Annotated in this window: 53 protein-coding genes and 3 pseudogenes (1 of these 56 running past the window's edge); 24 read left to right on the forward strand and 32 right to left on the reverse strand. The window is 70.5% G+C overall.

The annotated features are described in order from the left end of the window. The first annotated feature begins 685 nt into the window (after positions 1–685). The 4 genes from ABD901_RS00005 to ABD901_RS00020 all read left to right on the forward strand — a co-directional run bounded on the left by ABD901_RS00005 (position 686) and on the right by ABD901_RS00020 (position 7022). Complete coding sequence (locus ABD901_RS00005; RefSeq protein WP_345119780.1) at positions 686–1990, forward strand: type I glutamate--ammonia ligase; 1305 nt, start codon at positions 686–688, stop codon at positions 1988–1990. Further along, the gene (locus ABD901_RS00010; protein ID WP_345119783.1) at positions 1991–3049 is read left to right on the forward strand and encodes an amidohydrolase family protein; all 1059 of its coding nucleotides are present in this window, start codon (positions 1991–1993) and stop codon (positions 3047–3049) included. 13 nt (positions 3050–3062) lie between these two features. After that, on the forward strand, positions 3063–4670 hold the full coding sequence (locus tag ABD901_RS00015) for a DUF885 domain-containing protein (RefSeq protein ID WP_345119785.1): 1608 nt from the start codon (positions 3063–3065) through the stop codon (positions 4668–4670). 333 nt (positions 4671–5003) lie between these two features. Further along, on the forward strand, positions 5004–7022 hold the full coding sequence (locus ABD901_RS00020; RefSeq protein WP_345119788.1) for a glycoside hydrolase family 6 protein: 2019 nt from the start codon (positions 5004–5006) through the stop codon (positions 7020–7022). A gap of 100 nt (positions 7023–7122) precedes the next feature. Here ABD901_RS00020 and ABD901_RS00025 read toward each other — a convergent pair whose 3' ends face one another. From ABD901_RS00025 to ABD901_RS00035, 3 genes are all read right to left on the reverse strand, one after another. Next, complete coding sequence (locus ABD901_RS00025) at positions 7123–7980, reverse strand: hypothetical protein (RefSeq protein WP_345119790.1); 858 nt, start codon at positions 7978–7980, stop codon at positions 7123–7125. Between the two features lie 91 nt (positions 7981–8071). Further along, positions 8072–8839, reverse strand: coding sequence for a DUF5995 family protein (locus ABD901_RS00030; RefSeq protein ID WP_345119792.1), 768 nt, complete (start codon positions 8837–8839; stop codon positions 8072–8074). Between the two features lie 139 nt (positions 8840–8978). Next, a complete protein-coding gene (locus tag ABD901_RS00035) occupies positions 8979–11867 on the reverse strand; it encodes a helix-turn-helix transcriptional regulator (RefSeq protein ID WP_345119794.1) in 2889 nt (962 codons plus the stop codon). Between the two features lie 231 nt (positions 11868–12098). On the opposite strand from ABD901_RS00035, the gene ABD901_RS00040 reads away from it, so the two are divergent. After that, positions 12099–13067, forward strand: a complete 969-nt coding sequence (locus ABD901_RS00040) for a LysR family transcriptional regulator (RefSeq protein WP_345119796.1) — start codon at positions 12099–12101, stop codon at positions 13065–13067. On the opposite strand, the gene ABD901_RS00045 is transcribed toward ABD901_RS00040, so the two are convergent. Beyond that, positions 13054–14421, reverse strand: a complete 1368-nt coding sequence (locus ABD901_RS00045) for a hypothetical protein (protein WP_345119798.1) — start codon at positions 14419–14421, stop codon at positions 13054–13056. The genes ABD901_RS00040 and ABD901_RS00045 overlap by 14 nt on opposite strands. Continuing rightward, positions 14418–14930 (reverse strand): SigE family RNA polymerase sigma factor, encoded by a 513-nt coding sequence (locus tag ABD901_RS00050; protein WP_345119800.1) that lies wholly within the window; start codon positions 14928–14930, stop codon positions 14418–14420. The genes ABD901_RS00045 and ABD901_RS00050 overlap by 4 nt, the downstream gene beginning before the upstream one ends. A gap of 111 nt (positions 14931–15041) precedes the next feature. On the opposite strand from ABD901_RS00050, the gene ABD901_RS00055 reads away from it, so the two are divergent. Beyond that, a complete protein-coding gene (locus tag ABD901_RS00055; RefSeq protein ID WP_345119802.1) occupies positions 15042–15437 on the forward strand; it encodes a GntR family transcriptional regulator in 396 nt (131 codons plus the stop codon). A 4-nt stretch (positions 15438–15441) separates the two neighbouring features. Here the strand turns inward: ABD901_RS00055 and ABD901_RS00060 are convergent, their stop codons facing one another. After that, the gene (locus ABD901_RS00060) at positions 15442–16386 is read right to left on the reverse strand and encodes an isocitrate lyase/PEP mutase family protein (protein WP_345119804.1); all 945 of its coding nucleotides are present in this window, start codon (positions 16384–16386) and stop codon (positions 15442–15444) included. An 82-nt stretch (positions 16387–16468) separates the two neighbouring features. On the opposite strand from ABD901_RS00060, the gene ABD901_RS00065 reads away from it, so the two are divergent. Further along, the gene (locus ABD901_RS00065; RefSeq protein WP_345119806.1) at positions 16469–16870 is read left to right on the forward strand and encodes a winged helix-turn-helix domain-containing protein; all 402 of its coding nucleotides are present in this window, start codon (positions 16469–16471) and stop codon (positions 16868–16870) included. Here ABD901_RS00065 and ABD901_RS00070 read toward each other — a convergent pair. Then, a complete protein-coding gene (locus ABD901_RS00070; RefSeq protein WP_345119808.1) occupies positions 16867–17289 on the reverse strand; it encodes a hypothetical protein in 423 nt (140 codons plus the stop codon). The genes ABD901_RS00065 and ABD901_RS00070 overlap by 4 nt on opposite strands. Positions 17290–17429: 140 nt before the next feature. Further along, the gene (locus ABD901_RS00075; protein ID WP_345119810.1) at positions 17430–17687 is read right to left on the reverse strand and encodes a PspC domain-containing protein; all 258 of its coding nucleotides are present in this window, start codon (positions 17685–17687) and stop codon (positions 17430–17432) included. 471 nt (positions 17688–18158) lie between these two features. Here ABD901_RS00075 and ABD901_RS00080 point away from each other — a divergent pair, with 471 nt between their 5' ends. The 3 genes from ABD901_RS00080 (at position 18159) to ABD901_RS00090 (ending at position 19756) form a co-directional block, all read left to right on the forward strand. Continuing rightward, entirely contained in the window at positions 18159–18815 is a 657-nt protein-coding gene (locus tag ABD901_RS00080) for an RNA polymerase sigma factor (RefSeq protein WP_345119812.1), read from the forward strand. After that, a complete protein-coding gene (locus ABD901_RS00085) occupies positions 18812–19534 on the forward strand; it encodes a hypothetical protein (RefSeq protein WP_345119814.1) in 723 nt (240 codons plus the stop codon). The genes ABD901_RS00080 and ABD901_RS00085 overlap by 4 nt, the downstream gene beginning before the upstream one ends. A gap of 66 nt (positions 19535–19600) precedes the next feature. Next, entirely contained in the window at positions 19601–19756 is a 156-nt protein-coding gene (locus ABD901_RS00090; protein ID WP_345119816.1) for a hypothetical protein, read from the forward strand. Positions 19757–19847: 91 nt separating this feature from the next. Here ABD901_RS00090 and ABD901_RS00095 read toward each other — a convergent pair whose 3' ends face one another. After that, on the reverse strand, positions 19848–20372 hold the full coding sequence (locus ABD901_RS00095) for a DUF6221 family protein (protein ID WP_345119818.1): 525 nt from the start codon (positions 20370–20372) through the stop codon (positions 19848–19850). Positions 20373–20467: 95 nt separating this feature from the next. Here ABD901_RS00095 and ABD901_RS00100 point away from each other — a divergent pair, with 95 nt between their 5' ends. Then, positions 20468–21901 (forward strand): FAD-binding oxidoreductase, encoded by a 1434-nt coding sequence (locus tag ABD901_RS00100; protein ID WP_345119820.1) that lies wholly within the window; start codon positions 20468–20470, stop codon positions 21899–21901. A 55-nt stretch (positions 21902–21956) separates the two neighbouring features. Here ABD901_RS00100 and ABD901_RS00105 read toward each other — a convergent pair. The 5 genes and pseudogenes from ABD901_RS00105 to ABD901_RS00125 form a co-directional block, all read right to left on the reverse strand. Beyond that, positions 21957–22239, reverse strand: a pseudogene (locus tag ABD901_RS00105) (nucleotidyl transferase AbiEii/AbiGii toxin family protein); the annotation flags it as partial. Positions 22240–22242: 3 nt separating this feature from the next. Next, positions 22243–22830: a hypothetical protein gene (locus ABD901_RS00110; protein WP_345119822.1), complete on the reverse strand. Its 588-nt coding sequence runs from the start codon at positions 22828–22830 to the stop codon at positions 22243–22245. Positions 22831–22933: 103 nt separating this feature from the next. Continuing rightward, positions 22934–24184 (reverse strand): hypothetical protein, encoded by a 1251-nt coding sequence (locus tag ABD901_RS00115; protein ID WP_345119824.1) that lies wholly within the window; start codon positions 24182–24184, stop codon positions 22934–22936. Between the two features lie 48 nt (positions 24185–24232). Beyond that, positions 24233–25798 carry an IS1096 element passenger TnpR family protein gene (locus ABD901_RS00120; protein WP_345119826.1) on the reverse strand — a complete coding sequence of 522 codons (1566 nt, stop codon included), beginning with the start codon at positions 25796–25798 and terminating at the stop codon, positions 24233–24235. Positions 25799–25819: 21 nt separating this feature from the next. Further along, a complete protein-coding gene (locus ABD901_RS00125; RefSeq protein ID WP_345119828.1) occupies positions 25820–26218 on the reverse strand; it encodes a helix-turn-helix domain-containing protein in 399 nt (132 codons plus the stop codon). A gap of 57 nt (positions 26219–26275) precedes the next feature. Between ABD901_RS00125 and ABD901_RS00130 the strand changes: the two genes are divergently transcribed. Continuing rightward, the gene (locus ABD901_RS00130; RefSeq protein ID WP_345119830.1) at positions 26276–28966 is read left to right on the forward strand and encodes an Hsp70 family protein; all 2691 of its coding nucleotides are present in this window, start codon (positions 26276–26278) and stop codon (positions 28964–28966) included. 6 nt (positions 28967–28972) lie between these two features. Here the strand turns inward: ABD901_RS00130 and ABD901_RS00135 are convergent, their stop codons facing one another. Then, entirely contained in the window at positions 28973–29917 is a 945-nt protein-coding gene (locus ABD901_RS00135; protein WP_345119832.1) for a ricin-type beta-trefoil lectin domain protein, read from the reverse strand. A 255-nt stretch (positions 29918–30172) separates the two neighbouring features. Here ABD901_RS00135 and glnA point away from each other — a divergent pair, with 255 nt between their 5' ends. Then, complete coding sequence (glnA, locus tag ABD901_RS00140; protein ID WP_345119834.1) at positions 30173–31600, forward strand: type I glutamate--ammonia ligase; 1428 nt, start codon at positions 30173–30175, stop codon at positions 31598–31600. Between the two features lie 120 nt (positions 31601–31720). Beyond that, positions 31721–32720 (forward strand): annotated as a pseudogene (locus ABD901_RS00145) (IS481 family transposase). Here ABD901_RS00145 and ABD901_RS00150 read toward each other — a convergent pair. The 4 genes from ABD901_RS00150 to ABD901_RS00165 form a co-directional block, all read right to left on the reverse strand. Beyond that, positions 32717–33397 (reverse strand): DUF899 family protein, encoded by a 681-nt coding sequence (locus ABD901_RS00150; protein ID WP_345121063.1) that lies wholly within the window; start codon positions 33395–33397, stop codon positions 32717–32719. The pseudogene ABD901_RS00145 and the gene ABD901_RS00150 overlap by 4 nt on opposite strands. Positions 33398–33421: 24 nt before the next feature. Then, positions 33422–34744 carry a cellulase family glycosylhydrolase gene (locus ABD901_RS00155; protein ID WP_345119836.1) on the reverse strand — a complete coding sequence of 441 codons (1323 nt, stop codon included), beginning with the start codon at positions 34742–34744 and terminating at the stop codon, positions 33422–33424. Between the two features lie 63 nt (positions 34745–34807). Continuing rightward, complete coding sequence (locus ABD901_RS00160; protein WP_345119838.1) at positions 34808–35635, reverse strand: SAM-dependent methyltransferase; 828 nt, start codon at positions 35633–35635, stop codon at positions 34808–34810. A gap of 16 nt (positions 35636–35651) precedes the next feature. After that, positions 35652–36116: a hypothetical protein gene (locus ABD901_RS00165; protein ID WP_345119840.1), complete on the reverse strand. Its 465-nt coding sequence runs from the start codon at positions 36114–36116 to the stop codon at positions 35652–35654. Between the two features lie 189 nt (positions 36117–36305). Here ABD901_RS00165 and ABD901_RS00170 point away from each other — a divergent pair, with 189 nt between their 5' ends. Further along, on the forward strand, positions 36306–37781 hold the full coding sequence (locus ABD901_RS00170; RefSeq protein ID WP_345119842.1) for a protein kinase domain-containing protein: 1476 nt from the start codon (positions 36306–36308) through the stop codon (positions 37779–37781). Between the two features lie 89 nt (positions 37782–37870). On the opposite strand, the gene ABD901_RS00175 is transcribed toward ABD901_RS00170, so the two are convergent. From ABD901_RS00175 to ABD901_RS00190, 4 genes are all read right to left on the reverse strand, one after another. Next, a complete protein-coding gene (locus ABD901_RS00175; RefSeq protein WP_345119844.1) occupies positions 37871–38320 on the reverse strand; it encodes a YbhB/YbcL family Raf kinase inhibitor-like protein in 450 nt (149 codons plus the stop codon). Positions 38321–38331: 11 nt separating this feature from the next. Then, entirely contained in the window at positions 38332–38967 is a 636-nt protein-coding gene (locus ABD901_RS00180) for a CBS domain-containing protein (RefSeq protein WP_345119846.1), read from the reverse strand. Positions 38968–39091: 124 nt separating this feature from the next. Further along, on the reverse strand, positions 39092–40612 hold the full coding sequence (locus ABD901_RS00185) for an Hsp70 family protein (protein ID WP_345119848.1): 1521 nt from the start codon (positions 40610–40612) through the stop codon (positions 39092–39094). Then, on the reverse strand, positions 40596–40751 hold the full coding sequence (locus ABD901_RS00190; RefSeq protein ID WP_345119850.1) for a hypothetical protein: 156 nt from the start codon (positions 40749–40751) through the stop codon (positions 40596–40598). Before ABD901_RS00190 ends, ABD901_RS00185 begins: the two co-directional genes overlap by 17 nt. Before the next feature lie 167 nt (positions 40752–40918). Here ABD901_RS00190 and ABD901_RS00195 point away from each other — a divergent pair, with 167 nt between their 5' ends. Further along, positions 40919–41935 carry a hypothetical protein gene (locus ABD901_RS00195; protein ID WP_345119852.1) on the forward strand — a complete coding sequence of 339 codons (1017 nt, stop codon included), beginning with the start codon at positions 40919–40921 and terminating at the stop codon, positions 41933–41935. Between the two features lie 44 nt (positions 41936–41979). Here ABD901_RS00195 and ABD901_RS00200 read toward each other — a convergent pair whose 3' ends face one another. Both ABD901_RS00200 and ABD901_RS00205 read right to left on the reverse strand, forming a co-directional pair. Next, positions 41980–43260, reverse strand: a complete 1281-nt coding sequence (locus ABD901_RS00200; protein ID WP_345119854.1) for a sensor histidine kinase — start codon at positions 43258–43260, stop codon at positions 41980–41982. Then, the gene (locus tag ABD901_RS00205) at positions 43257–43958 is read right to left on the reverse strand and encodes a response regulator transcription factor (RefSeq protein ID WP_345119856.1); all 702 of its coding nucleotides are present in this window, start codon (positions 43956–43958) and stop codon (positions 43257–43259) included. Before ABD901_RS00205 ends, ABD901_RS00200 begins: the two co-directional genes overlap by 4 nt. 107 nt (positions 43959–44065) lie before the next feature. Here ABD901_RS00205 and ABD901_RS00210 point away from each other — a divergent pair, with 107 nt between their 5' ends. From ABD901_RS00210 to ABD901_RS00230, 5 genes and pseudogenes are all read left to right on the forward strand, one after another. Next, the gene (locus tag ABD901_RS00210; protein WP_345119858.1) at positions 44066–44215 is read left to right on the forward strand and encodes a DUF2231 domain-containing protein; all 150 of its coding nucleotides are present in this window, start codon (positions 44066–44068) and stop codon (positions 44213–44215) included. A gap of 12 nt (positions 44216–44227) precedes the next feature. Further along, positions 44228–45622: a ferredoxin reductase family protein gene (locus ABD901_RS00215; RefSeq protein ID WP_345119860.1), complete on the forward strand. Its 1395-nt coding sequence runs from the start codon at positions 44228–44230 to the stop codon at positions 45620–45622. 30 nt (positions 45623–45652) lie between these two features. Next, a complete protein-coding gene (locus ABD901_RS00220) occupies positions 45653–46162 on the forward strand; it encodes an FMN-binding protein (RefSeq protein WP_345119862.1) in 510 nt (169 codons plus the stop codon). A gap of 154 nt (positions 46163–46316) precedes the next feature. Then, positions 46317–46493: pseudogene (locus ABD901_RS58930) on the forward strand (GH12 family glycosyl hydrolase domain-containing protein); the annotation flags it as partial. Between the two features lie 21 nt (positions 46494–46514). Further along, a complete protein-coding gene (locus ABD901_RS00230) occupies positions 46515–46658 on the forward strand; it encodes a LysM peptidoglycan-binding domain-containing protein (protein ID WP_345119864.1) in 144 nt (47 codons plus the stop codon). A 138-nt stretch (positions 46659–46796) separates the two neighbouring features. Here ABD901_RS00230 and ABD901_RS00235 read toward each other — a convergent pair whose 3' ends face one another. Continuing rightward, positions 46797–48677 carry an adenylyl cyclase gene (locus ABD901_RS00235; protein ID WP_345119866.1) on the reverse strand — a complete coding sequence of 627 codons (1881 nt, stop codon included), beginning with the start codon at positions 48675–48677 and terminating at the stop codon, positions 46797–46799. A 535-nt stretch (positions 48678–49212) separates the two neighbouring features. Between ABD901_RS00235 and ABD901_RS00240 the strand changes: the two genes are divergently transcribed. Beyond that, on the forward strand, positions 49213–51270 hold the full coding sequence (locus tag ABD901_RS00240; RefSeq protein ID WP_345119868.1) for an NPCBM/NEW2 domain-containing protein: 2058 nt from the start codon (positions 49213–49215) through the stop codon (positions 51268–51270). A 59-nt stretch (positions 51271–51329) separates the two neighbouring features. On the opposite strand, the gene ABD901_RS00245 is transcribed toward ABD901_RS00240, so the two are convergent. The 3 genes from ABD901_RS00245 to ABD901_RS00255 form a co-directional block, all read right to left on the reverse strand. Continuing rightward, a complete protein-coding gene (locus ABD901_RS00245) occupies positions 51330–52475 on the reverse strand; it encodes an alanine--tRNA ligase-related protein (protein ID WP_345119870.1) in 1146 nt (381 codons plus the stop codon). Further along, positions 52394–53233: an alpha/beta fold hydrolase gene (locus tag ABD901_RS00250; RefSeq protein ID WP_345119872.1), complete on the reverse strand. Its 840-nt coding sequence runs from the start codon at positions 53231–53233 to the stop codon at positions 52394–52396. Before ABD901_RS00250 ends, ABD901_RS00245 begins: the two co-directional genes overlap by 82 nt. Positions 53234–53337: 104 nt before the next feature. Continuing rightward, entirely contained in the window at positions 53338–53667 is a 330-nt protein-coding gene (locus ABD901_RS00255; RefSeq protein WP_345119874.1) for a helix-turn-helix domain-containing protein, read from the reverse strand. A 292-nt stretch (positions 53668–53959) separates the two neighbouring features. On the opposite strand from ABD901_RS00255, the gene ABD901_RS00260 reads away from it, so the two are divergent. Further along, positions 53960–54766, forward strand: coding sequence for a maleylpyruvate isomerase mycothiol-dependent enzyme family protein (locus ABD901_RS00260; RefSeq protein WP_345119876.1), 807 nt, complete (start codon positions 53960–53962; stop codon positions 54764–54766). Positions 54767–54772: 6 nt separating this feature from the next. On the opposite strand, the gene ABD901_RS00265 is transcribed toward ABD901_RS00260, so the two are convergent. Further along, entirely contained in the window at positions 54773–54991 is a 219-nt protein-coding gene (locus tag ABD901_RS00265; RefSeq protein WP_345119878.1) for a hypothetical protein, read from the reverse strand. Between the two features lie 89 nt (positions 54992–55080). Between ABD901_RS00265 and ABD901_RS00270 the strand changes: the two genes are divergently transcribed. After that, positions 55081–55305, forward strand: a complete 225-nt coding sequence (locus ABD901_RS00270) for a hypothetical protein (RefSeq protein ID WP_345119880.1) — start codon at positions 55081–55083, stop codon at positions 55303–55305. A 66-nt stretch (positions 55306–55371) separates the two neighbouring features. Here the strand turns inward: ABD901_RS00270 and ABD901_RS00275 are convergent, their stop codons facing one another. Next, the gene (locus ABD901_RS00275; protein ID WP_345119882.1) at positions 55372–56568 is read right to left on the reverse strand and encodes a 4-hydroxybenzoate 3-monooxygenase; all 1197 of its coding nucleotides are present in this window, start codon (positions 56566–56568) and stop codon (positions 55372–55374) included. Positions 56569–56640: 72 nt separating this feature from the next. Continuing rightward, a protein-coding gene (locus ABD901_RS00280; RefSeq protein WP_345121066.1) for a class I SAM-dependent methyltransferase crosses the window boundary here: on the reverse strand, positions 56641–56864 show its final stretch. 460 nt of this gene lie beyond the right edge of the window; 224 of the gene's 684 nt are visible here — the last part of the coding sequence; its start codon lies off the right edge, out of view — the gene reads right to left on this strand; it ends in the stop codon at positions 56641–56643.

Genomic DNA, 56864 nt, shown 5'->3' on the forward strand with positions numbered 1-56864 from the left:
GCCAGGATCAAACTCTCCAACAAAACCTAATTGGTGAGCAAATCACCCGGCAACAAACATGTTGTCACCAAAGGAATCCCAGACACGCAACCCCACAAACGGGGCCCGTGCCACGGGGTAATAATCAATTGGCACTGGCTTAACAAGCACCCTGTTGAGTTCTCAAACAACCAACGCACACCGCATCCTTGCCTCTGTTGTGAGGCCCGAATTCCGGGGCGGTACCGCTAATCTATCCGATCGGCTCCGCAATTCCAAATCCGAAGATCGGCTTGCATCGCTCGAATCTGCCCAACCGCAACCACCCACCGAATCGGTGAGCTTCGAGATTGGAGTGGCCTTGCAGGCCGGCCGACTGTCGCTTCGCGACTCGCCCGTATCCCTGCTGGCCGGGTAACTCTACTTGGTCGCTGCTTCCGTGTCAACCGGCTTTCGCCGCTCTCCCCGAAGCACCCACCGCCTTGCGCCACGGAACGTTACAGGAGCCCGGCCCCTCAACCAAATCAGCCTCCAGCACGTGACCGCGACCACAGTGGAGCATCCACAGTGGAGTGTCGGCGCCACCACTCAGCGTGGCGAACGCCTATTGCTTCACCCGAGAGACCGCCCGCTGACCGAGGTCGTCACCCAGCTCGTAGTGGCCGAGGGCGCGCGCCGATCCAGCATCCAGGGGACACTGGTAGGCATGCTGGACGAGCGCGTCCGCGGTGTCGCCCTGACCTTCGTCGACAATGCCGGGATCACCCGCGTCAAGACCGTGCCCGTCGCGAAGCTCGCCGACGCGGCGCAGTGGGGCGTCGGCATGTCGCCCGTGTTCGACGTGTTCGGCGTCGACGACTCGATCACCACCAGCCGGCACATCGGCGGCCCCGTCGGCGACCTGCGACTGCGCCCCGACCTGGACCGGCTCACGGCGCTCGCCGCGCAGCCGGGCTGGGCGTGGGCGCCGGTGGACCGGTGGACGCAGGAGGGCGAGCCGTATGTGGCCTGCCAGCGGCGCTTCGCCCGGGCGATGACCGAGCGCGCGGCCGCCGCCGGCCTGAGTCTTCGCATGGCGTTCGAGATCGAGTGGTACGTCGGGCAGCCCGGCGAGCCCCCGAGCCCCGCGTGCACCGGTCCCGCCTACGGCATGACCCGCATCGTCGAGCTGTCCGCCTACCTCGACGACCTGCTCGCGACCCTGGCGGCGCAGGGTGTCGCGGTCGAGCAACTGCACCCGGAGTACGCCGTGGGCCAGCTCGAACTGTCGATCGCGCCGGGCGACCCGGTCGCGGCGGCCGACGACAACGTCCTTGTCCGCCAGACCATCCGCGCGGTCTCGGCGCGGCACGGCCTGCAGGTCTCGTTCGCGCCGGTCGTCGTCGCCGGCCAGGTCGGCAACGGCGCGCACCTGCACTTCTCGGCCCGCGACGCGAACGGCGCCCTGTTCGCGGGCGGCACCGGGCCGCATGGCCTGACCGACCGCGGCGAGTCCGTCCTCGCCGGCGCGTTGGAGCGGCTGCCGGCGCTCTGCGCGATCGGCTCGCCCGGCGTCGCCAGCTATCTCCGGCTGGTACCGCAGCGATGGGCCGGCGCGTTCCAGTGCTGGGGCCGCGAGAACCGCGAGGCCGGCCTGCGTTTCGTAACAGGTGTTACGGGCACGGAGGACCGGTCCGCCAACGCCGAGATCAAGTGCATCGACGGCGCGGCAAACCCGTACCTGGTGGTCGGCGCCGTCGCCGCGCTCGTCGTCGACGCCCTCGACGCGGGCAACAGGCTGCCCGCCGAGGTCGGCGTCGACCCCGCCTCGCTGCCCGACGCCGAGCAACCGCCGCGGCTGCCGGAGTCGCTGCCGGAGGCCGTCGCGCGCCTCGAGGCCGACGAGGGACTGCGCCGCGCGATGGGCGACCCGCTGTTCGAGGCGTTCCTGGCGGTGCGCCGGGCCGAGGTCGAGCTGTTCGCCGGCCGGTCGTCGGACGACATCGCCGCCGCCACCCGCTGGCGGTACTGAGTGCTGCTGCTCGACGCCCACTGCCACGCGATCACCACCGAGGAGCTGGACGCCGACGCGTTCGGCCTGTGGTCCACGGAGGCGTCGGTCCCGCCGCCGCCCGGAGTGTCCTACCTGGACGGACCGGCGGGCCTGGCGATCCGCCGGTGGTGCGCGCCGGTGCTCGACCTGCCGGCACACGCGCCCGCCGAGGAGTACCTGGCCCGCCGCGCCGAGCTCGGCGCCGTCGAGGCGAGCCGCCGGCTGCTGCGCGCGGCCGGGCTCGCCGAGCTGCTGGTGGACACGGGCCTGCCCGGCGGACTGACGGGCCCGGCGTTGGCCGAGGCGGCCGTCGCCCGATACGCCGAGGTGGTGCGCCTGGAGACCGTCGCCGAGCGGGTCGCCGCGGCCGGAGTCTCCGCCGGGAACTTCGCGCCGGCATTCGACGCCGCCCTCGCCGAGGCCACGGGCGAGGCCGCGGCGGTGAAGTCGATCCTGGCGTACCGGTGCGGCCTCGACATCGATCCCCGGCGCCCATCACGCCGCGAGGTGACCGAAGCCGCCGGCCAGTGGCTGGGCGCGAACGCGAAACGGCTCGCCGATGCGGTACTGCTGCGGCATCTGCTGTGGTCCGCCGTCGACCTCGGCCTGCCGATCCAGCTGCACACCGGCTTCGGCGACCGCGACCTGTCGCTGCCGAGGTCCGACCCGTCGCTGCTGCAGCCGTGGCTCGCCGCGGTCGAGCCGTCGGGCGTGCCGATCGTGCTGCTGCACTGCTACCCGTACCACCGCCAGGCGGGCTGGCTCGCCCACGTGTACCCCAACGTCTACCTCGACGTCGGCCTGACGCTCACCCACACCGGCCCGCGCGCCGCGGCGGTCCTGGCGGAGTACTTCGAGCTGGCCCCCTTCGGCAAGATCCTGTACTCGTCCGACGCCTACGGCCTGGCCGAGCTCTACCTGGTCGGCGCCGAGCAGTTCCGCTGGTCGCTGTCTGCGCTGCTGCAGGACTGGCCGGACGCCGAGCGCGTCGCGCGCGCGGTCGGGGCCGACAACGCCCGCCGCGTCTACCGCCGGTGATACCTTCCTGCCGATGAAGACGCTGGCCCAGCTGGGCGAGGAGTACTTCCGCGCGCACTGCGCCGCCGATCCGTTCGGGGCCGGGGTGTTCGGGGTTCCGGGCTACGAGGCGGAGGTGCCCGACCCGAGCCGGGCGGCGGCCGAGCGCCACCGCGCCGAGCTCGCGCGCCTGGCCGAGGAGCTGCGGGCGGCCGACCCCGCCGAGGATCCGATCAGCCACGCGATGCTGCGGCGGCTGCTCGATGACGGGCAGCGCGTGCTCGCCGACGGCATGGTCGAGGTCGGCGTCACCGCCGGCGGGACCGGGCCGCTCGCGCAGGTCGTGTCGACGTTTCCGGCGAGCACCGGGACCGACGAGGAATACCTCGCGCGGCTCGAGAAACTGCCCGGATACTTCGACGCCTACGTCGAGCGATATCTCCGGGCGGCGCGCGACGGGCGATTCCAGACCGAGATCGGCGTGCGCCAGGCAATCATACAGGCCGATGCATATCTGTCCGGGCCGATCGAGCGGGACCCGCTGCTGCGGCGCATTTCCACGGATGTCGTGGCTTCCGCGGTACGACCGGCGATCGTGCGTTTTCGAAATGCGCTCGAGGAGCATTTGCTGCCCGTCGCGCGCCCCGACGAAAAGGCCGGGCTGTGCTTTGTGCCGGGCGGGGCGGAGGGCTATCTCGGCCTTGTGCGCGCGTGCACCACGACCGAGCTCGGGCCCGAGGAGATCCACCGGACCGGCTTGGAGCTGGTGGCCCGGCTGCGCGAGGAGTTCGCCGAGCGTGGCGGGCGCGCGCTGGGCACGACGGACGTCGACGAGGTCCTCGTCCGGCTTCGAGAAGATCAAAATCTCCGCTTCGGTACCGCGGGAGAGATCGTCGACGCCGTGACGCGCGCGCTGCGCGAGGCCGAGGCGGCGCTGCCGGACTGGTTCGCGACGTACGACATCGCGCCGTGCGAGGTGCGCGAGATGGACCCGGCCGAGGCGGAGCACTCGGTGCTGGGCTACTACATGCCCCCGACGGCGGACGGCGCCCGGCCCGGCGCGCACGTCGTGAACACGTTCCGGCCGCGGTCGCGGGCGCGCTTCGAGTACGAGGCGCTCGCGTTCCACGAGAGCGTGCCCGGCCACCACCTGCAGATCGCCCTCGCGCAGTCGCGGGCGGACCTGCCCGAGTTCCGCCGTTTCGCGTACCTCGACGCGCACGGCGAGGGCTGGGGGCTCTACAGCGAACGGCTCGCCGACGAGATGGGCCTCTACACGAGCGAGCTCAGCCGGCTGGGCATGGTCTCGTTCGACGCGTGGCGGGCGTGCCGGCTGGTCGTCGACACCGGACTGCACCATTTCGGCTGGTCGCGGTCGCGCGCGATCGACTACATGCGGGCCAACACCGCGCTGTCGGAGACGAACATCGTCAACGAGGTCGATCGGTACATCGCGGTGCCGGGCCAGGCTCTGGCGTACATGATCGGGCGTTTGCACATCGACCGGCTGCGCGAGCGCTCCCGCGCGGCGCTCGGCGGCGGCTTCGACATCCGCGCGTTCCACCACACGGTGCTCGCGCACGGCCCGCTGCCGCTCGACGTGCTCGAGGACCTGATCTTGTCCCGGGACTTCACCGCGTAAGTTTCACGGGCGCCGAAAGGGATTTCGGTTGCCTGGCATCGATGGATCGCACTGATTGCCCGCACACCGCCCGGCATCGTTTCCGGGCGGTGTGGGTCATGGCACCATGCGCTGGCGTGGAGTCCTCACTGCGGGAGACGGGCGTTCTGGCGAAGCTGATCTTCCGAGGACTCCACGCCCTTTCATTTTAGGTTTGCAGCGTAAGTTTCAGGTCTCCCACCAGGCGCTTACGAGCTAAACGGCTTACCCGAGGCCGGCCGCCTTGACGTGTCCCGGGACGGTACGGACCGTAGCTGACACCTCGATTCCGAACCGTCAATGTGAGGAGACTCGATGAGGCGCAAGATCGCCCTCATATCGGCCGCCGCGCTCGTGGCGACCGGGGGCGCTGTCGTCGTCGCCACCCAGGCTTTCGCAGCGTCCGGATGCACCGCCAAGTACACGATCGTCGGGCAGTGGCCGGGCGGCTTCCAGGCCCAGGTCGACGTCACCAACCTCGGTGACCCGATCACCAGCTGGAACGTCGGCTGGGACTTCGGCAACTCGTCGCAGACGATCACCCAGATCTGGAACGCGAACAAGACCCAGTCGGGCGTGCACGTCAACGCCACGAACATGCCGTACAACGGGAGCGTCGCCACCAACGGACTGGCCTCGTTCGGGTTCACCGGCAACTGGAGCGGCAGCAACCCGGCCGGCACCAACTTCACGCTGAACGGCACCGCCTGCACCGGCGGCACCACGACCGGCGGCCCGTCGTCGCCGTCGAACTCGCCGTCCAACCCGAACAACCCCGGCACCCCGACGGTGGCCATCACCAGCCCGACGAACGGCTCGACGTTCACCGCACCCGCCACGGTGAGCCTGGCCGCGAACGCGAGCGTCACCAACAGCACGATCAGCAAGGTCGAGTTCTACAACGGCTCGGCGCTGCTGGGCACCGACACCAGCTCGCCGTACACGTTCAGCTGGGCCAACGTCGCGGCCGGCAGCTACTCGCTGACCGCGAAGGCGTACAGCGCCGCCAACGCGACCGCCACCAGCTCCGCCGTGGCGATCACCGTCACGACCGGCGGCAACGGCGGCACCCACGTCGACAACCCCTACGTGGGCGCGAAGTGGTACGTGAACCCGGACTGGTCGGCCAAGGCCGCCGCCGAGTCGGGCGGCAGCCGCATCTCCAACCAGCCGACCGGCGTGTGGCTCGACTCGATCGCCGCCATCACCGCGCCGTCCGGCTCGGGCTACACCACGAGCCTGGCCAAGCACCTGGACAACGCCCTCGCCCAGGGCGCCACGCTGGCCCAGTTCGTGATCTACGACCTGCCCGGCCGTGACTGCGCGGCCCTGGCCTCCAACGGCGAGCTCGGCCCGACGGAGATCGACCGGTACAAGACGGAGTACATCGACCAGATCGCCGCGGTCGAGGCCAACTCCAAGTACTCGGGCATCCGCATCGTCAACATCGTCGAGATCGACTCGCTGCCGAACCTCGTCACCAACGCGGACGGCCAGGCCGGCGCCACCTCCGCCTGCGCGACGATGAAGGCGAACGGCAACTACGTCACGGGCATCCAGTACGCCCTGGGCAAGCTGCACGCCTCCGGCACCAACATCTACAACTACATCGACGCCGCGCACCACGGCTGGATCGGCTGGGACAGCAACTTCACCCCGTCCGCGCAGCTGTTCGCGAGCACCGCGAAGGGCGCCGTCGGCGGCGTCGCCACGGTCGACGGCTTCATCACCAACACGGCGAACTACTCGGCCCTGTCCGAGCCGTGGGTCCAGCCCACGACTACGGTCAACGGCCAGTCGGTCCGCCAGTCGAAGTGGGTGGACTGGAACCAGTACACCGATGAGCTCACGTTCGCCCAGGCCTTCCGCACTGCGCTCGTCGGCCAGGGCTTCAACTCCAACATCGGCATGCTGATCGACACCAGCCGCAACGGCTGGGGCGGCTCGGCCCGCCCGACCGCGGCGTCCACGTCGACCGACGTGAACACCTACGTCGACCAGTCCCGCATCGACCGGCGCATCCACGCCGGCAACTGGTGCAACCAGAGCGGCGCCGGCATCGGCGAGCGCCCGCGCGCCACGCCCGCCGCGGGCATCGACGCCTACGTCTGGATCAAGCCCCCGGGCGAGTCGGACGGTTCGAGCTCCCTGATCCCGACCGGCCCGAACAACCCTGGCGGCAAGGGCTTCGACCGCATGTGCGACCCGACCTACACCGGCAACGGCCGCAACGGCAACAGCCTGAGCGGCGCCCTGCCCAACGCCCCGGTCTCCGGCGCGTGGTTCTCGGCGCAGTTCCAGCAGCTGATGCAGAACGCCTACCCGGCCCTCTAACCAGCACCGCTCACTGAGGGGTCCCCGGCGCCGCCGGGGGCCCCTCTTCGCTTGTGTCGCCACTTGGTTCATCTGGACTTGTCACCAGATGGCCGTATGGCTAATTTGCCGTTGAGGCCGCTCGCGTTCGTGACCGGTGCCGGCCGATCCGGCCGGTCGGCGGGTCCGGCGCCTTCGGCGGAGGCCAAGACGCGATGAGTACCGTGCCGATTCCGGTCAGCAGCAGCCAGGCGAGCTCGAGGAAGGTCGCGAGGCCGGCCGAGGGGAAGAGGAAGTTGGGCGAGCGGCTGGCGAGGAACCCGGCGCACACGGCCGACGCGATGCAGACGACGAGGACCAGGAACGGCGCCGCGTCCGGCCGGCGCGGGGTCCAGTCGCGGAAGCGCGGCCAGCGGCTGCGGGCCACGAGCATCGCGCCGAGCACGGCGATGGTGAGCGCGGTGAGGATCAATCCGAAGGTGTACATCGACGTGGACGGGCACCCGCCGGCCAGCTGGGCGCGGGCGGACTCCATGTCCGGGACGGCGTTGACGAGGTACAACATGGTCAGCGCCGGCAGCACGAGCACCGTGATGACGTGCACGGCCCGCACCAGCGCCCGGCCCGCGCCGCCGCTGTCGAGCAGGAACGTCAGGCCGTGCAGCAGCATGATGAACGCCAGGCCGAACGGCAGCCCGTCCACCAGTTCCTCGGTGGCGGTGCGCGCTCTCGCGCCGACCACGTCCTCGCCCGCGAGCAGCGAGTACGTCAGCGTCGAGAGCAGCAGCGCGACGAACGCGGCGAACAGCGCGACCGGTAACTGGTCCTCGGGCCTTCGCCGCCTGGACCGGGTCGGTTTCAGCAGCATGACGAGCGCGGTGAAGGCGAAGCCGGACAGCAGCCCGGCCATCTGGGCGTACGCAGCGGACGTCGCGGCGATGTTGAAGGTCGGGGGTACGCAGGACAGCGCGAGTTGCATGGGGATGCTCCAACGAGAGGGGGGTTCACGCCGGAGAACGGCGCCGGCGCGCGGGCTCCGGTCCGGCGTCACCCGGGGCCCGCGCGAGCGGCTACTGCAACAGGCTGCAGAACGGGGAGAGCAGCACCCGGCCGATGACGGCGGCGTCGCGGTCCATGGCCGACCGGCCCGCCTCGAACAGGATCGGGTTGGTGCGCACGTGCCAGAGCCACTGGGCGCGCGACCAGGCGTGGTCGCGGGTCAGCTGCACCAGCAGGTTCTCGTACCAGTCGTCGAAGTTGCCGTTGATCTGGTCGATGCGGCGCTGCCAGGCGGTGAGGAACCCGCGGCGCAGGCCGGGGATGGCCTCCTTGAAGACCTGGTTGATGAGCAGGTAGTCATGGTGCTGCGGGCTGCCGAAGTTGGCGTGGCCGACCCGCTCCCACGTCGCCACGAGGGCGAACGCGAGGTCGTAGTTGATGTGGGCGTTGACGCCCGCGACCGCGCACGGCAGCGAGCGCAGCCGCTGGTCGTTGTACCGCTCGAACAGCACGACCCAGGACGCGGGCGCGACCAGCCCGGCCGAGCCCCAGCGGTGCAATGCGTCGAGGTACCGCTTGCCGAACTCGACGTCGAGAACGTTGAGGAACTGCGGATCCCTGAAGGCACCGTCGTCGTGCCGCTCGAGGATGCGCCGGGTGATGTCGGTGTAGAGCACGTTGAAGTCGGAGACCGGGTTCTCCCGGTAGAGGTCGGGCAGGCGGTCCAGCACGCCCTGGACCGCTTCGAGCTGAGCGACGACGTCCGCGATGGTCTCCGGTGCGTGTGAGGTGGCGGCGATCATTTCCGCCTGGGCGGATCCCCACGACGTTGTGGTCACGATTCCTCCGGTGTTGGCCGCGTGCCCGGGATGTCTCGGTACGCCACCCCACGATCGCAACGGGACGGCCCCCGGAGATCGGTGAGTTCACGTACCTCGTTCGCACGGACCTACCCATGCTCGGAACGTAACCTTGCCATTACTCGGCCGCCCGACGCCCCCGGGCGTGCTGCTGGTAGAGCAGGCCCAACTGGTACTTGCCCCGGACCCCGAGCTTCGCGCTCGCCGACGCACCGTGCTTCTCCGCGGTCCGCGGGCTGATGAACAGCAGCTCTCCGATCTCCCGGTAGGTCCGCCCGTCGGCCAGCAGTTCGAGCACCTGCAGTTCCCGGGGGGTCAGGTCGTCGAGCGGACCGCCGGCCGCTTTGGGAGGTTGCTGTTGCGACGGCTCGAGCGACACGCGGGCCGACCGTGCCAGCTTCTCGGCCTCCTGGGCGAGGGGGACGGCGCCGAGGCGAGCGGTGATGGCGTGCGCCTCCCGCAGCGCGGCCGTCGCGGCCGTGCGGTCCGTCCCACCGGCGAACCAGGCGTCGGCCAGCCGCAGCAGGGCGTAGGCCAGCGGGTACAGGTGCCGGCGATCCCGCCAGATGTCGGCCGCCGCCCGCCAGGTCTCGGGATCGGGCGTGCGCCTGATCCGCGACATCTCGCCGTTGCAGAGCGCGAGGTACCCGTCGATGCCCAGGCGGACCGGGACGGCCGAGGCGTTGCGGTCCAGGCGGAGGTACCCGGCGACGACCTCCAGCGCGGCGACCTCGTCCCGGTCCGCGGTGCCCGCCTCCGCCTCGGCCCGCAGGCCGTGCCAGAGGATGACCACGAACACCATCACGTCGTCGGTCCGCACGTCGAACGACTCGCGGCCGCGCCGGATCGCCCGGCGGGCGTCGTCGTAGCGGCCCTCCCAGATCGCCAGCCCGGCATGCAGGGTCGCGAGGGTCAGCTCGTGGTTGGCGTTGCCGCCGGCGGTCAGCGTCTCCACGGCGGTGAGGTCCCGGGCCGCGCCGGCGAGGTCGCCGCGGCCGAGCGCGAGCCGGCACCGGGCCAGCAGCAGGTCGACCGCCGCCGTCCCGGCCGGGCGCAGCCGCTCGGCCTCGTCCACGACCTTTCCGGCCTCGGCCCAGTCGCCGAGGCGGAAGAGCCCGTTGGCGGCGGCGGCGAGCAGCCGGGTGCCGAACGCGCGGCCGACGCCCGACCGCTCGGCCAGCGCGGCGCCCTGCCTGGCCGCCTCGACGCCGGCCTCCAGCTCGTTGAGCGGGCCGGTCAGCAGCTCGGCCAGGCGCAGGTAGGCGCGGGCGACATCGGCCGGGTCGCCGTCACGGCGGGCGATCTCGAGCGCCCGCTCGACGGTGGCCCGCCCGGCGACCGGGTCGTCGAGGTACGCCTGGCTGAACCCGAGCGCCACGCCGGCCAGGACCTTCGAGGACACGGCATCGGGCAGGCCGCCGGCGAGCTCCAGCGCCTCGGTGGCCCGGACGCGGGCCATGCCGTACTGCCCCAGCTGCACCAGCAGGTCGGCCAGCCGGGCCATCGCGTCGGCTCGCTCGGCCGGGCCGCAGTCCGCCGCCGACAGTGCCAGCTCGTACTCGTCCCGCGCCTGCGCCGCCCGGCCGCTGCTGGTCAGGCTGCGGGCCCGGCTGATGTACCACCACACCGGCCGCCCGGGCTCCGGCGCGAGCTTGTCGAGCATCGCCAGCGCCTGCTCGGGGTCGCCGCTGCGGTGCGCGGCGCGGGCGGCGGCGCGCACCACGGCGGGTCGCTCGGCCCGGGGCAGGTCGGCGTCGGGCGCCTCGTCGAGCACGCGCAGCGCGAGCGCCCAGCTGACGCCGGCCTCGGCGTAGCGGTGCTCGGCTTCGGCCCGCTCCCCCGCCGCCACCGCACAGCGCCAGGCCGGCTCCGGCTGGCCCGCCTCCCACCAGTGCTCGGCCAGCGCGGCGAGCTTCGCATCGGCCGAGGCCGACGCCTGAATCGCCTCGGCGTAGCGGCGGTGGAACCGGCGCCGCTCGCCGGGCAGCAGCCGCGGCTCCGCAACCTCCTTGAACAGCTCGACCTGGAAGCGGTAGCCGTCGCCGTCGGCGCACAGGACGCGCTGGCGAACCGTGGCGTCGACGGCCTTTTCGAGGCGGTCGTCGCCGATGTCGAGCACCGTGGCGAGCAGCTGGTGCGAGACCGGGCCGGCCGCCGCCGAGAGGGCCTTGACCACGTGGACGGCGTCCCGCGGCAACGCCTCGATCTGCTCGGCGACGATCTCCCGGATCGACGGCGGGACGTCGTCGAGGCCGTCGCGCAGCCCGCGCGCGAGCGCCTCGACCAGGAAGGGGTTTCCTCCGCTGCGATACCACAGCCGATCCGACTCCTCGGCCGACAGCGCCCGACCCGTGATCGCGTCCGCCAGGTCCGCGGTCTCCGAACGCGCCAGCGGCGGCAGGTCGAGCACCTTGACCGACGGCTGGCGACGCAGCTCGGCGATCGTCCGGGCGACCCGGTGCTGTTGCGGCAGGCCGTCCAGCCGCAGCGCGGCCAGCAGCATGAGGGGCTGGCCGCCGAGGCCGGCGTGCAGGTGCAGCAGCAGCCCGCCGGTCGTCGCGTCGACCCACTGCAGATTGTCGATCACCAGGGCCAGCGGCCGCCCGGCGGCCACGCGGCACAATCCGGTCGACACCCCGTCGAGCACCGCACCGATGCGGTCACCGCGGCCGTCGAGCTCGCCGATGTATCGCAGCAGTTCCCGCGCGGCGCGGTCATCGCGGCGGGCCAGGGCGTTTCGCACCGGGTACAGCAGCGCGTTGCCGAGGTTGGGGCCGACGCACACGCCTTCGAGGACGACCGCGCCGGCGGCGCGCATCCGCTCCGCCGCCTCGGCGAGCAGCCGGGTCTTGCCCACCCCGACGTCGCCGGTGACGAACACCGCGGAGGTCTCACCGCGCAGCAATCCTCGCAGGGACGCGTCGATCGCGCCCAGCTCCTCCGCACGCCCGACGAACCGTGACGCACCGTATCGGCTCGGTCCGTCCCCGGGATCTTCGGAGTCCATGTGAACGCCAATCCCCTTTGCCATCCGACCAGGGCGCCCAGGGCCACCCGTGGAACCACCAGAACTCATGCTGACCGACGGACACAATTACCGATCGCTACATGAAGTTGCCTCATGGAAGGGATAGTTCCGCATCTGTGGCTATTGGTAGATCTTCAAATAACGCAATGTATAGGCCCCGATCGAGCGACCACCTTCCGTGCTCGATCGACTACCTATAGCCTCAGGCGCATGCCAGCTACGGCGGACGACGTGGCGCCGAATGAATGGGAATGCAAGGTCTTCATCGCCGTCGCGGACCACGGCAGCTACCTGGCCGCCGCCGAGCACCTGTCCCGCCAGATCGGCCGGTCCTACACCAGACGGGCCGTCAACCAGGTCATCAAGAAGATCGAGGCGTGGCTGAAAACGCCGCCGTTCGAGGGAACGCACAGCCAGAAGAAGCTCACCCCCCGCGGCGAGGAGTTCCGCCAGGCCGCGCTGAACATCCTGGCGGGCTACCAGCGCATGCGCAACGAGGGCCCGGCGCCCGCGCTGCCGACCCTCGCGTGTCTTCCCCATCACGTATACCTAATGACGGCCATGGAACCGCCAAAGATCATTATTCGGTACCTGGAATCGCGCCACGGCGCACCGAGAGAATTCCGCGACCACGCCGTGCACCTGCTGCACACCGACGTGTACCAGCTGATCGTCGGCCCGCCCATCGCCGACGACCGCGCCCTGGTGTCCAAGGAGCTCTACACCGCCCGGCTCCTGGCGATGGTTCCGCGATCCTTCCGTAGCGAGTCGGTGCGGCTGGCCGACCTACTGGCCGACTACGAACTGCTCCTGCCCCGCCAGCTGCTGGAGGCGAAGATCGACGAGTGGGCCCTGGAGGACGCGTACAAGCACGCCACGATCACCGAGGACGAGGCGGCGACGGCCATCCTCCGCATGCGCAACGAACCGGCCACCGCCAACCGCGTCGTGGTCGCCCCGTCGGACGTGGCCCTCGCCTACACGACGGGCCACGACTTCGCCGGCGAGGGCGCCGACCGCTTCCGCTGGGTGCCCATCACCCACCAGCGGCGCTATCTGGAGTACCCGGTCGCGGTGACCACGAGAAAGACGGAGGCGGCGAAGCTGTTCCCCGTCATCGCCGCCCTCCGCGACGCGGTCGCGCAGGTCCCGGGGTACACCCGCCTCACCAGCCCTTGACCTCCGGTTCGAACGAGTCGCCCGCCGGCGTGTAGGGCTCGAGGTCGGCGAACGCCCGCTCGGCGACGACGCCGTTCTTGTCGTCGTACACCCGCACCGTGACCTTGAGCGGCCCCGGCAGCTCCAGCCGCCCGACCCCGTTGGTCAACGCCCCGCCGGCGACCACCGCGTCACCGTTGCGGATCTCGTACCGCACCGCCGCCGGCGGCGCCACGATCTGCAGCGTGGCGGGCTCCTCCTTGGTGAAGTGCGGCATCCGCATGACGATGAGCAGCTTCGCCGGATCGCCGGCCACCCCGCCACCGGTCGGGTGGTTACGCGCGTTCGGCTGCGCGCTCGCGTCCGTCGCGAGCGTGTTGTAGGGCCCGCCGCCGTCCGCGGTCACCGCCATCACCGTCGCGATCTGCCCCTTCCCCGACCCGGTACCGTTCGGGTCGTCGACCACGAAGTCGTCGCTCCACAGCACGACGTAGTGCACGTCCGGCCCGGTCAGCCCGAACTGGTACGCGACCGCGCTCGCCGCCACCTGTGCGGCCCGCGGCGCGGGTTTGCCGCGCCCGAACAGCGGCGTCGGGTCGATCGCGCCCGGCGGGTTGCCGCCGGACGAGGCGACCGGCCCCTCGAAGAACACCTTGTCGCCCTTGCTCATCCGCACCCGCAGCCGGGGCGGCAGCGTGGTCGCGTCGCGCAGCAGATAGTCGCCCGGCGCCGGCTCCCACGTGCGCTTGACGGTGCCGTCGAGCAGGTATCGCGGCGACGACGAGATCGAGAGTTCGTACCTTTCCGGCCCGAACACCAGCGCGTACCCCTGCCCGCCCTGCCGCATGACCGGCTCTTCGACGTCGGTCCAGCCGGTCAGCTCGAGCTTGCCGGCCGCAGCGCCGGCGGCGCCGTCCAACGTGATCGCCCGCGGCGCGCCCGTGGCCCCCGCGGCGATCACCAGCCGCCGGTTCCCCGGCACGTCCCCGGCGAACAGCACCCGCAGCCGCGCACGGTCCCCGGGCAGCCCGTACCGCTCCGGGTCGTCGGCGATCCGGTCGACCACCGCTTTGACGTAGTTGATGTCGCCGGCCAGGGACCCGCGGGTGGGCGAGTCGAGCAGGGCCCGGACCACGGCCGGCGGCTCCCCGTCCAGCCGCCCCGGCCCGCCTTCCGGCCGCCCCATGCCCCCACCGCGGAGGATGAACGGCAGCGCGTTCGCCGCCACGCAGACCAGGACGACGAGGCCGACCGCGGATTTCGTGAAGGTGCGCAGTCGCCGCCGGTTGTTGGACTTCCGGACGGCCACGTTGGTGACGTCGTAGACCTTCGCTCCGTCGGCGATCTGATCCAGCAGATCTCCCAGCCCGCTCACGATCCGACCTCCACAAATCGTTCGGCGAGCTCGGGCGCGAGCTTGCGCAGCCGCCCCAGCGCGTGGCTGGTCTGACTCTTGACCGTGCCCACGGAGGTCCCCATGACCTGGGCGGTGTCCGCTTCGGACAGATCCTCGAAGTACCGCAGCACGATGACGGCGCGCTGCCTGGGCGTGAGCTTGGCGAGCGCCTCCTGGAGCACGACCCGCAGGACGGTCTGACTTACTTCGTCAGATTGCTGCGCCCGCTCCGGCACGCGGTCGGTCGAGTGCTCCAGCCATCGCCGCCGCCGCCAGGTCCGCACGTGCTCGTGGTACAGAATCTTGCGAACGTAGGCCTCGGGGTCCTGGGCCTTCGATATCCGCCCCCACGAGAGCGCGGCCTTGATCAGCGCCCCCTGCAACAGGTCCTCGGCCTGGGCATGCCCGCCGGCGAGCAGGTACGCGGCCCGCGACAGGCGGGGCAGGCGCACCCGCACGAACTCGCGAAACCCGTCTTCGTCAACCACCCGACTCCTCCCCGACGCCGTCACACGAGTACATGCCACAACGGCCCGCCGGGGTTGGAACTCGTTACGTATGGCCTTTACACCAAATGGCCGTATGGCTATAGTCGCGACATGCCGGTTGGGTTCCGTGACATCGTTGGGAAGCTGCGCCAGCAGATTCAGGACGGTCGCTACCCGCCCGGCGCCTGCCTGCCGAGCGAAGCCGAGATGGTCAAGGACTTCGGCTGCGGCCGTGACACCATCCGCGACGCGATGGCCGTCCTGAGCAACGAGGGCTACATCCTCAGGCGCCGCGGCCACCTGACCATCGTCCGCACGAGACCGGCGCCGACCGTGCTCGAGCTCCCGCCCGATGCGCAGATCACCGCCCGCCCGATAACCCTGACGGAGTCCGACGCCATCGGCTGCGGCCCGGGCATCGCCATGCTCGAGGTGACGACACCCGAAGCCGGCACCATCACGTACCGCGGCGACGAGTACGTCCTCATCACCCCACCGGCCCGGTAGGCCGTCAGTCCACGCCTTGGTAGCGCTTTTCGAGCTCGGCGTGTTCGTCCAGACCGATCAGCCTGTTGAAATCGTCGAAGAGCACCATGCCATGGAGGGCCTCGCGGGTGTCGCCCTTGGCGGCCAGAACGTCGAGATAGTCCTTCATGCCTTTCGCGGCGGCGAACCCGGTTCCGAGCGAGAAGATCGCGAGCGCGTAGCCCATCTCCTCAAGCTTCCGGACGCCCGGCAGCGGCGTACGACCACCTTCTATCTGGTTGCTCAGCACGGGGACGATGCCACGGAACGCTGCACAGATGCGCCGCATCTCGTCCTCGGTCTCGGGCGACTCGATGAACAGCATGTCGGCGCCGGCCTCGTGGTACGCGGCGCCACGGTCGATCGCCTCAGCCAGGCCCTTGGTCGTCCGGGCGTCGGTGCGGGCGATGATCGTAAAGTCGGGATCCTGTCGCGCATCGACCGCCGCCTTGATCTTCTGTGCCATCTCGCCGGCCGGAATGACGTTGCGGCCGAGCATGTGCCCGCACCGTTTCGGGAAGGTCTGGTCCTCGATGTGCATGGCCGCGGCGCCGGCCTTCTCGTATGCCTGGACCGCACGGCGGACGTTGAGTGGATTGCCGTACCCGGTGTCGGCATCCGCGATCACCGGCAGGTCGACCACGTCGCAGATCGTCGCGACCCGCGTCACCATTTGCGTCATCGTCAAGTAGCCGACGTCGGGCAGCCCCAGCATGCTGGCGGAGGTTTCGAATCCGCTGACGTACACCGCCCGGAAGTCGAGCGCCTCGATCAGCCGTGCGCCGGTCCCGTCGTAGGCTCCGGGCGCCACCAGGATCTCCGGAGCACTGAGCAACTGCCGCAAACGCGACGTCCGCCTGGTCATGGTCGAGCCCCCCGATGCCGTCGGATGCCGACGCCCGGTACCCATCGCGATGGCCGTGCGCGTCACTCAGCGGGATGGTTCGCGTCGACAGGACGGACATGGCACATCTGGCCTTTACACCAGATGGCCGTATGGCTATCGTTCCGTCATGCCGGTCAAGTACCGTGAGGTCGCCGAGAAGCTGCGCGAGCGGATCCACGAGGGCCTGTACCCGCCCGGCGCCCGCCTGCCGAGCGAAGCCGGGATGGCCAAGGACTTCGGCTGCAGCGTCGACACCATTCGGGACGCCATATCCGTCCTGAGCCGCGAGGGTTACGTCTCCAGACACCGCGGCCAGCTGGCGAAGGTCCGCGCGGAAGTGATCCCGACCGCGATCGAGCTCCCGCTGGACGCACGAGTCACCGCCCGCCCGATGACGCTGGAGGAGTACGACGCCATCGGCTGCGGCCCCGGCATCGCCATGTTCGAGGTCACGACACCCGAAACCGGCACCGTCACCTACCGCGCCGACGAGTACGTCCTCATCTCCCCACCCGCGCCGTGGTGCTAGGCGCCCTTCTCGAGAATGCGGATCCTCATCGTCCGCTCCTCGCGCCCCTGCTTGGCCACCACTACGATGTCTCCCGCTCGCAGCATGGTGATCACGAAGTAGCGGTAGCCGCCGATCGCCCGGCCGCATCGCCGGTGGTCCGGATAGGTGACCTCCCGCATTGAGACCAGCGATGCATCCCCCATCAGCCTGGGCGACCACGTACCCCATGGATCTTCGTTCCCGCCGACTGCGCGGGCGTCCCCTACCCGCAGCGTCGAGTCGTCGGCAAGCCCCTGCACCGGCCGCGGCTCGTGGGCGTACGCAATACGTTCCTCGTCACAGACCACCGACGCGGCCGGTCCTCGCCCGTCGAGCCCCAGCACCAGGGCGGCCAGCAGCATCGCGCAGGACACGGAGGCAGCGACCCAGACAAACACTCTCGATTTCTTGTCCCCCATACACCTACGACGATGCCTCAGCCGTCCCGGTTCCCGGCACGAGTCCCTCTGCCCCCTGAAATGACCCGGCCCGCCACCGGGCAGCTCGCGCTGCCGGGGCGGGCTCGAATCAACGTCGGTCAGACGGCGGGCGTCGCCGCGGCCGGCGGCGTGACGGGGCTCGTCGACTGCTCGGCGGGCATCAGGATCCACAGGATCGGGTAGATGAGGATCTGCGAGCCGGGGATGGCGAGCAGGATCAGCACGAACAGCAGCCGCGCCGGCCACGGGTCGATGCCGAACCGCCGGCCGAGACCCGCGACGACACCCCCGAGAAGACGACCATTCGTCGGACGGACCAGGCCGTGCTGGCGCATCGAGCCGTAGACGGTTTCCACTTTCACTCCTTGTTCGAGGTACCACATCTGATGCATTCATCGTGGCCTCGCGAGCGCCCCAGACGCATCGGGGACGGACCCCGGCCCGCCCCTGGCCGCCAAACCCTGATCCGGGTTCGGGGTCGCCCGGCGGTCGCCGGCAACGCGCGGCGGGGCTTTGCCGCCATCTTCACGCACGGGCGGGCGTTCTGCGCCGTGTCGGCACGCCCTGAGGGGATCTCGTATCGGGGCGGAAGTCGGTCCGCGTTGCCGGATCGGTCATCAGCGCCTGGTCCTCGAGCGGTTCATCAGTACCGGTCCCGTTCGGACGCCGGTGGCCGCGATGCGCGAGCGTCGAGCCAACCGCCGGTCCGCCGTCAGGTGTAACGCTGGCGACGGGCGCCGCGCCGTATCCACCGGACGTTGGAACCGATCCGTCCGAATGGGGTGCTTGTGGCGTTGTTGTCATTTGGGGCAGGACGGTCCTTCGGCGTGAAACGGTCCGGGCGCACCGACGTCCGGACCGGGCTCGGCCGCGCGGAGGGCGCGCCGGAGGAACTGCGCCCGTGGGTGCTTGCGGCGCAGCAGGGTGACGAGGCGGCGTTCGCGGCGCTCTACGTGGCGGTACAGCCGGGCCTGCTGCGCTATCTGCGGGCGCTGGTCGGCGATGACGCCGAGGACGTCGCCTCGGAGGCGTGGCTGCACATCGCTCGCGACCTGCCGAAGCTACGGGACACCGCCGGATTCCGCGGCTGGGCGGCGGCGATCGCGCGGCACCGCGCCCTGGATCACCTGCGCCACCACCGGTCCCGGCCGGCCGTGTCCACCGCGATCGAGGAGCTGGTGGAGCTGTCCGCCACCCAGCCCGACGCCGGCGAGCAGGCGGTCGAGGCGATCTCGACCGACCGGGCGGTGGCGCCGATCGCCGCGCTGCCGCGCGATCAGGCCGAGGCGGTACTGCTGCGGGTTGTCATGGGCCTCGACGCCAAGAGCGCGGCCCACGTGCTGGGCAAGCGGCCCGGTGCGGTCCGTGTCGCCGCGCACCGTGGCCTGCGCCGGCTCGCCGCGTGGCTCGAGGAACACCCGCATGACTCCGTCCGGCCGGGTGTAACACCCGACTCCGCCCCCGCGCCGAAACAGGTGAGATGAGCATCCGTCGAACCCTCCGCCTCACCACTGGCACCGCCGAGCGCCTTCTCGCCGGTGCCAATGGCGACCCTGTCGACGACCAGTACCACCTGCTGGCCGCCGTGCTCGCCGCGTCAGCCGGGCCAGCCCGCCCGGCCGAGCTCGCCGGGCTGGACCAGGCCGTGGATGGGTTCAGGACCGCTCAGCTACGTCCTGTCCCACATCCACGGAGACAATCAGTGGTCAAGACCGCACTGCTCAAGCTGCTCACCGTCAAAGCCGCCGCCATCGCCACGATCGTCGTCGGCGGCGGGGTGGCCCTGGCTGCCACCACCGGCGCGTTGCCGAACCCGCTGAACAACCACGCCAACCCGGCCGCGTCGGCCGGCCTTTCCCGCGCGTCGGCGGACCCTTCGGCGTCGCACCACGGCGCCTCCAGCGCCGACCCGTCGCCGTCGCTGGTCGGGCTCTGCCACGCCTACACCGCCGGCGCAGGCGCCGAGCACGGCAAGGCCCTGGAGAACCCGGCCTTCGGCGCCCTGATCACCGCCGCCGGCGGTAAGGACAAGGTCGACGGGTACTGCACCCACGTCCTCGCCTCCCCGAGCGCCACCGCCCGGCCGGGCAACCAGCCCAGCGAGCACCCGACCGAGGCGAACACCGACCACCCGACCGGCGCGCCGACCGGCACGCCCAGTCACCACCCCACCGGCCGGCCCAGCACGCAGCCGAGCCACTAGCGCGTCCGTTCGTCCTGGGGCGGGCCGGCCCAGGCCCGCCCCAGCGCTGTCTCAAGGACCGGACGGGTGATCCTCGCGGCGCCCGGGTATGAAGCACGTATGCGTATCGGCAACGTGGAGGTCCGGCCACTCGGTGGCGCACTGGGCTGTCTGCTGATGGTCCTGGCCTCGCTGCTGCTCTCCGTCATCTGCACCATGGCGGTCAATCTTCTGCTGCGCTGAACTACGCCCCGGCCGGCATGACGGCTCCGTGGACTCCGCGGGGCGTCGTCGCAGCGCAGAGGTCGTCGCGCCCGGCTGGCCCTTCCCCGGGCTATACGGCCCATTCGGGGAAGTCGGGGTGGTCGGACCAGACCGATGCGTCGTTGCGGAGCTCCCGGCACGGAGCGGGCTCGGCGCAGGTGCGGCACCAGTTCGGCTTGCGCGGCTCGTCGTCCTGCACCAGTACCTCGATCGTCTTGCCGTCGTCGCGCCGGTAGATCTCGTGGTGCTGGCCGTACTCGACCTGACCGCTGGCATAGCCCGGCTTGTGCCGCTCGAGCCGCTGCCGCTTGGCCGCCACCTCGCGCAGCACCCGGGCGGGATCGTGACTGGCGATGTGGATGTGCTGGTTGCGACCGCCCGGCACGACCGCGACCAGCTCACCGCCATCGTTGTACGCCGGTGCGGGGTCCGTGACGTAGGCGCGGTTGAACGCTCGGATCTCGCGCCAGCCGCCCGGCTGGTCCGGTTTGACGTGCCACACCTGCACCGTGTAGCCGCCCCCCGAGATGTCGCTGGCCAGCGACTCGTCCTCGGCGAGCCGCGCCTCGATGAACTCGACCAGGTCGTTGCTCATACCGTCGATTCTCCCCAGACGGCGCCGTCCGCGATGGCGGATCGGTCACCCAGGCCCGGTCGTTTAAGGCCTGGATTGCGGGTGATGGTGCAGCGATGACGGTGCGGCTCCGCAGGCTCAACGGTGGCGAAACGGCCGTCACCGACGAGCGGCTCGATGCACTTCGCGCGGCCTTCCAGGGTCCGCTCATCACACCGGGTGATCCCGGGTATGACGAGAGTCGCGTCGTGCACAACGGCATGTTCGACCGGCACCCCGGGCTCATCGCCCGGTGCTCGGGAGCGGCGGACGTGATCGACGCGGTGAATCTCGCGCGCGAACGCGATCTGCTGGTCGCCGTGCGAGGCGGTGGCCACGGGATCGCGGGGCACAGCGCCTGCGACGAGGCCATGATGATCGACCTTTCGGCGATGCGGGGTGTCTGGGTGAACCCCGCCGAGCGGCTCGTTCGCGTCCAGGGCGGGGCGACCTGGGGAGACGTCGACCGGGAGACCCAGGTGTTCGGCCTGGCCGTTCCGGGCGGCGTCGTGTCGACGACGGGTGTCGCCGGCCTGACGCTGGGCGGCGGGCTCGGGTGGCTGCACCGCAAGTACGGCCTCACCTGCGACAACCTCGCCGCCGCCGAGATCGTCACGGCCGACGGTGCGCTCCTTCGCACCAGCGCGACCGAGCACGAGGAGCTCTTCTGGGCCCTTCGCGGCGGCGGTGGCAACTTCGGCGTCGTCACCGCCTTCGAGTTCCATGCCCATCCGGTCGGACCGACCGTCATGTACGGGCTGGCGATGTACGCCGCGGCCGATGCGGAGGAGATCCTGCCGGCCTGGCGGACCTGGACGACCGGCCTGCCGGACGAGGTCACCGGCCGGGCCATGTTCTGGTCGATGCCGGCCTCGCCGCTGCTGCCGCCGGAGGTGCACAACCGGGACGTGTTCATCACCGCGGCCGTGTATGCGGGTCCGCCCGACGAAGCCACGGAGATCCTCAGGCCGATCGGCCAGTTCGGTACGCCGCTCGCCGATCTCACCGGCCCCATGCCGTTCCGGGACGTACAGCGGCTCCTGGACTGGATGTTCCCGAAGGGTCAGCTGCTCAGCTACTGGAAGTCGGTGGGCGTCCGCGAGCTCGGCGACGACGTGCTCGAGGTGGTGCTGCGCCGAGGACTCGAGCGGCCCCATCCCCAGACCATGGTCCACGTGCCGCAGATGGGCGGTGCCGTGCAGCGGCCGGGAATCCACGACACCGCCTTCGGCGACCGCAGCGCGGCGTACATCGTGAGCATCGACGGCAACTGGACCGACGCCGCCGACACCGAGGCCGACGTGCAGTGGGTGCGGGACGCGTTCAACGAGGTGAACGGCCTGCCTTCGGCGAGCGGCACCTACCTCAACTTCAGCGGCGACCCGGACCTGGACAGCGCGAGCAGACGCGCGGCCTTCGGCGAGAATCTCGACCGCCTGGCCCGGGTCAAGCGGGACTTCGACCCCGGCAACCGTTTCCGGCTCAACAACAACATCCGGCCGACCGGCTGACAAGGCGATGTGGAGGTTCGCGTCAGGACTGACTGATGCCGGTCAGGTTGTTACGCAACTCGGTGAACCGAGCGCGCAAACCGTCCAGCGCTCGGCCGGTCACTCCGTGCTGAGGCTCGACCGCCGCGTCCAGGCCGTCGTCGCCATAGGCATTCACCACTGCGTTGACGGCAATATCGAACTCGTCGGCCGATTCCATGCCGTGAACAGATCGACGTCCTCGCGGAGCCGGTCGAGAAGGCCAGCCGCCTGGACGGCATAGCCGCCCGCCAGGCGAAACCGTACCGATCAGCGGCCGCGAGTCCAATGCGAGCGAGCCGTTCATGGAAGGGATGCACAGGCTATCGCTGCCCGGCGTCGGGGTGACCAAGCTGAGGAAACCGGGCCTCCCAGAGCCGACGGACCTTCGGCGGCAGGTACATACCGGTCCATTCAGCCGCAAGCCTCTCGCCGTTCAGCCACATGGCGAGGTCATCGACGCTCTGCGCCTCTTGCAGGACGACCTTGTACATGGTGACCAGCCGCTCAGGGTCATCGAGGTCGTAGACCGGGTGGCCGGACCAGTCGAGATGACTCGGGAGCGTGACCGTGCCCCGCACCGGCCCCCTCAGCTGGGAGAGACTGTCCGCGACGACGACCGGCTTCCGTTCACCGTAAGGCGTGTAGTCGGCGGGCGGCGCGAGCGCCGGTGCGGCCTTGCCCCTGCCTCGCGCGCCGCGCTTCCACCGCCGGTGCGGCGGCAGCACCTTCTGGGCGATGGATTCGCGAGTAAGGCCGCTATGGCGGGCGAGTTCGGCCTGGGACACATGCTGGGCGGCCTGGACGATCTCTGCGTCGAGTTCGTCGTTCACGCGCTGCAGCTCGGCACGAAGTTCAGCGCGCCGCTGGCCGAGCGAGTCAACACGACTGAGGTCGTATCCGGACGTCACGATCCAACAATAGGCCAACCGCTAGGCCTAGTGCTAGGCGCCCCGCCTCAACGGCACCCTGGGTCTGGGCCTACCCAGCCATCGGCCGGCCCAAAGCTTTTTGTCAGCGTGGGAAATCACCCGATGGGTCACGGAGGCGGTTGGCGAGGCGTTCGGCGTTGAGCTGGCCGATCACCCCGTCGACGGCGTCCTTGTCCCGGGGGTCGATGCCGCGGGCCTGCAGCTCGGCGGCGATCTGCTGCGCAGGCCCCCATGACGTCTCGTCGTCGACCGCGTGCTCGAACTGAGGCAGCCACTCGTCGACCATGGCGATCACCGGCGTGATCCACTCGTCGGCGACGCCACGGCGCTCGAGCGCGAATCGCAACCAGCTGCGGAGGGCGTCGGGCAGGGCGATCCGCTCGTCCGCGTCGAGGAACGCCTTCCTCGGCAGCCAGTCGGCGAGGAACATCGCGACCGCGTCGGGGTCCCAGCCGAACGGGCGATTGTTGAGGTACCCGTCGCCGTAGTCGAGAAAGAGGTCCGCGAGGCTCCGGTGGGCCTCGGAGTCCGTCGTCAACTCGACGAATGCCTCGACGAGTGCAGCCCGCTCCTCGTCGGCGAGGGGCTCGAACTCCGGCCATTCAGGGAGGTACGCACGGGATCGCGCCCACGCGAGCGCCCGCAGGTCGACGAAGTCCTCGTCGTCGTGGCGCGGCCAGACCATGTCGCTGTACCGCAGCGAGTCGGCCAGGTCGGCCAATGCGTCGGTGACTGGTACCTCCTCGATCGGCATCGGCACGTCGCCGGGGCCCCGCACCCCGTCCCACGCCTCGGCTGCGCCGGCCTGCAGCAGCGACAACTTCTCCACGAGCGTCCCGCCGGTGGCGAGGATCTCCGCGAACAATGTGTGCGTGCCGTACTCGATGAACAGGACCCGTTCGCTGTCGTACACGTCGACGGCGCGCAAGGCCCGCACCGGGGCGAATGCCGCGTCGAGCCACGGTGGCGCCGGCTGAGACTGCCGCAGTATGTCGATCGTCTCGTCGAGCAGCGTGTGTTCACTCGGCGGGGCGACCCTGCGCAGCGCCGCCACGGCGGCCAGCCCGTGCGCCGACGGGCGGGTGCTGCAACGGCCGACGACCTCCAGGCAGAGGGCCCGCTCGGGCTCCCTGTCGTCGAGCGGGGCGGCCAGCCAGGCCTGGCCGAGCCAGCCGGAGGCCCATTGTTCGACGTCGAGCGGATCGGTGTACGTGAGCAGATCGTGGGCGGCCCGGACGAGACGGTCGGAGGGCCGCAGCGACCGGACGGGCTCCTGACGGCGGGTCTTCGCCTTGCCCCGGCCGGCCGGGCGCCCGCGACTCTTCGGACTCACCCCGACAGCCTACGACCGGCGGAGGCGACATTGCCCTGCGAGGAGCGGCTATAACCCGTCGAACAATGCCGTGAGCCTGTGGTTGATCGCATCGACGTCGAACGGTCTGGTGTTCGGGCCGTCCTCCGGGTTCCAGTCCTCGACCGGCGCGTCACCGCGCCCGCCGACACACACGATGACGACATCGACGGCCGGGTCGTCAAGCTCGTCGACGCGTTCGACGGTGATCCGATGCTCCCACCAGTCGCCCATGTCGTAGACGTACGTCATGGTGCCCCCGTTGGGCAGGACCTTCGCCAGCCGCGCGCCGGACTCGTCGTCGCATTCGTCGAACTTGAAGTCCACGTCGGCGTAGCGCTGCCGACCGGCCTCGAAGAGGTGCAGGTGATCGTCGTGCCAGCCGAAAGCCGCCTGGATGACGTAGTGCAGCGCGTCGAGTGGGAGGGCCGCCGGCACGCGCAGCCGCCGCCACACCGGTGGTCGGACGTTCGAGAGCACGACCTTCAGCTGGTACACCCGGCACGGCGGACGCCCGGCGGTGTTCAAGGCCTCGAGCAGCGCGGCGGCGTCCGGGTGCGTACTGGCGTCGACGACCCGCGGCCCACCGAAGTCGTCGACGAGATGCCAGGCCTCCTCGAGATCCTCGACGGCGAGCGCGTACTCGACCGCCAGCCAGCACTGGTCCGCCTCGCTGGCCGCACGACCGGGTGCGTCCCACGACGCCAGCGCCGCCCGCGCGTGCGGAGCCAGCATCGGCCGCTTCAGCGCCGAGCGCCACAGCGGCCGCATCGCAGCGCCCAGCCCGCCGACCAGATCGATCCCGGCGACGCGGGCGGCGGGCCGGGCCTGCTCGGCGGCGGACAGCACCTCGGCCACGGCCTGCTGGACGTCACGGCCGGCGAGCCACTGCCGGACCACGTCCCACGCCTCGCGCTCGGCCAGCCCCACCAGCCGGTTCAGGAGATCTGCAGCCGCAAGATCCGCCGGTACCGGCTGAGGCGCGGCCGCAGCGAATCGCTCGTCGGCCCACCGACCCAGCGCCGTCAACCGCTGTTCGTCGTCGACGGCGCCGAACTCGCCCAGCAGCTCCGCGGCCGCATCGACCGGCATCACGCCCCGCCGGAACGCCTGATAGGCCGCGCCGATGAGCCAGCCGCCCGCCGCGTTGTGCAGCCGCTCGTTGACGAGATCCTCGATGTCGTCGAGGGGCGGTTCGCCGGCCAGCACCGCCAGTAGCATCCGGCACAGCGCGGACGCGCCCTCTGCCTGGCGGTCGTGGGACTCCGCCCGCAGCACCGCCGCCAGCGCGGTCCACCAGGGCTCCAAACCATTCGCCGGTGTACCACCCGTGGCCTTCACCCGGCCCAGGCCGACCTCGACAAGCCCGACCGCCTGAGCCGCCACCCACGGCCGATGCAGCGCCTCGACGTCGGCGGCGGTGCGGACGCGGGCCGGCGCCGCAAGGCCCATCGCCGCCATGGCACCCGGGATGTCCACCGGCTTGAGCACGCCCGTCGCGGTCACCGGGCGCCCGTCCCCGACCCAAGCGGCCAGCGCCACGGCGCGGCGCATCATCGGGCAACCATTGGCGGCTTCAACCAACTCAGCGGTCACCGCGAGAGCATAGAAGTCGCGTCAGTGTGCGTGTAGCAGACCGAGACGGTGGGCGTGGGTGGCCGCCTCGGTGCGGGTGGAGACGTTGAGTTTGGCCAGGATGTTGGACACGTGGACGCTGGCGGTCTTCGGGCTGATGTACAACGCCGTGGCGATCTGGCCGTTGGAGCGGCCTTCGGCGACCAGGGCGAGGACTTCGCGCTCGCGGTCGGTCAGCCGGAACCGCAGGTCCGGCTGGGGCGCCGGCGCGTCGGCCGGCCCGGAGGTGGCCGGTCCGACCCGCAGCTGGGCGCGCCGGGCCAGTGCCCGGGTGTCGTCGGCCGTGACGGTGGTCAGTTCGTCGGCGAGACGAAGGCACTGCGCCGCCGCCGAACGGGCCGAGCAGCACCATCGGCAGAACCAGCGGCGCTTCAGGCGCAACCTGACCAGCGCACGACGGGCCGGTCCGGAAGCACCCGGCCGCGTACGATCCTCCGCGTGACAGCACCGGTGGCGGGCACGGGCTATGCGGTCGGCATCGACCTCGGTACCTCGAACACGGTCGCGATCCTGCGCTGGCCGGACGGGCGCACGCGGCCCCTGCTGGTGGACGGCCGCCCGGTGCTGCCGTCGGCGGTCTACGTCGACGGCGAGGGAAACATCCATGCGGGCCGTGACGCCGAGCGGATGGCGCAGGTCGACCCGGGCGGGTACGAGCCCAACCCGAAGCGGCGCATCGACGACGGTGCGGTCCTGCTCGCGGGCCGCGAGCTGGCCGTCGCCGACCTGCTCGCCGCCGTCCTGCGCGCCGTCGCGCGGGCGGCCGCCGAGGCGGTCGGGTTCCTGCCGGCCGCGGTCCTGACGTACCCGGCGTCCTGGGGCAGCCTCCGCCGGCAGACCCTGCAGGATGCGGCCGCGCGAACGGGCTGGCCGCAGGTCCGGCTGCTGCCCGAACCGGTCGCGGCGGCGCGGTACTTCACCGACGTGATGCGCCGGCCCGTCCCGCCCGGCGCGACGATCGCGGTGTTCGACTTCGGCGGGGGCACGCTCGATGTGGCGCTGGTGCGCCGGGAGGGTCCGGATTTCGCCGTCGTCGGCTGGGGCGGTGCCGAGGACCTGGGCGGCCTGGACATCGACGCCGCGCTGGTCGGCCACCTTGGGCGGCAGCTGGAGCTGAGCGCGCCCGAGGCATGGCGGCAGATCTCGGCGCCGGCCAACGAACTGGACCGGCGGCACCGGCGCCAGTTCTGGGACGAGGCGCGCGCGGCCAAGGAGATGCTCTCCCGGGCGACGGTCGCGACCGTCGCGGTGCCAGGCGTCAGCGGCTCGCTGCACGTGACACGGGACGAGCTCGAGGAACTGGCCCGGCCGCTCATCCGGCGCGGCGTCGCCGAGATGGCCGCCACCGTCGGGCGCAGTCGGCTGAGCACGGCCGACCTGTCGGTGGTGTTCCTGGTCGGTGGGGCGAGCCGCATCCCGCTGGTGGCCCAGACGCTGCACACCGAGCTGGGTATCGCGCCGACCGTGCTGGAGCAGCCGGAGCTGCCGGTCGCCGAGGGGGCGCTCGCCGACCTGATGGCCACGATCGCGCGGACCACCCGGCCGGCGCCGGCCGGGCCGGTCGGGCCGCCGTCGCAGCGCATGCCCGCCGTGCCGCTGCAGGCGCGGCACATGCCGGCCGTGCAGCCGGCGATGATCGATCCACGCATCGGCACCCCGGTCACGGGCCTGCCGGTGTCGGGGATGCCGCTGCCCAGCCTGCCCGTGTCCGCCACACCGGCCGCGTCGATGCCGGTCTCGGCCATCCCGACGTCCCCGATGACCAGGTCGATGACCGCGTACCCGCCGCCGCCTGCCGGGCGCAAGCGCCGCCGCCGGGCCTGGCCGGTGGTACTGACGGTGCTCCTGCTGGTCGCCGGGTGCGCCGGCGGGGGGCTGTACTACGTCTACTCGCTGGTCAAGCCGCGCAGCACGTTCCAGGACCTGGCGCAGGCGGGAACGATCCCGGTGGACGGCATGCAGCCGGACGCCTACGCCGACGCGTTCCTGACCGCCAAGAAGGCCCACGCGGTCACCCAGGTCGGCCGCGAGGTCGACGTGGCGACGCTGGACCTGGCCACCAAGACCCTGAAGCGGCAGAAGGCCGGCAGCGCCGCGAAGTGGAGCCGTGCCTACGTGCTCGGCGACTTCGTGGTCGTGCTCGCCGAACCGGAGAACGGCAAACGGCAGCTCGTCGGCGTCAACAACGTCGACGGCACGAAATGGGCCACCACCGTCGGCGCGGACGGGATCCTGGCGCCCACCGGCAGCACCTACCCCGACAACGCCCCGGCCGTCCTGTGGCTCGACCGGCAGAGCAACACGATGACGTACCTCAGCTCGGCCACCGGCAAGCCCGGCGGGTCCGGGTCCCCGCTGCCGGCGGGCTGGCAACTGTTCGAGCCGGCCGGCGTCGTCTCGCAGCCGGTGCTGGTGACGGCCGGCGGCGCGGTCTGGCAGGTCGGTGCGGACCAGCCCAAGAAGATCGCGACCGGCGTCGCCGACGGGGCGCCGGTGAGCCGGATGCACCTGAACGACGTCGCTTTCGCGTCGCCGCAGGAGGAGTACCCGGTCAGCTACGTCGAGGGGGGCTACGGCTCCGGCGGATCGAGCGCGACCCCGAAGACGCTGTTCCGCGGGCCGGCGAACCGCAAGCCGCTCTGGATCGGCGGGTGCCGGCAGAGCAGCTCGGTCTGCGTGATCGACCAGATCGGCACCGACCCGTCGACCCGGGAGTTCGCGCAGTACAACACGCTGCGCGGCACACAGGAATTCCGGACGCCGGTGCCCGACGCCGACCCCACCCAGCCGCCCCAGTTCCTCGGCCAGTACGGCGAGCTGTACCTGATCGTGACGACCCGCAAGGAAAAGGAACAGTCGCGCGGCTCCGTCGTACTTTCCCGGACCGGTGCGGTGGTCGGCTCGTACCAGGGCTCGGTGCTGGCCGTCGACGAAAACCGCGCGCTACTGGTGTCAGCGGACCCGGTCGCGGGTGCGGTCTCTGCGACGATCAGCGGGCTCGATCTCGATACCAAGCTCGAGAAGAAGCTGGGCACGGCGACCATCCGCCCGGACGGTTGCTCGTGGAGCACCACGACCCTGTTCTGCCCCGCCACGAACGACTACCAACTGTGGCAGTTCGCGAAGTGAGCGCCGCTACGGCAACGTCCACCGCTGCGCGTCGGACTGGTTACATGCCACGGCGTGCTGCGGGGTTCCACGGCCCGCGCCGCCCGCCGGACTGCCCAGGCACAGCCCCGACGCGGGATTGACCAGGGATCCTGCGGTGCCGAGCCGCCACTGCTGGCCGGCATCACCGTTACAGTCGCGTAGCCGGACCAGGCCCGGCGTCGCCTGCATGCATCTGCCCTGAACCCGTATGGTCCCGTCGCCGGCGACGGTCCACAGTTGACCCTCGGTGCCGTCGCACTCCCGCAGCCGGAGCCTGTCGTCGTTGTTGTTGTTGCCGGCGCCATCGAGACACAGCCCGGCGGCACTGGTGATCCTGCCGGTTCGGCTCACCGCGACGGGAGGTGCCGTGGAAGGTGCCGTGGAAGGTGCCGTGGAAGGTGCCGTCGGGGTGGGCGAGACCGGGAAAATGACCGGAGCACCTGGCTCGGGGTCGTCCGATCCCGGTTCCGGCGACCGGTACTGGCTGGTGGACGGAGTGTAGGAAGGGGTCGTCGACGTTGCGGGCGCCACGGGCGAACTCGGGCCGGCCGAAGGACTCGGCGGACGAGCCGTCTCGAGCCGGCCGGCGCCCCACGCCCCGCCCGTCGTGGTGTCCGAACCACGCCCTCCCGACCGGCCGCCGACGCTGACGGCCAGTACGACGGCGGCCAGCGCGAAGGCCAGCGCGCCGCAGCCCGCGGTGAGGAGCACCCGTCGCCGGCCGCGGTCAACCGTCACGGCGGGCGGCACGGTGTCCACGATGGCCTCGGCCTCAGGGAGCGAAGGCGGCGCCGGGTCGCTCTGCGCAGGCGGAGCGGTCGGTTGCGGTGGACCATCGGGGATCGCTTCGGGCGAGTTCCGGGCGCGCGTTTGCTCGTATCGACGGATGTACGGACGGACAAGACTCTGTTGGTCGTCGTCATCGGGCATTGGCTGCTCCCCCGCGCTGTCGCGTCGCGCAACCTTAGCGTTGTGTATTCGTCGATGCACCCCCAGTCACTCTATCGAAGACGGGTGTCGTCCCGCCCTCCACCGGTCAGGCAACGTCCTACACCACGCCCACCGACACAAGGCTCTTGGCCTGCGGCCTTCGTCGGATATCCAGCCACTTGTACTGTTGAGGTGAAGGGACTGTCCGGACCGCCGCGACCAGTTCGGCCGCGTGCGCTGACACCGGGAGGGCCCATGTTCACCGATTCCGAGGAAATGCTGCGGTACATCGGCGCCGAGGGCATCCAGCTCGTCGACATACGCTTCTGCGACCTGCTGGGCGCAATGCAGCACTTCAACGTGCCGGCCGGCTCGTTCGACGAGAGCGTGTTCAGCGTCGGGATTCCCTTCGACGGTTCGTCGATCCGGGGCTTCCAGAAGATCCACGAGTCGGACATGGTGCTGTACCCCGACATATCGAGCGCCTTCGTCGACCCATTCCGGACGGAGCGGACCCTCGCGGTGAACTGCTTCGTCCACGATCCGATCACCGGCGAGGCCTACAGCCGTGACCCGCGCAACGTGGCCAGAAAGGCCGAGTCCTACCTGATCACCACCGGCATCGCCGACGCGGCGTTCTTCGGCCCGGAGGCCGAGTTCTACATCTTCGACTCGATCCGGTTCTCCTCCTCGGCCACGAACGAGGCGTATTACCACATCGACTCGGTCGAGGGCTGGTGGAACACCGGCCGGGAGGAGCCCGGCGGCAACCTCGGCTACAAGACCCCGTACAAGAGCGGTTACTTCCCGGTGCCGCCGGTCGACCATTTCGTGGACCTGCGCGGGGCGATGGTCGCCCACCTCACCGACGCCGGCTTCACGGTGGAGAAGGCGCATCACGAGGTCGGCACCGGCGGTCAGGCGGAGATCAACTTCCAGTACGCGCCGCTGCTGCACTGCGCCGACAACCTTCAGCTGTACAAGTACATCGTGAAGAACACCGCCTGGGCGGCCGGCCACACGGTGACGTTCATGCCCAAGCCGCTCTTCGGCGACAACGGCTCCGGCATGCACACGCACCAGAGCTTGTGGCTGAACGGGCGGCCGCTGTTCTATGACGAGACCGGATACGCCGGCCTGTCGGACTCCGCGCGGTGGTACATCGGTGGCCTGCTCCGCCACGCCCCGAGCCTGTGCGCGTTCACCAACCCGACGGTCAACTCGTACCGCCGTCTGGTCCCCGGATTCGAGGCGCCCGTCAACCTCGTCTACTCGCAGCGCAACCGCTCCGCCTGCGCCCGGATCCCGGTCACCGGCGACAACCCGAACGCCAAGCGCGTGGAGTACCGCGTACCCGATCCGGCGGCGAACCCCTACCTGGCGTTCTCCGCGATGCTGCTGGCCGGCCTCGACGGCATCAAGAACAAGAGCGAACCGCCGGACCCGATCGACAAGGACCTCTACGATTTGCCGTCCGGCGAGTCCACCCAAGTTGAGCAGACCCCCGGCTCGCTGCCCGAGGTTCTCGACGCGTTCGAGGCTGACCACCAGTACCTGCTCGACGGCGGCGTGTTCACCCAGGACCTGATCGAGACATGGATCGCCTGGAAACGCAGCGACGAGATCGACCCGGTCCTGCTCCGCCCCACCCCGTACGAGTTCGCCATGTACTACGACGTCTAGCTGTACTGACCACAGAGGTTGGTGACAGGGATTACTGCGGTTGGATCTTGCAATAGGTGAGGGCCTTCTGGCTCGGTGTGTAGCGACCAAACTCGCACCCCGAGCACCAAGAAGGCCCTCATGCCACACGCTAACGCACCGTTGACCGAGACCGGCCGGCTACGCCTGGCCCGCTGTGTCGTGCAGGACGGCTGGCCGCTGCGCCGCGCCGCGGAACGGTTCCAGGTGTCACCGACCACGGCGAAACGCTGGGCCGACCGCTACCGCGATCACGGCGAAGCCGGGATGCGCGACCGCACCAGCCGGCCCCGGCGCTGCCCGAGCCGCACCCCGACCCGCACCGAACGACGCATCATCAAGGTGCGTGTCCTGCGCCGCTGGGGACCTGCCCGCATCGCCTATCTGCTCGGGCTGAACCCAGCCACCGTGCATCGGGTCCTGACCCGCTACCGCGTGCCGCGACTGAGCAGTCTGGACCGGGCCACTGCCCGCAACATCCGCCGCTACGAACGTGACCGGCCCGGCGAGCTCGTCCATGTCGACATCAAGAAACTCGGCAACATCCCCGACGGCGGCGGGCATCGCGCCCACGGACGATCACTGGGCACCCGGCGCAGATCCGCCCACCGCGACCCAGCACGACCCCGCAGACTCAGCAACCGGCCCAACATCGGCTACCAGTACCTGCACAACGCCGTCGATGACCACTCCCGGCTGGCCTACAGCGAGATCCTGCCCGACGAGACCAAGCAGACCGCGGCCGCCTTCTGGACCCGCGCCCACGCCTGGTTCACCACCGCCGGCATCACCATCGAACGCATCCTGACCGACAACGGCGCCTGCTACCGCTCCCAACTTTGGAAAGACACCCTGACCAGCACCGGCATCACCCACCAGCGAACCAGACCCTACCGACCCCAGACCAACGGCAAGGTCGAACGGTTCAACCGCACCCTGCTCGACGAATGGGCCTACGCCAGGCCATACCGCACAGAGACCGAACGCCGCGAAGCATTCGGCCCCTGGCTCCACACCCTACAATCACCACCGCGCACACACCGCGCTCAAAGGCCAACCACCCGCCAGCCGCGTCCCCAACCTCACGGGACAGAACATCTAGCGCTCGTAGCGCAGCTCGGGATACCACCCGCCCCGCCCGGCCGGCGTCAGGTCGAGCAGGTGCCATACCGGGCTGTGCAGGTCCACGCCGCGCTCGCGGATGCCGGCCGACATCCACGGATGGCTCGTGTAGAAATGCCGTACCGTCCCGTCGGCGTCCCGCGTGAAGACCGAGATGGTCGACTCCTGTGCTCCCGCTTCGTCCTCACTGGCCAGGTCGTACTTGAACGTGCCGGCGCCCGCGCTGAGCAGCCGGAGCCGATCCCAACCGCGAGCCCGGGCGTGGAACCGCAACGTCGGCACGTCGGCCGCGGCCACGACAACGAAATCGGCGTTCTGGGACACATGGTCGACCACGGCGTTGAAGCCGTCGATCCACATCGTGCACATCGGGCACGGCGAGCGCTGGGCCTTGCCGTACATGAACTGATAGACGATCAAGGGTCGATCGGGCCCGCTGAACAGCTCGCTCAGCCTGACCTGACGGACCGGCTCGTCCCCCGCGTCCAGATCGGCCGGGCCTTCCTCGAAGACATAATCGTCGACCACCGCCCCCGTCGGCAGTCGGCGGCGCAACTCGGCCACCCGCTCGCGCTGGCGCATCAGGTCGATCTCGGCGAGCTGCAGCTCCTCGCGAGCGGCGCGGTACTCCCTCGACTCGTTCGCCAATCGGGTCATCTCCACAGGCACACTCCTTATCCGCTAGCGCGCCGGGGGTGTGACCGCGGCGACCATGGCCGAGCGTGGTGAGCGCTTGCCGAGCAGGTTCTGGGAGTACACGGCGTAGGTGTACTCCGTCGAGCCCTTCAGGCCCTTGAGCGTCAGGGTGGGGCGGTTGGTCGTCGCGACCCGTCTCTCGGTCGCGCCGTTGACGGCCATCACCTCGTACGTCGTGCCGCCGATCCGGTCCGGGCGGCGCTGCCAGGCAAGCCGGACGCTGCTCGAGGTCACGTCCGTGACGGTCAGCCCCTGCGGGGCGCGGCTCTTGGGGTCGACGGCGGCACGAGCCAAACTGTTGCGGAACACCGTCGCCTCTCGCGTGTCCGTGTCAAGGCCGTTGGGGCCGTCGATGAAGCGCCGTCCCCAGGCCGTACGGCTGTTGCCGTCGAAGTTGTTGACCAGGTCCAGGTAGCTGAACTGCTTGTCGTTGCCGCTCCAGGACCAGCCGAGGTAGCCGAGGTGCTGCGCCTGCGCGTAGGCCATGATGGCGTCCTCGTCCGGCTTGCCCCACTGGTGCTGGCTGGAGAACTCGCCGATGAGAATCGGCAGGTGGCGCTCGGTGAACGAGGTGAGATAGCTGTTGACCTTCGCCGCGGTGTTGAACATGCCGTACATGTGGATGTCGAACGCGGTGTTGCCGGTGGGGTCGGCGGCGACGACCCGCTCGGCGTTGTCGCGCATGATGAACGACTCGTCCTGGCCCCAGCCGGGGCCGTCGACCAGCAGCGTGTGCCTGAAGCCGGCGGCGCGCAGCTGGCGGATCGCGTCGGCGGTCTGCTGTACCCAGGGCCACGAGGTGCCGTTGGCGAACGGTTCGTCGGCGATGTTGACGATGACGTTGTCCTCGTGGCCGACCATCGTGTCGCGCAGGCTGAGCCAGAACTGCACCGCTTCCGCCATCGGCGCCGCCTTCTTGTCCTGGCCGAAGCCGGCGGTGTCGTGGGCGTCGAAGATGCAGATCAGCCGGTTCTTCTGGCACAGGTCGACGACGGTTGCCACCTCCCGGGCCTGGGCCCGCCGCCACTGGTGGCCGATGCCGAGGGTGACCCGCACCGCGTTGGCGCCCGCCGCCTTGATGGCCGCGAACGAGCCGTTCTGGTCCGGGTACCACATGAAGTCGTGATTGACGCCGCGCAGCACGAGGTCGCTGCCGTTGGCCTCGACGAGCCGGCCGTCGCGCACCTGGATGCCGATGTGCGGCTCGGCGGCGTGCGTCCGGCCCGGCGTCGAGAGCACGCCCAGGCCGGCCAGGAGGATGGCGACCGCCAGGGCCGGCTTGAGCGAAACCTGGGCATCGGTTCTCACGGATCCGGCGGCTACCCCGCGACGGCCACTCCTACCCCGCGCTACCGAGTGAACCGGCCCACGTCAGGGCTTCCTCCCCACGGCGCCGAAGATCGAGGCATCGACCGGCGCCGGTTGTTCCTCGGCGTCCGGGTCCGCCCGCCATTCGCTCACCGCGACGATGCCGGGTTGGACGAGGTCGAGTCCGGCGAAGAACTCACTGAAGGCGGCCCGGTCGCGCGGATAGACATCGGACTTACCGGTGCGCAGCGTCTCGTCCCAGTTGGCCGCCAGGTCCGGGGTGAGGAACTCCTTCGTGGCGCATGACATCGTCAGATAGCTGCCCGACGGCAGCGCACGCAGCAACGCCTGCACGACATCCCGCGCGGCCGCCTGGTCGGGCAGGAAATGCACGACCGCGACGAGCATCAACGCCACCGGCCGATCGAGATCGAGCGTCTCCACCAGGTCGGGGTGAGACAGAATCCGCTCCGGCTCGCGCAGGTCTTCCTCGATGTATCGCGTACGCCCCTCTGGCGTGCTGGTCAACAAGGCCCGGGCGTGCGCCATCACCATCGGGTCATTGTCGGCGTAGACGACTCGAGCGTCCGGTGCGAGGCGCTGTGCCACCTCGTGCGTGTTGTCGGCGGTCGGCAGCCCGGTGCCGATGTCGAGGAACTGGCGGATGCCGGCCTCACCGGCAAGGTGCCGCACAGCCCGTTGCAGGAAAGCGCGGTTGGCCCGGGCGGCGATCCGGGCCGCGGGGTAGGACTTCGCCAGCAGGTCGCCGGACTCCCGATCAGCGGCGAAGTTGTCCTTGCCGCCCAGCCAGTAGTTGTAGCGCCGGGCCGGATGTGCCACCCCGGTGTCGAGCTTTTCAAGCATCATGCCCCCCGGATCGGAAGCCACCATATTAGATCGGCATTGGTCACGGCGTGTGCGCCGGATCGGCCACCGTCGGGTTCCGGCCGTCCTTGTGGGCCTGGCGCAGGTCGATCAGAAACTCGCGGGAGAACATGGCCGACAGCACCGCGATGCCGCCCCGGTGGACGCGGATCTCGCTGTGGCGCAGGTGGCCGGTGAGGACGATGCGCCGGCCGCCGGGCGCCTTCGGGGCCTCGGCGTCCTTGACCCGGCCGCGACCGGCGCGCTGCAGGTCCCAGTCGTCGATGACGGCGTCGTCGTCGACCAGCAGCTTCGTCGTGGCGTGGTCGAGGTCGATCTCGATCTCAATGTCTCCGGCCGGGATGTGGGGCGATCGCAGGTCCAAGACCGCGACACCGTGGTGCGCCCGCACCTGGAAGCGTCGTTCGGTGGTCCAGTTGCCCAGCCGCTTCGTCACCGCGTGGTTCGCGGCGATCCGGACCGGGCTGGTGGTCTGCGTCTCGTTCATGGCAGAGGTCCCTTCAAGCATTGGCAGTCGCTGTGGTCAGTGCTAACTATCCACTATTGAATAGTCAGTGTCAACTATTCGCGCCGCGCTCCCCCGGGCCAGGCAGGAGGACACCGAGCGGTCGGCCACTGTGACGTAGCGTGACGCCGCCGTGGGTTGATCCGGGCGGTTATGTCAGAGTTGAGCACCGTGGTGGGGCGTCTGTTGAGCGGCCGGTACGAACTGCGATCGGTCATCGGCCGGGGCGGCATGGCCGAGGTGTGGCTGGCCGTCGACGGGCGCCTGGGCCGTTCCGTGGCCGTGAAGATCCTGCACCACGAGGGCGGCGCCGATCCGTCGCTGCCGGAGCGGTTCGAGCGCGAGGCGCACACCGCTGCACGGCTGTCGCATGCAAACATCGTGGCCGTGTACGACGTGGGGGTCGACGACGGCACGCCGTACCTCGTGATGGAGCTGATCCAGGGGCACAGCCTCGCCGATGAGCTGGCCGCGGGCCCGCTGGACCCGCGGCGTGCGGTGCGCATCGCCGAGCACGTGTGCGACGCCCTGGCGGCCGCGCACGACGCCGGAGTGGTACACCGGGACGTGAAGCCGGCCAACATCCTCATCGGCGACGAGGGCCGGGTGAAGGTCTGCGACTTCGGCATCGCCCGCATCAACGACCGGGCGCAGGCCGCGCTGACCGCCCCCGCCACCGTGATCGGCACCAGCGCGTACATGGCGCCGGAACAGGTCCTCGGCGAGCCCGTGGACGCCCGGACCGATCTGTACGCGCTCGGCTGCGTGCTGTACGCGATGCTCACCGGCCGCCCGCCGTTCGTCGCCGACTCGCCGGTGCAGACAGCCTGGCAGCAGGTGCATCAGGCAGCGGTACCGGTAGAGGTCCTACGGCCCGGCCTGTCGCCGCAGCTCGCCGGGCTGGTCGGCGCGCTCCTGGCCAAGCGCGCGACGGACCGGCCGGCGAGCGCGGCGCAGGTCCGCGCCGCTCTGGCCGGCGGGGCCGGCAGGTCCGCAACGGCTGTGCTCGGTGCGGGACCGCCCGCGTTCGGAGGCGAAGCGCCGATCCGCGGCCGCGCCGCCGTGCGGCCGGCAACGCGCAGCCTGCCCGTGCTCGGCGAGTCACCCGCGCCGGCCGCCCGGCGACGAGGCCGCTCGGCCGGAATCGCGCTGGCGGCGCTCGGCGCGATCGCCGTCGCCGTCGTCGTGTTCGCGCTCGCAACCCTCCCGGGCCGGTCCCACCACCCGGCCTCGGCGCCCGCCTCCACGGACACGACCCAGTTCCTGCCGTCCGCGGACACCACGACCGCGGCGCCGAGTGACACACCGAGCGATATGCCGAGTAGCGCAACGAGCGATACGACGAGCGACCCGACCGGGGCGACGCTGGCCGCGGCCCGCGCCGCCGTGCAGGCGCAGGCCGCTGCCGGTGGCCTGGACAGCGGTACCACACGTGAGCTGAACCGCCGGCTCGACAACCTCGCCCGCGACCTCAAGCGCGGCGACGACGCCCGCGCCGCGGCGGAGCTGTCGAACCTGCTCGACCGGCTCGACCAACTGCACCAGAACGGCACGCTCACCAGCACCGCGTACACGGCGGTGCTCACCCCGGTCGACGAGCTCGCGGCGAACCTGCCGAGCGCGGGCGACGACAGCGGACGGAACTGACCCGCGCCTCGGGCGCACAAGCCGCCAAGCCGTGCGGCGGGCCGCCGGGCGGCATTGCCCGGCGGCGGCTGATCGGGTCGATGCGGGGCTCAGCCTCGCTGATAGCGGCCGGTGAGGCGGCCCGAGGCCAACACCTTCCCCGCCGCCGCCCGCCGCAGGTCGCCGGCCGACGCTCCCTCGGCAAGGCGGAGCGGTTCGGACAGGGCGAGTACCTCGAAGATGTACCGGTGTGACCGGCCACGGGGCGGGGCCGGTCCGCCGTACGCCCGCCTCCCGAAGCCGTTCTTGCCCTGCGCGGCGCCGGTCGGCACCTCGCCCTCACCCAGGCCTGACTGGTCCGGACCGATACCCCACATGACCCAGTGCGCAAAGGTGCCGCTGGGAGCGTCGGGGTCCTCGACGAGCACAGCCAGCTCAGCGGTCTGCTCCGGCAGCCCGGTGAAGCTGAGCGGCGGTGACACGTCGACGCCATCGCACGTGAAGCGCCGAGGAATCTGGTCGCCCTCGTTGAAAACCGGGCTCGACACAGCAATCGTCACCAGTGCCTCCGTCAGGGTGTCGAGTAGACCCTTCCTACGAACTCGCTGAGGCGGTGCTCGTCGAGGGTGCGGGCCAGGTCGGACTCGCTGATCATGCCGACCAGGCGGTGGTTGTCGATGACCGGCAGCCGCTTGATCTGGTGGTCCTCCATCCGGCGCAGCACCTCGTTGACGTTGGCGCCGGCGTCGACCCAGACCAGCTCACCCTGGGTGAGGTCACGCACCTTGACCTGGCTGGGCTCCTGGCCCTCGGCGACACACTTCAAGACGATGTCGCGGTCGGTGATGATGCCGTGCAGCCGGTCGTCCGGTCCGCAGATCGGCAGGGAACCGACGCCGAGATCGCGCATCCTCCGCGCGGCGGACGCGACGGTCTCGTCCTCGTCGACGCACTCGGCTCCCGCGTGCATGATGTCCCTCGCCCGCCACTGCTGCTTGTCGCGAAGCGTCTGCTCATAGTCATCCAGAGCGCGGAGCTTGCTGGCCACGGCCTCCTGTGTCGCATGGCCGGTGTGTTCGGCGTAGCTGGTCCTGCCGAGATCCTGCAGCAGCTTGTCGCGCTGCCGCTGGGCTCGCGTCTCATCCACTCGCGCCCGGCTCGTCGCCAGGCCACGCCTGGCGGACTCCTTCATCCTCTCGAAGGCCATCGTGCCCTCCTCTCCGGCGTGCCTCAGCGCAACGCTACGTCGCAGCCGCCACGAACGGCGCCACCTCGTCGGCATTGGAATGCAGCCGGATCGGCCATGAATAGTCGCCACAGTGCTCTCGTTGTCATGTCTGCCGGCGGCCACCCAGTCGGCGCAGTGGCAGCAGTGCGGCGAGATTGCCGGCAACGAGCAGCGCGAGCAGCACGAGCGTCAGCCAGAAGCCGGCGCCGGTCCCCACGAAGTCACGCGCCTCCTTCCCGGCGGGCACCGCGCTCTGCTCCCGGATCCGGTCGGCGAGCCGGTTCACCACCAGCGCCTGACCGGCGACCAGCGACAGCCCGGCCAGCGCACCCAGCCCCGCCACGAGCGCGCGGCGGCGCCGCTGCCGGGTCAGCGCCAACGCCGTGACCAGCGCCGTGCCGAGCACGAGCAGCGCGGCCGCGTAGAGCGGCTGCGGTTCGATCCGGTCTTCCCGCCACTCGCCGGCCGGGCGCAGTTGGTCGGCCTGCACGTCCGGTTTGCCGCCCAGCGCGAGGTCGAGCCCGTTGTACTGCGTCGTCCCGCCCGGCTTGGCGTGTCCGTAGCCGTCCGGCAGTCCGCAGGAGACGGTGGCGAACGGCAGTACAAAACACAGCAGCGCCAGCACCAGCGTCGCCGGGCTGAGCCACCGCCGGCGAACGGGCGCCCGCCTCGCGGCCGACCCGCTGCCGGCCACGCCCGGTACCGCCGCCACTGCGGCCTGCGCGTGTATGGCGCCCTCGGCGACCACCGTCTCGGGCCGTTCGGTCACGGTGGGCGCCACCCCGAGGCGGGCGTGCAGCAGCCGGCCGAGCAACGGCATCCGGCCGCCGCCGCCGACCAGGAACACGCCGGCCAGCGCGTGCGGATCCAAGCCCGCCTCCGCCACCATCTCGGCGGCGACCTCGGCGACCGGGGCGAGCAGCGGCGTCGCCGCGACCTCGAGTTCCTCGCGGGTCAGGTGCAGATCGGCCGGATGCCCGGGCACGTGTACCGGGGCGACGCTGAGCCGGGACAGGCTCTCCTTCGCGGCGCGCACCTCCTGCCACAGCACGAGCCGGTCGCGACGATCCGCATTGGTCACCGGTGCCGCGAGGCGCTGCCACGCCTCGGGCGAGTCGACGGACACCAACTGGCCGAGGATGCCGACCAGCGCTGCGTCGACGTCCAGCCCGCCGACGTCGAGGCCTCGCTGCGCGATTACGGACAGCTCCGCTCCGGCGCGGACCAGCGCGACATCCGCAGTACCCGCACCGACATCGACGACGAGCAGCGCACCATCCGGCGGGAGCTCATGGCGCAGTACCGAGGTGTAGTAGACGGCGGCCGCGATCGGCTCGCTGATCAGCGTCACCGCGCCGAGACCCGCCCGCACGGCGGCCTCGGCGAGCACCGCGCGCCGGGACGCGGCCCAGGTGCTGGGGACGGTCAGCACCGCAGGGCCGGGCGGGCCGGCCCGATTGACCTGCTCCACGACCGCCAGCAGCACCGCGGCCAACGCGTCGGGCACGGCAACCGTGTGGGAACCCAGCAGGACCGTGCCGTCGTCGACCCGCCGCTTCGGGTTCGGCTCGAACGCCGCCGGATCGGCCCGCGCCAGACGCTCCGCGTCATTGCCGGCGATCAACGCGCCGTCCGCATCGGCATAGACGGCTGACGGGCAGCTGTTCCCGGCCGTCGAACAGCAGCGGGCGGATCTGGCCGTCCGCCCCGCGGAGCACAGCAACCGTGTTGGAGGTACCGAGATCGATGGCGAACGGGTACACGAAGGCAACGTACGCCGACACGCCGCCGCAGGCAGCGTTCACGCAGTCGTCGGTCCGCCGAAAGCTGGACGATCGCGCACGGCTAACAGGCTCCGAGTTGGATAGAGGTGGATGCCCGGCCGCGCTGGGCGTAACAGTTCAACGACGTTAAGTCACCAGGAGCGTGTATGAAGAGGCTGAACCTCGCCAGAGTCGGAGCCCTGGCCGTCGCCGGGATGCTGTCCGTCGCCGCACTCAGCACCCCCGCGGCGGCTTCGCAGAACGACGGCTACACGTTCGCCGTCATCGGCGACATCCCGTACGGCGACGCCGCGCTCGCTCAATTCCCGGCCAACATCGCGCAGATCAACGCCGATCGGGACGTGCAATGGGTCAACCACCTCGGCGACATCAAGAGCGGGTCAACCGTCTGCAGTGACGATTACTTTCAGCTGATCAAGCAGGATTTCGACCAGTTCAAGGATCCACTGGTCTACACGATCGGCGACAACGAGTGGACCGACTGCCACCGGCCGAACAACGGGCCCTACAACCCGCTGGACCGGCTCACGAAGCTGCGGCAGGTGTTCTTCGCGCAGCCCGGCCGCACCCTCGGCCAGCGCAGCGCGCACGTCGACTCGCAGGCCGACTGGGGCATTCCGGAAAACGTCCGCTGGAGCGCCGCCGGCGTCGAGTTCGCCGCGGTGCACATCGTCGGCAGCAACAACAGCCTCGCGCCCTGGACCGGCAACACGTCGGCGACCCCGGAACAGACCGCCGAGGTGCTCAACCGTACCGCCGCCGCCATTCAGCACATCCACGACGCGTTCGCCGAGGCCCGGCGCACGCACCAACGCTCCGTCGTGCTGCTGACCCAGGCCGACATGTTCGACCCGACCGTGCCCAACCCGTCGTGGGCCAACTACTACGGGTTCCAGCCGATCGTCGCAGCGATCGTGCGTGAGTCCGCGGCGTTCGGCGGCCAGGTGTACCTGTTCAACGGCGACAGCCACGTGTTCAACGCCGACCACCCGCTCGCCGCCGGCTCGTCCTGGCTCGCGTTCTACGGCGTCAGCCAGCCGCTGACCAACCTGACCCGGATCACCGTCGACGGGTCGAACAACGCCAACGACTACCTGCGCGTGACCGTCGACCACCACGGCCAGCAGCTCAGCTGGACCAAGGTGCCCTTCACCGCCGCGTAGCGCGTGCGATGCGGCCCGGCGCGCACCGCCGGGCCGCATCCGCTTCACTCGTCGCCCGCGTGGTTCACCAACCGGTCCGGGGTATGCATCGCGGCCGGGAATGTCATCGTGAACCGGGCCCCCAAGCCGGGGCGACCGTCGATGGTGAGCGAACCGCGGTGAGCGTCCAGCACTTCCCGTACCAGGGCCAGGCCCAGGCCGAATCGGCGTCCCCGGCCGCCGGCCTGCGGTCCTCGCGCAAAGCGCTGCAGGAGCTGCTCGGCCTGCGCCGGGTCGAGGCCATCGCCGTCGTCTTCGACGGCCAGCTCCACCTCGTGTGCCCGCCGGCGGACGTGGATGGTGACCGTCCCGCCGGGGTGGTTGTGCCCCAGGGCGTTGTCCACGAGCGCGGCGAGGGCGCGCCGCAGCGAGGACCGGATGCCGACGACGAGCAATGGCTGGTCGCCGCCGACATCCGCGCGCAGGGCGACGCCGCGTTCGTCGGCGTGCGGCCGTACCGATCTGACGAGATCATGTGCCAGCTCACCGACGTCGACCAGCTCGCCCGCGCCGGGCTTGCCCTGCAGTTCGGCGGAGAGCAGCAGGTCCTCGACCACCTCCCCGAGCGCTCGGGTGTCGGCCACCAGCTGGCTGACGTGTTCGACGAGGCGCTCGTCGGCCGGTCGCCGGTCGCCGTCCCCGGCGTCGCGGGACAGCCGCCGCGCGATCAGCTGGGCCCGGGTGTGCAGGACAGCCAAGGGTGTGCGCAGCTCGTGGCTGGCGTCGGCGACGAAGCGGCGCTGCAGGTCGAGCGCTCGCCCCAGCGGCCGGACAGCGCGTCGCCCGAACAGAACGCCCAGCAGCGCGGCGCCGGCGACGCCGACAACACCTGCCCACAGCAGGGAGGTGATCAGGCGCTCGCCTGACTGCCGCCGCGTGGTGACGTCGAGCATCCCCACGACGCGCCGCCCGTCCGGGTGGTCGACGGCGAACACCTCATAGTCGCGGCTGCCGATGCGGGTTGCTGAGCGGCCGACCGGTAGGGCACGTGGATTCAGGCGGATCAGGTCCTCGGGAGCATCGTCGCTGGCGCGCACCGGGCCGTCGGGCAGTTGCTCGATCAGCACTACTCCGGCGCCCGGGTCGGTGACGTCGCGCGCGGCGAGGGCCGCCTGTCGCACGGCGCGTTCCTCGGCCGTGTGCTCGGCGCGGATGGTCAGCGAGTAGGCCAGCAGGCCCACGACGAGGAGGGTCGCGGCGACCGCGGCGGCGATCTGCGCGGCGATCGCGAGCCCGGCGCGGCGGACCAGCAGTCCGTCGTCGCCGGACCTCGGGTTGCCGGTCATGCGGAGCCGAGCTGGTAGCCGATGCCGCGCACGGTGCGGATCACGCCGTGGCCGAGCTTGCGCCGCAGATAGTGCACGTACGTGTCCACCGCGCCCAGGCTCTCGGCCTCGTCGAAGACGCGCGACAACAGTTCCTCACGGGTGAAGGCGCGGGCCGGCCGGCTCGCGAGGACTTGCAGCAACGCGCACTCGCGGCCCGACAGGGTCACCACCGCTCCACCGGCCCCCGGCTCGCGGACCTGGCGAGTGGTGACGTCGAGGGTCTGCCGGCCCAGGGACAGCACCGGGGACCGGTCGGTGTGACGGCGTAGCAGCGCACGGACCCGGGCCAGGAGTTCATCGACGTCGAATGGCTTGGTCAGGTAGTCCTCGGCGCCGGCGTCGAGGCCCTCGACCCGGTCGGCGACGGATGCGCGGGCGGTCAGGACGAGCGCCGGGGTCGTTACGCCTCTGCTGCGCAGGCGGCGTAACAGGTCCACGCCCTCGATCGCCGGCAGCCGGCGGTCCAGCACGATCACCTGATAGTTGCGGCTCAGGCCGAGATGCAGCCCGGCCTGCCCGTCAGCGGCGTGTTCCACGGTGTGGCCTGCCTCACCGAGCAGGTCGATGAGCATGTCCGACAGCTGCGGGTCGTCTTCGACGAGCAGCAGCCGGGGGCGGTCGGCCACCGGAACCGCAGGTGGCGTCGGTTTTGTCACCCGCCGATCGTGACACGCTGGGCTAAGAATTCTCCAAGATCCCGCGGGCACGGTGAATGCCTGGACGCCCGGCGTCCGTACCTGTCCACGCCCGCTTAGGAGATCGCGTGCTCGACAAGATCAACGGTCTGCCGGTGCACCCACTGGTCGTCCATGCCGCGGTCGCACTGCTGCCGCTGGCCGCTATCGGAGTGATCGCCATCGCGGTCCGGCCGGCGTGGCTCGCCGGCAGCGACGCGCCCGCCTCCGGGCGCTGAAGGTAAGCGGCGATGTCCATGACGACCGCCCGGCGGTCACAGCGCCGGGCTGCCCCGACAGCCACGCCCACGTCGGCGAGCGGCTGGTTACGCGACGCGATCGGCGCGACCGCGATGTTGACCATGCTGGTCGTCGTCGCGCTGTGGGTCCACGGCCGCGGCCTGCAGGACCTTGGAGGCCTGTGGACCGGGGTGACCTCGGCCGGACGGCTGGCCGGTCTCGTGTCGGCCGACCTGCTGCTGGTCCAGGTCCTGCTGATGGCCCGGGTGCCGTGGGTCGAGCGCACCTACGGCCAGGACCGGCTGGCTCGCTGGCACCGGCTGGTTGGGTTCACGTCGTTCAACCTGATGCTCACCCACATTGTGCTCATCACGATCGGCTATGCCGGCACCGGCCATATGGACGTCGTGGCGCAGGCGTGGCAGTTGGTCACCACGTACCCCGGCATGCTGCTGGCGACGGCCGGCGCCGCCGCGCTCGTGTTGGTCGTCGTGACCTCGGTACGCGCGGCCCGGCGACGGCTGCGCTACGAGTCCTGGCACCTGCTGCACCTGTACGCCTACCTCGGGGTGGGCCTGTCGCTGCCACACGAACTGTGGACCGGGACCGAGTTCGTGTCCTCCGTGCTTGCCCAGGTCTACTGGTGGACCGCCTACGGCGTAGCGGCGGGTAGCGTCCTGGCGTTCCGGCTCGCACTGCCGGCCTGGCGGAGCCTCTACCACCGCCTCGAAGTCGAACGGGTGATCAGCGAAGGCGCCGGCGTGGTGTCGGTGTACCTGCGCGGGCGCAACCTGAGCCGGCTGCCGGTACGGGCCGGCCAGTTCTTCCTGTGGCGGTTTCTCGACGGCCCGGGCTGGTCGCGCGGCCACCCCTACTCGCTGTCCGCCGCCCCGTGGGGCGACCAGCTGCGGATCACTGTCAAGGCGGCCGGCGACGGCAGCGCCCGGCTGGCCGCGCTCCGGCCGGGCACGAAGGTCCTCATCGAGGGCCCGTACGGCCAGCTGGTCGCGGCGCGACGGCGCGGCCGCGGCGTCGCGCTGCTGGCCTGCGGCATCGGGATCACCCCGCTGCGGGCCCTGCTCGACGAGCTCCCACCCCGGCAGACCGTGCTGCTGTACCGGGCCCGCAGCGAAGCGGACCTCATTTTCCGCGCCGAACTCGACCGTTTCGCCGCCCGTCGGGGCATCCGGGTGTGGTACCTGCTCGGCTCCCGCCCGGACGGGGGCTCCTGGTTGCCCGCCGGCTACCCGTCGGACCGGCAGGTCCTGCATGACACCGTCCCCGACATCGCACATCGCGACGTGTACCTGTGCGGGCCGAACGACTGGATGGACCTCGCCGCGTCGGCCGCCCGCCGAGCGGGAGTGCCGGACGAGCGCATCCATCTCGAACGGTTTACCTGGTGATCCCAATGTTTGCATCGACGGAGGTTGACCGTGCGCCGCATCACGCTATGGATCGTCTCGACCATCGCCGCCGTGGTCCTGCTGTTCAGCTACCGCACCAGCACCGTAGGCGCCACCCCGTCGCCCGCCTCGGTAGCAGCCGCCAACCCGCCCGGCATCGTCTCCGGCCCGGCACCGGCCGGGCCGGCGAACACCGGCTCGACTGACCCAGGCGGAGCGTCCACGCCCTCTACCAGCGCGGCGCCGCCGCGAGCCGGCGGCTCGCTCGTCGTCAACGGAAAGGTGGTCCAGACGCCGTACGGGCCGGTGCAGGTCCAGGCCCACATCACCAACGGCCGGATCACCGACGTCGTACCGCTCCAGTTGACCAGCGGGAGGCGCCGCGACGACGAGATCAACGCCTACGCCGTGCCCCAACTGCACGACGAGGCCCTCGCGGCCCAGAGCGCGAACATCGACGTCGTGTCCGGCGCCACGTACACCAGCGAGGGCTACATCAAGTCGCTGCAAGCGGCGCTCGACGCCGCACACATCCGGTAGCTCGTTCGACCAGGAGCATCGAGTTGCCGGCACAGTACGTCACGCACAAGGGCCGCCGGCGATGGACGTCGACTCCCACCGGGAACGGTCCGCACTTGATTCATGACCCTGAGTACGCGACGCCCAAGTCCATCCAAACTCGACGAATCGATAGGACACGAAGACCCGTGGCGGCGTCACCGACTCGTGGTACCTGACAAGCATCCAGGCCGGATTCGAGCCCTGGCAGGGCGGCACGGGCCTGGCCATCACCTCGTTCGCCGCCAGCGTCAACGGTGACGGTGACGGTGGCAACGGCGATCGTGGTGCCCCGACGCAGCAGGACACGCCCAAGACCGACGGTCGCACCTACGTGGTGCAGGCCGGCGACACCCTGGCCTCCATCGCCGAACGCATGAACGTCCCCGGCGGCTGGCAGGCGCTGTACGAACGCAACCACGATGTCCTGGGTGCTGACCCGAACCTGGTCCGCCCCGGTCAGCAACTCTCCCTCTGATCCGGCACGCGGGACGTCCACCGAGCCGGCGGGAACCCGCCTCCACTGGGGACGGCACCGCGCCCAAGCCACCCGAGACTGAACAGGGCCGCAGCGTGCGGCTGCGGCCCTGTCAGGTCGGTTGGGGGTGCTGTTGTTTTACGGGGTCGGGTACTGCGCGATGAAGACCGGCGAGCCGACTCTGGTCGTGTCGGCCGGGCCGCCCACGCCGTTGACGACGTGATCGATCGTTCCGGCGCTGAGGTTGACGGTCATGATGTGGTGCAGCTGGACGCCCGGGGTCTGTGGGACCTCGAAGCCGTTCTCGGTGTGGATCGACGGGTTGTTCTGGTTGAAGACGTAGGCGCCGCCGCCGTAGAGGTGGTGGGTCTTCACGCAGTCGTTGACCTTGTAGGCGGCCCAGCCTTCGACGTTGCCGTTCATCCAGTCGGCCTGGGTCGGCGGGTCGTACGGCAGCTCGTTCTGGAAGAAGATCGTCGTGCCGTTGTCGCCGTTCCAGACGGTGTTGTACTGCTGGAAATGCTCGACGAACAGGCCCAGCGCGGTCACGTTGTCGCCGTTGATGACGACGCCGTTGCGGCCGATGTTGGTGTTCCAGCGCTGCGTGTCGGTGAAGCCTTCGACGCCGTGGTCGCCGCGCCACACCCAAGTGTGGTCGATGAGCACGTTGTCGCTGTTGACCTCGAGCGCGATGTCGGCCTTGCCCACGTGCGGTCCGCCGACGCGGAAGTACACGTCGGACAGCGTCGTCGGGTTGTCGGCCGAGGTCTTCTTGTTGCCGTGCGGCTTGCCGACCCGCAGCAGTACCGGCGACTTGGTCAGGCCCGCGTCGATCGTGACGCCGGCGACGATGACGCCGGAGACGTCGGCGATGTCCAGCGGAGTGGACCCGTTGACGGCGGTGAGGGTGGCGTGGCCGAGGCCGAGGACCACCGTGTCGGCGCGCTTGACCTCGATGCTGCGCGCGATGTCGTACACGCCCGGGGTGAGCAGCAGGTTCTTGCCGCGGGCGAGCTGGTTGTTGATGACCTGCACCGAGTCCGACGGGCTCGCGACGTAGAAGTCCGTGAGCGGGACCGTACGGCCCGGCGTCATGCCGTTGCCCCACGTGATGCCGCGGCTGTTGCGCTGGGCGGCGGGCACGCGGACGTTGTACTTGCCCTGCGCGTCGACGAACAGGTACGGCTTCTCGCGGCTGACCGGGGTGTTGTCCAGCGTGGTGTAGGGCGGGTCGGGGAAACCGGCCTCGCTGGGTGCGCCGACGACACCGGAGAAGACCTGGTTCCACACGCCGTTGGACCAGCCGGCGACCTCGCTGTTGCGGGTCAGCCACTGCTGCTGCGATCCGCTGACGACGAACGGCAGCTTGGAGTCGGCGATGAAGCCGCCGCTGGCGTACTGCGGACCGGCGGTGCAGTAGTCCATCAGCGACAGGTTGGCCCCGCTGATGTTGAGGCGGCGCATGGACACGGCCTGGGAGACGGCCCAGAAGTCCGCCGAGCCCCGGCAGCCGTCCTGGCCGACGCTGTTGATGTTGATCGACAGGTTGGACAGCGTGCGCCAGAAGTTGACGAGCGCGAGGCAGTTGCTCGTGCCCCCGTTCTCCAGGCAGCGGTTGTAGACCTCGACCTTGCCGTTGATGACCACGTCGTTGGGCGACGCGCCAAGGCCGGCGATCTCGGTGTAGTAACCGACCTTGATCTGGAGCGGCTGCTGCGCGGTGCCGTACGTTCCGGGCTTGAACAGGTAGGCGTGGCGCGCGGTGCCCATCTCGTTGGCGACCTGCGCGGCGTTGGCCGCGTCGAGGGTCGCCTGAATGTCGCCGACCGGCATGCTCGGATCGAAGACGGTGACGTTCGATCCGAGGGCCCAGCTGCTGGGGGGCGGCGCGGCGGCGGCCGTTCCCGCGGTCGCGAGGGCGGTGGTCAGCGCAAGCCCGACCGCGAACGCCCGGCCGAGTTGCCGACGACGTAAGTGTGGGCTCGCGAGACCCCGCCTACCGGGGGGCTGGATTGTCATGCAGTTCGTCCTTCCTGCTGGACAGGCAACGGTTGGCGGAGAACGTCCGCCCGGGTCAAGACGGCCTGAACAGGCGGCCGAGGTGCTTCGCCGGCGGGCAAGCGCTCTCTCGCCCCGTCGGCTAGCGATGCTCATCGGCCTGCCTGTTCAGGAGTCTTGCGGCCGGGACGAACAGGTCCGGCGAGGAGAGCGCTCTCACCGAGCCGGGACTTGTAACAGGGCGGGAAAAAAGTGGGTGGGATGTTTCTACCGCGTAAACGGGCCCGACGCTACGCCGCGCAGCCCTTGACTTTTCGGCCATGACCGACCAGGCCCCGGCCTGAAGCCCATCCATGCCCAACACCCCTCGCAACTCATAATTTATGAATTAATATTGACACGCGCCGGTGACCGGCCACAGGATCCCGGACAACAGCAGGCGCGCCGACATGACTGGACCGACGACCGACGCACCCCTCGGTCACCGAGTAGTGCGCTACGTCCGCAGCCACGACGGGCCGGCATGCCTGATCGCTCGGGCAGCAAAGGATCCGATGTGAAACGACATCTCACCGCCCTCATCGCCCTCACGGCCGGCTTGCTGGTCGTGCCCGCACCCGCACACGCCGCCGGCACGCAGGCAGCGCAGGAGGTACTCAGCCCCACGCCGTATCAGGGGTGGAACACCTACTTCGGTCTCGGCGGCAACTTCTCGGAGCAGTCCGTGCGGGAGGTCGCCGACGCCCTGGTCACCCGCGGCTTGGCCAAGGCCGGCTACGACATCGTCTGGCTGGACGGCGGCTGGCAGGACCCGGAGCCGCGTACGGCCGCCGGCGACCTGCAGGCCGACCGGTCCCGCTTCCCGGCCGGGCTGCAGCCGCTGGTCGACTACATCCACTCCAAGGGGCTGAAGGCCGGCATCTACACCGACGCCGGGCCCTACATCCCGGGCAGGTGCGGACTCGGCAGCTACGGCTACTACCAGCGCGACGCCGACCAGTTCGCCGCGTGGGGATTCGACGCGGTGAAGGTGGACTTCCTCTGCGGGATCGCCGCCAACCTCGACCCGAAGACCGTCTACACGCAGTTCGCGCAGGCGCTGGCGAACAACGCCAGCAAGCGCCCCATCATCTTCAACCTCTGCAACCCGGTGACCTCCCCGGACTGGGGCAACTACCCGGAGGAGCAGCAGTCGACGCACTCCTGGAGCTACGCGCCGGCGATCGCGCAGTCGTGGCGGACCTACACGGACGTGGGTTTCGTCGGCGACATCAAGTTCAAGGACGTGCTGCGCAACTACGACGCGAACGCGCGGCACCCCGAGGCCGCCGGGCCGGGGCACTTCAACGACCCGGACTATCTCGGCCCTGAGCTGGGGATGAGCGACGAGGAGTTCCGCACCCAGATGACGCTGTGGGCGGTGGCCGCCGCGCCGCTGGTCATCGGCAGCGATGTCCGCAAGCTCAGCCAGACCTCGGTGGACATCCTCACCGACCCCGACGTCGTGGCGATCGACCAGGATCGTGCGGGTGTGCAGGCCGTTCGGGTCGGGCCCGCCGGCACGACGGAGACGTGGGTGAAGCGGCTGGCCGACGGCTCACGGGCGGTGGTGCTGCTCAACCGCGGCGACGCCCCGAAGATCCTGACCACGCAGGCATCGTCGCTCGGCCTGTCCGGATCGCGGTTCACCGTGAAGAACGCATGGACCAACGCGGTCACGGAGAGCGCCGGCACCATCAGCGCCGCGGTCGCGGCCCACGGCGCGGCGCTGTTCCGGGTCGAGCCGAACCGCGGCCGGCCCGGCGTCCCGCACGTGACCGCCGGCCTGCCGCAGGTGACGCAGGTCGACGGCCAGGCGACGCCGGAGGGAACGGCGCCCGTGGTCGCCGGCGGTGACGTGGCGCGGGTGGAGGTGGCGGTGCGCAACGACGGTGTGCTTCCGGTGCTCGCACCGCAGGTCACGCTGGCGGCGCCCGCCGGGTGGCCGGTCCGCTCACTCGACCGGGCGCCGGCCGTGCTGGCCCCGGGCCACGCCACAACCTTTGCCTTCGCGGTGACCCTTCCGGCCGGCACCCCTGCCGGTGCTGCCACGCTGACCGCCACGACGTCGTACGACGTGGTCGGGCACGGGCGGCTGCGGCAGGAGACCAGCACGGGGGTTGTCGTCGCGCCGGCGCCGCCGGACGGTGATGTCGTGCTGTCGCACCACACGTGGATCAGTGCCACCAGCGGGTGGATGAGCCCGACGGTCGACCTCAGCGTCGGTGGCTGGTCGCCGATCAGCATGCTCGGCCAGGTGTACCCAACCGGGCTCGGCGTGGCGTCGCCGTCGACGGTGCGCTACTACCTCGGCGGCGAGTGCAGCCGGCTGACCGCGATCGTCGGGATCGACGACGCGGTGCGCAACGTCGGACCCGAGGGCGGCACGTCGACCTTCCAGGTGATCGGCGACGGCCGGGTCGTCTTCGACAGCGGCGTGCTGACCCGCGACGACATTCGCCAGGTCGACGTCGACCTGACCGGCATCCGCGTGCTCGACCTCGTGGTCGGCGACGCCGGCGACGGCGGCTACAACGACCGCGCCAACTGGGCCGGCCTGAACGCCACCTGCTGACCCGATCGGCCGTACCTGGGTGGAGTGCTCCACCCAGGTACGGCCGGCAACGTGGAGCGTCACACCGGCTGGGCGATGATCATCTCCTCGACCAGGTCGCGTGGCATGCCGTGAGTGTCGTGCAGGTAGTGGAAGTCCTCCTCGGTGAGCGGCCCGCGCTGCAGCAGCCGCTCGATCAACGGCCGGCCGCGGCGCAGCAACGCACCGAACCGCCGTTCCTCATAGACCAGGACGTCGAGCACGTAGAGCGGGTCGACGGTCAGGCCGAAGTGTTCCACCGTGTCGGAGATCGGCTCGACGGGCAGGTCGCCGAGCGTGCGGGACGGGTCGTCGCGCCAGAGGGTCGTGAGCGTGCGGCGGATGAGACGACGCAGGACGTATCCGCGGCCGGTGTTCGACGGGTGCACGCCGTCGCCGATGACGACGACGGACGAGCGCAGGTGGTCGTACACCATTCTGGATGGCGTCCAGAGCGACGATACGGTTCGCACCCAGGGCTCGAAGACGTCGATGTCGAACACCGACGAGCGGCGTTGCAGCACCATGGCCATCCGCTCGAGGCCCATCCCGGTGTCGACGCTGGACTGCTCGAGAGGTCCAAGGGAGCCGTCGGGGCTGCGGCGGTACCGCATCATGACGTGGTTCCACACCTCGACCCATCGCCGGTCGGTAGACGGGGTGCCGGTGGGCGGTCCGTCGCCGGTCCACACAAAGATCTCCGAGTCCGGGCCGCACGGGCCGGTCGGCCCGTTCGACCACCAGTTGTCCTCGTGGAGCGTCTCCACCGGTACCCCAAGCCGCTGCCAGGTCTCCAGGGAGCTCGGGTCGCCGTCGAACACGGTGACGTGCAGCCGGCCGGGCGGGATGCCGAACCCGTCGCGCAGCAGCTCGTACCCCCATTGCAGGCTCGTCGTGCCCGGGTAGTCACCCAGCGACCACGAGCCGAGCATCTGGAAAACGGTCAGATGGGTGTCGTCGCCGACCTCGTCGAGGTCGGTTGTGCGCAGGCAACGTTGCACCCCGACCAGCCGGCGGCCGAGCGGATGGGGCACCCCCTCGATGTATGGCGTGAGCGGGTGCATGCCGGCGCTCGTGAACAGCACCGGATCGCCCTGCGGGCGGATCAGCGTGGCGTCGCCGACGAGCTGGTGGCCACGCTCGCGGAAGAACTCGAGGAAGGTGCCGACGATCTGGCGAGTGTCCATTGTGGAGCCCTTTCGGGACGGACCGGCACGGACCCCACGGCACAAAAAAGCCGGCGGACCGTTTCCGGTCGCCGGCTGGAGTGGAGCAGATCAGGCAGCGGCGTCCGGCGAGCGGTGAGCTCGCGCGGCCGCGGCGGAGAAGCGCCTGATATGCATGCTGCCAGGGTACCGCACCGGCGGCTGATCCCGCTGGTGCGATTCAGACTGACGGCAACACCTTGGCCAGGAAGGCGTCGATCGCTGCTCGCACGCGCGGGCCTTCCGGGCCGCTGACGAGGGCCAAGGCGTGCTCGCTGCCGGGCACGGTCAGCACGGTTTCCGGTCCGCCTGGAGAAGCCGCCGAGGACCACCTTGGTGGCACCGTCGGCGATCAGCGCCTTGGTCGCCGTTGTCATGTTGTCGGCGTACTGCAGCATGGTCCAGTCGAAGACGGCGACGTGGTACCCCTTGGCGGCCAGGTCCTGCGCGAACGGCAGCACTTGACAGATGCCACCGTTGGCCTGCGCGCCGACCACGACACCTCGAGGGCCCCGGCCGAGCAGCAGGACCGGCGTCAGCCGTTTGCCGGCACCCTTGGCGTGCAGATACGTGCTCTCCACCGGCTCGGCACAGCGCGGACGGACGAACGGCTCACCGGCCGCGTCGGTCGGCACGGGAGAGCTCGGCGCCGCCGCCGGTGATGTCCGCCCGGGGCGCCCATCGGATCCGGGACCGGACGGGGTGGAGCAGCCGGCGGCGAGCACCAGCAGGACGGCCATCAACGCCCGCATTCGACCTCTCCCAACGCATCATCGGTCCTGTATTGGCCGGAAGCGTAGGGCCGGTCCAGCAACGGGGTCTTGGACAAAGTTGACCGGGGCGATCAGTTGCCGAACAACACCCCGGGAGCGCAGCCGGTGAGCGCCCGGATCTCGCGGTTGAAGTGGGCCTGGTCGTAGTAGCCCGCGGCGAGGGCAGCCTCGGCGAATGACGTCTGTGCCCGGCGCACCAGGTCGACAGAACGCTCGAACCGCAGGACCCGGGCCAGCGTCTTGTGCGTCACGCCGATCTCGTCCCGGAACCGTGCAACCAGGTGCCGGTGACTGAAGCCGGTCTCGCTCACCAGCTCCTCGATCCGGACCGAACCGTGTGTGGCCCGCAGCCGGCTCCAGGCCCAGGCGACCAGGGGGCTCGGCGCCGGTGCATCCAGCACCCGGGCGGCGAACGTGTCGTGCAGCGTAGTGAAGCGTTCGCGCCAGCTGCGGGCAGCCGCAAGCTTCTCGACCAGGCGCTGCGCATCCTTGCCGAGCAGATCCCTTGCAGAACCCGATGAAGCGGGCCGTGCGTATCTCGGAGCCGGGAGTCGTGAGCGGAAGACTCACCCGCGGAGCCACAACGTGCTCTGCGAAGGCGCCGCCATCCATGGCTCAGTATCCCCATCTGCGCCCGGCGCCGCGACACCAACTTCTGGACAACAGGGCCGTGACCAGTAAAGATCACCGTTCATGCCCCAGGCACCCCAACGCGTCGGCACCGAGCTGCTCGATCAGATCGCTGCCGTGGCGAAGCAGATCGCCGAGCTGATCGGCCCGTTGCCCACCACCGGCATCGCCATTCCCGGCGCGTCCTGGACCGTCGGGGAAGCAGCCGCCCATCTCGCGTTGTCCAACCAGCTCATGGCGGCCATCGCCGGTGGTCGGCCGTCGCCCTACGGAGACGGAACCAAGGCCGGCCTGGCGGACGCGAACGCGCAGTCGCTGGCCGAGTACACCGAACGCGAAGCTGCCGTACTCGCCGAGCAGGTCACGCTGCACGCCGAAGCGTTCATCCAAGCGGCGCGGCTACGACCCGGTACGGACGTGGTGGACACGCCGATGGGGCCGCTGCCCCTGAGCGTCCTGAGCGCGTACATGCTCGCGCACTCGCTCAGCCACGGCAGCGCGATCGCCTCGGCCCTGCGGCAGGCGCCGCTGGTGCAACCACGTCAGGTCGAACTCGTGCTGCCGTTCATCGTCGCCACGATGCCGCGCCTGGTCGACCGTGCCGGCGTCGGCGACCTGCGCGCCGCCTTCGAGCTCCGGATACGCGGCGTCGCCCGGCTCACCGCACTGGTCGCCGACGGCGCCGTCACGATCAGCGAGCAGCCGCAGCACCGGGCCGACTGCGTGATCTCGGTGGATCCGGTGTCGTTCTTCCTCCTGGCCGCGGGCCTGACCGGTCAGTGGTCGCTGGTCGCACGCGGCAAGCTGCGCGTATGGGGGCGCAGGCCCTGGTTGGCGCCGCGGTTCCCGCGGTTCTTCGCCATCCCGTAAGGCCGATCAGGGCGCCACGACCTGCCATCGGCTCTGCCCGTCCATCCATGCCGCGGCCAGGATCTGCGCGGACTGCCGGCCCGGGCACTGATGGATCTTCGACCGGCCGGCGCCGCCGCCGGCTTGGGCTTCGACCTCCCAGGACTCGCCATCGGTACGGATGTAAACGTCGCGACGCCCTCGCACGGTGTTGTCGCCGTTCCACCAATGACGCTCGATTCTCACCCAGCGACCGTATAACAAGAGGTCCAAGTACGGAACGTTAACGATCTTGATGCGCCGGCAATTGCGTACGGTGCGCGTAGGCTGACCTTATGGCGAAGGTTGTGCTGCGTGTCCGGCTGATCACCGGCGACAGCCTGGACGTCGCGTACGAGGACACCAACGCCTCCGACGGCGACACGGCGGCTGAGCACGCGATCACCGCCCTCGCCGCCGACTCCGGCATGATCCGCACCCGTCACGGCGACCGGTTGCTGGTCCTGTACGGACGCGGCGTGGCGGCCTTGGAACTGGCACCTCGCGGCGCAGTCTTGTAGCGATACGTCGTCGAGCCACCCGGCCGGCAGACAGCGGTTCGGTAGCGGTGCGGATGAACGACGCGCTCAGGCGTCGAACTGCGTGCCGGCCATCAGGTCGGCGAAGGCGGCCGCGGCCGGCGGCGAGGTGAACAGCCGGTCCAGCCTGGCCTTCGCCAGCTGCCGGCGGAACGGCCCGCTGGCGGAGTCGTCGCCGGCGTCGTGCACCATCTCGGTGAACCACCGGGAGAACTCCTGGTAGTTCCAGGTCCGCCGCAGGCACACGTCGGTGTAGGCGCGCAGATCGGCGTCGTCGCCGTCGCGCTCGGCCGTGATCACCGCGCGGGCCAGGACCTGCGCGTCGGCGAGCGCCAGGTTCATGCCCTTGGCGCCCATCGGCGTGATGATGTGCGCCGCGTCGCCGACGAGGAACAGCCGGCCGTACGCCATCGGGTCCACGACGAAGCTGCGCATCTCGACGACGTCGCGCTCGGTGACCGGCCCGGTGGGCAGGCGGTCGTCGCCGAGCCGGAGCCGCAGTTGCTGCCAGATGTACTCGTCCGGCCACTGCCGCGGGTCGACGCCCGTGCGGTACTGGAGGTAGAAACGGCTGGCGGCGGGGCCACGCGCGAACTGTGCGGCGAAGCCGTGCTGGCTGATGCCCATGAGCGGGTACCGCGGCGCCGGCGCGTCGGCCAGGACCGTGAACCAGCCGATGCCGTGCTCGAAGGTGTACGTGGTGAGCGCCGCCTCGGGGATGCTGCGGCGGCTGACACCGTGGAACCCGTCGCAACCGGCCACGTAGGAGCATCGCAGCTCACGCTCGGACCCGGCCGCGTCGCGGTACGTGACCCACGGGCGCTCACTGTCGAGGTCGTGCAGGGTGACGTCGAGGGATTCGAACCGCAGGTCGCCGCCGTCCTCGGTGAACGCGGCGAGCAGCCGCTGCACGAGCAGCTGCTGCGGGACGAGGTGGCCGGCCCGGCCGCCGGCGAGCCCGGGAACGTCCAGGAAGCGCGGCTCTCCCTGGTACCGGATCTCCAGCAGCTGCTCCAGCGGGGCGTTGGCGAGCACCCGGTCGGCCAGCCCGTACTCGGCGAAGATCTGCCCGGCGGCGTTGTCGAGAATCCCGGCGCGCTGCCGGCGCTCCACATAGGTCCGGCTGCGCGCCTCCAGCACGACGCAGTCGATACCGGAGCGCTGCAGCAGGTTGGCCAGGGTCAGGCCGGCCGGACCTGCACCGATGATCGCTACCGTCGTGGTCTCGTGCGCGGCTTGCGACATTTCACTCCCGCGGGTCTGACGGGGTCGGGCTCCGCTGTGCCGACACCATCGAGGAGTATCACATCGCGGGGGCTATCGGCGCAGCCGCAGGACATTCATCTGGGTCAGTTGGGCGTCTGCGAAGCCGTCGCCGAGCGGCAACTGGTAGCTGGCGATGGTCTGCATGCGGCCGCGGGGCAAATGCTCCCGGCCGGGATCGCCGACGAGCACCTCGGCGCCGCGCGCCGTAACGCGTTCCAGGAAGGCCAGCACGCGCTGAGCCATGGTCCCGCTGTAGAAGATGTCACCGGCCAGGA

The sequence above is a fragment of the Dactylosporangium darangshiense genome (assembly GCF_039537565.1).
Classification (GTDB): Bacteria; Actinomycetota; Actinomycetes; order Mycobacteriales; family Micromonosporaceae; genus Dactylosporangium; species Dactylosporangium darangshiense.

What these genes read in the sequence shown, in the direction of transcription:
- ABD901_RS00215 (WP_345119860.1), top strand. Translation starts at nt 44,228, where the DNA reads ATGTCCATGACGACCGCCCGGCGGTCACAGCGCCGGGCTGCCCCGACA.
- ABD901_RS00040 (WP_345119796.1), top strand. Translation starts at nt 12,099, where the DNA reads ATGCCAGCTACGGCGGACGACGTGGCGCCGAATGAATGGGAATGCAAG.
- ABD901_RS00165 (WP_345119840.1), bottom strand. Translation starts at nt 36,116, where the DNA reads ATGAACGAGACGCAGACCACCAGCCCGGTCCGGATCGCCGCGAACCAC.
- ABD901_RS00055 (WP_345119802.1), top strand. Translation starts at nt 15,042, where the DNA reads ATGCCGGTTGGGTTCCGTGACATCGTTGGGAAGCTGCGCCAGCAGATT.
- ABD901_RS00065 (WP_345119806.1), top strand. Translation starts at nt 16,469, where the DNA reads ATGCCGGTCAAGTACCGTGAGGTCGCCGAGAAGCTGCGCGAGCGGATC.
- ABD901_RS00025 (WP_345119790.1), bottom strand. Translation starts at nt 7,980, where the DNA reads ATGCAACTCGCGCTGTCCTGCGTACCCCCGACCTTCAACATCGCCGCG.
- ABD901_RS00135 (WP_345119832.1), bottom strand. Translation starts at nt 29,917, where the DNA reads ATGCCCGATGACGACGACCAACAGAGTCTTGTCCGTCCGTACATCCGT.
- ABD901_RS00160 (WP_345119838.1), bottom strand. Translation starts at nt 35,635, where the DNA reads ATGGTGGCTTCCGATCCGGGGGGCATGATGCTTGAAAAGCTCGACACC.
- ABD901_RS00085 (WP_345119814.1), top strand. Translation starts at nt 18,812, where the DNA reads ATGAGCATCCGTCGAACCCTCCGCCTCACCACTGGCACCGCCGAGCGC.
- ABD901_RS00180 (WP_345119846.1), bottom strand. Translation starts at nt 38,967, where the DNA reads ATGGCCTTCGAGAGGATGAAGGAGTCCGCCAGGCGTGGCCTGGCGACG.
- ABD901_RS00020 (WP_345119788.1), top strand. Translation starts at nt 5,004, where the DNA reads ATGAGGCGCAAGATCGCCCTCATATCGGCCGCCGCGCTCGTGGCGACC.
- ABD901_RS00200 (WP_345119854.1), bottom strand. Translation starts at nt 43,260, where the DNA reads ATGACCGGCAACCCGAGGTCCGGCGACGACGGACTGCTGGTCCGCCGC.
- ABD901_RS00260 (WP_345119876.1), top strand. Translation starts at nt 53,960, where the DNA reads ATGCCCCAGGCACCCCAACGCGTCGGCACCGAGCTGCTCGATCAGATC.
- ABD901_RS00005 (WP_345119780.1), top strand. Translation starts at nt 686, where the DNA reads ATGCTGGACGAGCGCGTCCGCGGTGTCGCCCTGACCTTCGTCGACAAT.
- ABD901_RS00275 (WP_345119882.1), bottom strand. Translation starts at nt 56,568, where the DNA reads ATGTCGCAAGCCGCGCACGAGACCACGACGGTAGCGATCATCGGTGCA.
- ABD901_RS00245 (WP_345119870.1), bottom strand. Translation starts at nt 52,475, where the DNA reads ATGGACACTCGCCAGATCGTCGGCACCTTCCTCGAGTTCTTCCGCGAG.
- ABD901_RS00270 (WP_345119880.1), top strand. Translation starts at nt 55,081, where the DNA reads ATGGCGAAGGTTGTGCTGCGTGTCCGGCTGATCACCGGCGACAGCCTG.
- ABD901_RS00195 (WP_345119852.1), top strand. Translation starts at nt 40,919, where the DNA reads ATGAAGAGGCTGAACCTCGCCAGAGTCGGAGCCCTGGCCGTCGCCGGG.
- ABD901_RS00235 (WP_345119866.1), bottom strand. Translation starts at nt 48,677, where the DNA reads ATGACAATCCAGCCCCCCGGTAGGCGGGGTCTCGCGAGCCCACACTTA.
- ABD901_RS00035 (WP_345119794.1), bottom strand. Translation starts at nt 11,867, where the DNA reads ATGGACTCCGAAGATCCCGGGGACGGACCGAGCCGATACGGTGCGTCA.
- ABD901_RS00095 (WP_345119818.1), bottom strand. Translation starts at nt 20,372, where the DNA reads ATGAGCAACGACCTGGTCGAGTTCATCGAGGCGCGGCTCGCCGAGGAC.
- glnA (WP_345119834.1), top strand. Translation starts at nt 30,173, where the DNA reads ATGTTCACCGATTCCGAGGAAATGCTGCGGTACATCGGCGCCGAGGGC.
- ABD901_RS00250 (WP_345119872.1), bottom strand. Translation starts at nt 53,233, where the DNA reads ATGGCCGTCCTGCTGGTGCTCGCCGCCGGCTGCTCCACCCCGTCCGGT.
- ABD901_RS00100 (WP_345119820.1), top strand. Translation starts at nt 20,468, where the DNA reads ATGACGGTGCGGCTCCGCAGGCTCAACGGTGGCGAAACGGCCGTCACC.
- ABD901_RS00150 (WP_345121063.1), bottom strand. Translation starts at nt 33,397, where the DNA reads ATGACCCGATTGGCGAACGAGTCGAGGGAGTACCGCGCCGCTCGCGAG.
- ABD901_RS00015 (WP_345119785.1), top strand. Translation starts at nt 3,063, where the DNA reads ATGAAGACGCTGGCCCAGCTGGGCGAGGAGTACTTCCGCGCGCACTGC.